The organism is Parablautia muri (genome assembly GCF_009917485.1).
GTDB classification, from domain to species: domain Bacteria; phylum Bacillota; class Clostridia; order Lachnospirales; family Lachnospiraceae; genus Suilimivivens; species Suilimivivens muri.
The window spans coordinates 1-57,671 of sequence record NZ_QZDT01000003.1; the positions used below are offsets into that span (position 1 = coordinate 1).

56 protein-coding genes, 1 tRNA gene and 1 pseudogene are annotated in these 57,671 nt (G+C 46.1%); 3 read left to right on the forward strand and 55 right to left on the reverse strand.

The window, feature by feature from the left end; all coding sequences use genetic code 11:
• Window positions 1-80 precede the first annotated feature (80 nt).
• From D5281_RS26855 to D5281_RS03240, 17 genes and pseudogenes are all read right to left on the reverse strand, one after another.
• Window positions 81-227 (reverse strand): annotated as a pseudogene (locus tag D5281_RS26855) (DUF4314 domain-containing protein); the annotation flags it as partial.
• Window positions 211-960: a virulence protein gene (locus tag D5281_RS03165; protein WP_160558709.1), complete on the reverse strand. Its 750-nt coding sequence runs from the start codon at window positions 958-960 to the stop codon at window positions 211-213. The gene D5281_RS03165 and the pseudogene D5281_RS26855, both read right to left, overlap by 17 nt.
• A gap of 80 nt (window positions 961-1,040) precedes the next feature.
• Complete coding sequence (locus D5281_RS03170) at window positions 1,041-3,173, reverse strand: DNA cytosine methyltransferase (RefSeq protein WP_408637261.1); 2,133 nt, start codon at window positions 3,171-3,173, stop codon at window positions 1,041-1,043.
• A gap of 14 nt (window positions 3,174-3,187) precedes the next feature.
• Complete coding sequence (locus tag D5281_RS03175) at window positions 3,188-4,438, reverse strand: site-specific DNA-methyltransferase (protein WP_160558710.1); 1,251 nt, start codon at window positions 4,436-4,438, stop codon at window positions 3,188-3,190.
• A gap of 101 nt (window positions 4,439-4,539) precedes the next feature.
• Window positions 4,540-5,214 carry a hypothetical protein gene (locus D5281_RS03180; protein WP_160558711.1) on the reverse strand — a complete coding sequence of 225 codons (675 nt, stop codon included), beginning with the start codon at window positions 5,212-5,214 and terminating at the stop codon, window positions 4,540-4,542.
• A 166-nt stretch (window positions 5,215-5,380) separates the two neighbouring features.
• Entirely contained in the window at window positions 5,381-5,914 is a 534-nt protein-coding gene (locus D5281_RS03185; protein WP_330584786.1) for a P27 family phage terminase small subunit, read from the reverse strand.
• 232 nt (window positions 5,915-6,146) lie between these two features.
• A complete protein-coding gene (locus tag D5281_RS03190) occupies window positions 6,147-6,506 on the reverse strand; it encodes an HNH endonuclease (RefSeq protein ID WP_160558712.1) in 360 nt (119 codons plus the stop codon).
• Window positions 6,507-6,634: 128 nt separating this feature from the next.
• The gene (locus D5281_RS03195; protein ID WP_160558713.1) at window positions 6,635-7,042 is read right to left on the reverse strand and encodes a DUF1492 domain-containing protein; all 408 of its coding nucleotides are present in this window, start codon (window positions 7,040-7,042) and stop codon (window positions 6,635-6,637) included.
• A complete protein-coding gene (locus D5281_RS03200; RefSeq protein WP_160558714.1) occupies window positions 7,039-7,260 on the reverse strand; it encodes a hypothetical protein in 222 nt (73 codons plus the stop codon). Before D5281_RS03200 ends, D5281_RS03195 begins: the two co-directional genes overlap by 4 nt.
• The gene (locus tag D5281_RS03205; RefSeq protein ID WP_160558715.1) at window positions 7,253-7,501 is read right to left on the reverse strand and encodes a YozE family protein; all 249 of its coding nucleotides are present in this window, start codon (window positions 7,499-7,501) and stop codon (window positions 7,253-7,255) included. The genes D5281_RS03200 and D5281_RS03205 overlap by 8 nt, the downstream gene beginning before the upstream one ends.
• 249 nt (window positions 7,502-7,750) lie before the next feature.
• Window positions 7,751-8,026 carry a YozE family protein gene (locus tag D5281_RS03210; protein ID WP_160558716.1) on the reverse strand — a complete coding sequence of 92 codons (276 nt, stop codon included), beginning with the start codon at window positions 8,024-8,026 and terminating at the stop codon, window positions 7,751-7,753.
• 15 nt (window positions 8,027-8,041) lie between these two features.
• Entirely contained in the window at window positions 8,042-8,224 is a 183-nt protein-coding gene (locus D5281_RS03215) for a hypothetical protein (RefSeq protein WP_160558717.1), read from the reverse strand.
• Window positions 8,225-8,419: 195 nt separating this feature from the next.
• Entirely contained in the window at window positions 8,420-10,909 is a 2,490-nt protein-coding gene (locus tag D5281_RS03220) for a DNA primase family protein (RefSeq protein WP_160558718.1), read from the reverse strand.
• Window positions 10,891-11,379, reverse strand: coding sequence for a DUF7768 domain-containing protein (locus D5281_RS03225; RefSeq protein ID WP_277935145.1), 489 nt, complete (start codon window positions 11,377-11,379; stop codon window positions 10,891-10,893). Before D5281_RS03225 ends, D5281_RS03220 begins: the two co-directional genes overlap by 19 nt.
• A gap of 4 nt (window positions 11,380-11,383) precedes the next feature.
• Window positions 11,384-13,309, reverse strand: coding sequence for a bifunctional 3'-5' exonuclease/DNA polymerase (locus tag D5281_RS03230; protein WP_160558719.1), 1,926 nt, complete (start codon window positions 13,307-13,309; stop codon window positions 11,384-11,386).
• Window positions 13,310-13,515: 206 nt separating this feature from the next.
• A complete protein-coding gene (locus D5281_RS03235; protein ID WP_160558720.1) occupies window positions 13,516-13,929 on the reverse strand; it encodes a DUF3846 domain-containing protein in 414 nt (137 codons plus the stop codon).
• An 85-nt stretch (window positions 13,930-14,014) separates the two neighbouring features.
• Window positions 14,015-14,545: a sigma-70 RNA polymerase sigma factor region 4 domain-containing protein gene (locus D5281_RS03240; protein ID WP_160558721.1), complete on the reverse strand. Its 531-nt coding sequence runs from the start codon at window positions 14,543-14,545 to the stop codon at window positions 14,015-14,017.
• Window positions 14,546-15,207: 662 nt separating this feature from the next.
• On the opposite strand from D5281_RS03240, the gene D5281_RS03245 reads away from it, so the two are divergent.
• The 3 genes from D5281_RS03245 to D5281_RS03255 all read left to right on the forward strand — a co-directional run bounded on the left by D5281_RS03245 (window position 15,208) and on the right by D5281_RS03255 (window position 17,099).
• A complete protein-coding gene (locus tag D5281_RS03245; protein WP_160558722.1) occupies window positions 15,208-15,822 on the forward strand; it encodes a helix-turn-helix domain-containing protein in 615 nt (204 codons plus the stop codon).
• Window positions 15,823-16,020: 198 nt separating this feature from the next.
• Window positions 16,021-16,191 (forward strand): type II toxin -antitoxin system TacA 1-like antitoxin, encoded by a 171-nt coding sequence (locus D5281_RS03250; protein WP_160558723.1) that lies wholly within the window; start codon window positions 16,021-16,023, stop codon window positions 16,189-16,191.
• A gap of 2 nt (window positions 16,192-16,193) precedes the next feature.
• Complete coding sequence (locus tag D5281_RS03255; protein ID WP_160558724.1) at window positions 16,194-17,099, forward strand: DNA cytosine methyltransferase; 906 nt, start codon at window positions 16,194-16,196, stop codon at window positions 17,097-17,099.
• A gap of 44 nt (window positions 17,100-17,143) precedes the next feature.
• Here D5281_RS03255 and D5281_RS03260 read toward each other — a convergent pair whose 3' ends face one another.
• From D5281_RS03260 to D5281_RS26460, 38 genes are all read right to left on the reverse strand, one after another.
• The gene (locus D5281_RS03260; protein WP_160558725.1) at window positions 17,144-18,055 is read right to left on the reverse strand and encodes a restriction endonuclease; all 912 of its coding nucleotides are present in this window, start codon (window positions 18,053-18,055) and stop codon (window positions 17,144-17,146) included.
• Between the two features lie 103 nt (window positions 18,056-18,158).
• On the reverse strand, window positions 18,159-18,470 hold the full coding sequence (locus D5281_RS03265) for a hypothetical protein (protein ID WP_160558726.1): 312 nt from the start codon (window positions 18,468-18,470) through the stop codon (window positions 18,159-18,161).
• Between the two features lie 134 nt (window positions 18,471-18,604).
• A complete protein-coding gene (locus D5281_RS03270; RefSeq protein ID WP_160558727.1) occupies window positions 18,605-19,051 on the reverse strand; it encodes a very short patch repair endonuclease in 447 nt (148 codons plus the stop codon).
• Window positions 19,052-19,098: 47 nt separating this feature from the next.
• Window positions 19,099-20,307 (reverse strand): hypothetical protein, encoded by a 1,209-nt coding sequence (locus tag D5281_RS03275; RefSeq protein ID WP_160558728.1) that lies wholly within the window; start codon window positions 20,305-20,307, stop codon window positions 19,099-19,101.
• A gap of 126 nt (window positions 20,308-20,433) precedes the next feature.
• A complete protein-coding gene (locus tag D5281_RS03280) occupies window positions 20,434-21,441 on the reverse strand; it encodes a PD-(D/E)XK nuclease family protein (RefSeq protein WP_160558729.1) in 1,008 nt (335 codons plus the stop codon).
• A gap of 123 nt (window positions 21,442-21,564) precedes the next feature.
• A complete protein-coding gene (locus D5281_RS25385; protein WP_277935146.1) occupies window positions 21,565-22,563 on the reverse strand; it encodes a DUF6508 domain-containing protein in 999 nt (332 codons plus the stop codon).
• A 77-nt stretch (window positions 22,564-22,640) separates the two neighbouring features.
• Complete coding sequence (locus D5281_RS03290) at window positions 22,641-22,832, reverse strand: hypothetical protein (RefSeq protein ID WP_160558730.1); 192 nt, start codon at window positions 22,830-22,832, stop codon at window positions 22,641-22,643.
• A gap of 59 nt (window positions 22,833-22,891) precedes the next feature.
• Window positions 22,892-23,503 (reverse strand): hypothetical protein, encoded by a 612-nt coding sequence (locus D5281_RS03295; protein ID WP_160558731.1) that lies wholly within the window; start codon window positions 23,501-23,503, stop codon window positions 22,892-22,894.
• Between the two features lie 82 nt (window positions 23,504-23,585).
• Window positions 23,586-23,783, reverse strand: coding sequence for a hypothetical protein (locus tag D5281_RS03300; RefSeq protein ID WP_160558732.1), 198 nt, complete (start codon window positions 23,781-23,783; stop codon window positions 23,586-23,588).
• Window positions 23,780-24,076 carry a hypothetical protein gene (locus D5281_RS03305; protein ID WP_160558733.1) on the reverse strand — a complete coding sequence of 99 codons (297 nt, stop codon included), beginning with the start codon at window positions 24,074-24,076 and terminating at the stop codon, window positions 23,780-23,782. The genes D5281_RS03300 and D5281_RS03305 overlap by 4 nt, the downstream gene beginning before the upstream one ends.
• Window positions 24,077-24,165: 89 nt before the next feature.
• On the reverse strand, window positions 24,166-25,386 hold the full coding sequence (locus D5281_RS03310; protein WP_160558734.1) for a YifB family Mg chelatase-like AAA ATPase: 1,221 nt from the start codon (window positions 25,384-25,386) through the stop codon (window positions 24,166-24,168).
• A gap of 301 nt (window positions 25,387-25,687) precedes the next feature.
• Window positions 25,688-26,320 (reverse strand): RNA polymerase sporulation sigma factor SigK, encoded by a 633-nt coding sequence (gene sigK, locus D5281_RS03315; protein ID WP_160558735.1) that lies wholly within the window; start codon window positions 26,318-26,320, stop codon window positions 25,688-25,690.
• A gap of 48 nt (window positions 26,321-26,368) precedes the next feature.
• A complete protein-coding gene (gene hemW / locus D5281_RS03320; RefSeq protein ID WP_160558736.1) occupies window positions 26,369-27,643 on the reverse strand; it encodes a radical SAM family heme chaperone HemW in 1,275 nt (424 codons plus the stop codon).
• Between the two features lie 25 nt (window positions 27,644-27,668).
• Entirely contained in the window at window positions 27,669-29,480 is a 1,812-nt protein-coding gene (gene lepA, locus D5281_RS03325) for a translation elongation factor 4 (RefSeq protein WP_160558737.1), read from the reverse strand.
• A 91-nt stretch (window positions 29,481-29,571) separates the two neighbouring features.
• Window positions 29,572-30,897: a stage II sporulation protein P gene (locus D5281_RS03330; RefSeq protein WP_160558738.1), complete on the reverse strand. Its 1,326-nt coding sequence runs from the start codon at window positions 30,895-30,897 to the stop codon at window positions 29,572-29,574.
• A gap of 178 nt (window positions 30,898-31,075) precedes the next feature.
• Complete coding sequence (locus tag D5281_RS03335; protein ID WP_160558739.1) at window positions 31,076-34,894, reverse strand: phosphoribosylformylglycinamidine synthase; 3,819 nt, start codon at window positions 34,892-34,894, stop codon at window positions 31,076-31,078.
• Between the two features lie 177 nt (window positions 34,895-35,071).
• Window positions 35,072-35,662, reverse strand: a complete 591-nt coding sequence (locus D5281_RS03340; RefSeq protein ID WP_160558740.1) for a TetR/AcrR family transcriptional regulator — start codon at window positions 35,660-35,662, stop codon at window positions 35,072-35,074.
• Between the two features lie 61 nt (window positions 35,663-35,723).
• The gene (locus tag D5281_RS03345) at window positions 35,724-36,179 is read right to left on the reverse strand and encodes a hypothetical protein (RefSeq protein WP_160558741.1); all 456 of its coding nucleotides are present in this window, start codon (window positions 36,177-36,179) and stop codon (window positions 35,724-35,726) included.
• Between the two features lie 579 nt (window positions 36,180-36,758).
• Window positions 36,759-36,829, reverse strand: a tRNA-Trp gene (locus D5281_RS03350).
• Window positions 36,830-37,054: 225 nt separating this feature from the next.
• Window positions 37,055-38,140, reverse strand: a complete 1,086-nt coding sequence (locus tag D5281_RS03355) for an LCP family protein (protein WP_160558742.1) — start codon at window positions 38,138-38,140, stop codon at window positions 37,055-37,057.
• Window positions 38,141-38,429: 289 nt separating this feature from the next.
• Window positions 38,430-39,797, reverse strand: coding sequence for a DNA repair protein RadA (gene radA, locus D5281_RS03360; protein ID WP_334296603.1), 1,368 nt, complete (start codon window positions 39,795-39,797; stop codon window positions 38,430-38,432).
• A 165-nt stretch (window positions 39,798-39,962) separates the two neighbouring features.
• The gene (locus D5281_RS03365) at window positions 39,963-40,373 is read right to left on the reverse strand and encodes an endosialidase (RefSeq protein ID WP_160558743.1); all 411 of its coding nucleotides are present in this window, start codon (window positions 40,371-40,373) and stop codon (window positions 39,963-39,965) included.
• A gap of 58 nt (window positions 40,374-40,431) precedes the next feature.
• The gene (locus D5281_RS03370; protein ID WP_160558744.1) at window positions 40,432-42,882 is read right to left on the reverse strand and encodes an ATP-dependent Clp protease ATP-binding subunit; all 2,451 of its coding nucleotides are present in this window, start codon (window positions 42,880-42,882) and stop codon (window positions 40,432-40,434) included.
• Window positions 42,883-43,000: 118 nt separating this feature from the next.
• A complete protein-coding gene (locus D5281_RS03375; RefSeq protein ID WP_160558745.1) occupies window positions 43,001-43,375 on the reverse strand; it encodes a GntR family transcriptional regulator in 375 nt (124 codons plus the stop codon).
• A 200-nt stretch (window positions 43,376-43,575) separates the two neighbouring features.
• Window positions 43,576-45,045: an SH3 domain-containing protein gene (locus tag D5281_RS03380; protein WP_160558746.1), complete on the reverse strand. Its 1,470-nt coding sequence runs from the start codon at window positions 45,043-45,045 to the stop codon at window positions 43,576-43,578.
• The gene (locus D5281_RS03385) at window positions 44,963-45,427 is read right to left on the reverse strand and encodes a hypothetical protein (protein WP_160558747.1); all 465 of its coding nucleotides are present in this window, start codon (window positions 45,425-45,427) and stop codon (window positions 44,963-44,965) included. Before D5281_RS03385 ends, D5281_RS03380 begins: the two co-directional genes overlap by 83 nt.
• Before the next feature lie 24 nt (window positions 45,428-45,451).
• Window positions 45,452-46,723: a phosphoribosylamine--glycine ligase gene (purD, locus tag D5281_RS03390; RefSeq protein ID WP_160558748.1), complete on the reverse strand. Its 1,272-nt coding sequence runs from the start codon at window positions 46,721-46,723 to the stop codon at window positions 45,452-45,454.
• Between the two features lie 13 nt (window positions 46,724-46,736).
• Window positions 46,737-47,342: a phosphoribosylglycinamide formyltransferase gene (purN, locus tag D5281_RS03395; protein WP_160558749.1), complete on the reverse strand. Its 606-nt coding sequence runs from the start codon at window positions 47,340-47,342 to the stop codon at window positions 46,737-46,739.
• On the reverse strand, window positions 47,336-48,361 hold the full coding sequence (gene purM, locus D5281_RS03400; protein WP_160558750.1) for a phosphoribosylformylglycinamidine cyclo-ligase: 1,026 nt from the start codon (window positions 48,359-48,361) through the stop codon (window positions 47,336-47,338). Before purM ends, purN begins: the two co-directional genes overlap by 7 nt.
• Window positions 48,362-48,380: 19 nt before the next feature.
• Window positions 48,381-48,893 (reverse strand): 5-(carboxyamino)imidazole ribonucleotide mutase, encoded by a 513-nt coding sequence (gene purE / locus D5281_RS03405; RefSeq protein ID WP_160558751.1) that lies wholly within the window; start codon window positions 48,891-48,893, stop codon window positions 48,381-48,383.
• Between the two features lie 131 nt (window positions 48,894-49,024).
• The gene (locus D5281_RS03410; RefSeq protein ID WP_160558855.1) at window positions 49,025-51,079 is read right to left on the reverse strand and encodes an aminopeptidase; all 2,055 of its coding nucleotides are present in this window, start codon (window positions 51,077-51,079) and stop codon (window positions 49,025-49,027) included.
• Window positions 51,079-51,402, reverse strand: a complete 324-nt coding sequence (locus tag D5281_RS03415) for a DUF6142 family protein (protein ID WP_160558752.1) — start codon at window positions 51,400-51,402, stop codon at window positions 51,079-51,081. The genes D5281_RS03410 and D5281_RS03415 overlap by 1 nt, the downstream gene beginning before the upstream one ends.
• Before the next feature lie 62 nt (window positions 51,403-51,464).
• On the reverse strand, window positions 51,465-51,617 hold the full coding sequence (locus D5281_RS25390; RefSeq protein ID WP_277935147.1) for a hypothetical protein: 153 nt from the start codon (window positions 51,615-51,617) through the stop codon (window positions 51,465-51,467).
• Between the two features lie 39 nt (window positions 51,618-51,656).
• The gene (pyrE, locus tag D5281_RS03420) at window positions 51,657-52,331 is read right to left on the reverse strand and encodes an orotate phosphoribosyltransferase (RefSeq protein WP_160558753.1); all 675 of its coding nucleotides are present in this window, start codon (window positions 52,329-52,331) and stop codon (window positions 51,657-51,659) included.
• 389 nt (window positions 52,332-52,720) lie between these two features.
• Window positions 52,721-54,952 (reverse strand): SF1B family DNA helicase RecD2, encoded by a 2,232-nt coding sequence (gene recD2, locus D5281_RS03425; protein ID WP_160558754.1) that lies wholly within the window; start codon window positions 54,950-54,952, stop codon window positions 52,721-52,723.
• 22 nt (window positions 54,953-54,974) lie between these two features.
• Window positions 54,975-55,562 (reverse strand): HD domain-containing protein, encoded by a 588-nt coding sequence (locus D5281_RS03430; RefSeq protein WP_160558755.1) that lies wholly within the window; start codon window positions 55,560-55,562, stop codon window positions 54,975-54,977.
• Between the two features lie 30 nt (window positions 55,563-55,592).
• Window positions 55,593-56,549: a uroporphyrinogen decarboxylase family protein gene (locus D5281_RS03435; protein WP_160558756.1), complete on the reverse strand. Its 957-nt coding sequence runs from the start codon at window positions 56,547-56,549 to the stop codon at window positions 55,593-55,595.
• Window positions 56,550-56,593: 44 nt separating this feature from the next.
• A complete protein-coding gene (locus tag D5281_RS26460) occupies window positions 56,594-57,580 on the reverse strand; it encodes a YARHG domain-containing protein (protein ID WP_160558757.1) in 987 nt (328 codons plus the stop codon).
• Between the last annotated feature and the right edge of the window lie 91 nt (window positions 57,581-57,671).

Sequence of the window (57,671 nt, forward strand, 5' to 3'; positions counted from 1 at the left end):
TTCTCTTTCTCTATGCTGATGTCATTATATCGGTTAATTCTGTGACAATCAATCAGATTTATTTGAAGCCAGAATAAATGGGCAGCAACATCATCCACACCCTCGACCGTCCCCTGCGTCCCTATGGGCGGAGCCTGCACATCGTCCATCCGCACCAGCTCCACCCGCGTCCCCGCAGGGTACTCCCTGCGGACGCGCTCCACCGTCTCCCTATTCGGAAACTTCATCGTCTGCCGCCTCCTTCCTTTCGCCGTTCTTGAAAGCCGAACTGCCGGAAAGGTTCTTCAGCAGTATTTTCCGCTCTCCCTTGTATTCCGTGCCGATGAATCCGAGCCGGAGCAGGAAGCACCGGAATGCGTACTTTTCGTTGTCCACCGCTTTTTCCTTTGCCGTGATGCGTTTCTGGTTCCGGCTCATCTCGCAGAGTGCGGAAATAAAATGCGTGTATGCTTTGGCTGACTCTGCATCCGGTGCCTCGGAAAACCATGGGAAGGAAACCTTCTCCTCATCAATTTCAATCCGCAGGTCATCAATGCCGAGGGCCTTTTTGATGAGGCTGCCTTTTGCCTCCAGCAGCCTGGTAAGGTTTCCGCAAAGCACCATGCCGAGCGGAACCGCCACCGTAAGCCCTACGTTCTCCCCCTGCGGCGCAGTTTCCGGCTCATCCGCATTGTTTTCCGCATCTGCGCTTTTTTCCTCCGTGCCGGCTTCCTGCGCCGCCTCTGCGGTTTCCTCCGCATTGAAGCCTGCGGCCGCCAATGCTTCCTTTACCTTTTCTATTGTCCGGCTGTCTGTGCGTTCATCCCATGCCAGTGTCCCATCCCTGCTTACGGTAATGTTGCTGATTGCGTAGGCGCAGGTCGGCATCCTCATATAAACCGCCCTCATTCCGACAACCCCGGAAATGACCTCCACCATTTCCTTCCGCTTTTCTCCTGTTACGTTGTACCTTGTTTCCATTGTGTTTTCCTCCTTCTTTTTCGGTACTACATTAATCACTCTAAGCGGCTGGAATAGCAAGCAGTATGTGAGAAAAAATGTCACAATAAAAAGTCCGGGAACTGTGCGTAAAACACAATGCCCGAAAGCACGAAATAGACATTCGGCAGCGCCACGCCGTTGCCCCACATCTTATATTCAGCAGAATCCGAATGCGGCTCTTTCAGCCACTTGATGATCTGCTTATCGGTCTTTGGCTTGGTGGAAGTCCCCATAATCTTACGGCGGGTCTCAAAGACCTCCCGCCAGAAAGCAAGGTCATCCTCCGTTGGCTCTTCCGTCCCAAGGCCGCTGCACCACCAGTCCGGGAAGCCCTGCAGCCTCGCACATTCCGTAGGGGTCAGCCTGCGGACGATATACTCCGGCTCCGCCTGCACATCGTTGATGACAGGCGGGTCTTTATAATCCGTAGCCACCAGCGTGTTCGCCAGTTCCTTCTCCGCCCGCGTGAAATGGGAATTCTTGCTCGTGCAGTAGGTCGGGTACGCCACCGCATGGTGGTCCGTGGCATTCAGCGTGAAGGAGACATCCTCATTCACGCCGCTGCCCTGCGGCCCGTTCTTATCCTCCCTGCCGATCATGGAGCCCTGCACCGACACCACGGCAATGCCGCCCTGGTTGCAGGAGGGGTTCCCGCCGTTCCCGTCAAGCGTCCGGGAAGTGTCTGCCTCATAGAATCCGCTGTGCGGGTTATCCGACTTCATGGCATTGCTGTCCTTGGAACAGATGCCGTATGCCTGCACCACCAGCTCGTTGCAGCGGCTTTCCCCCACATCAAAGGTGTTCAGCGTGTTTGCCACCTTCCCATCCTTCCATGTGGGAGCATCCCCTTTATAATGGGCGCGGTATCCCTTGCAGAACGGCACGAACACTGTCTGGTCATTGTTGCAGGAGAGCGTCGCCGATTTGTCATCCTGTATGATCGGGCCTTTCCCGCCGCCTTCACAGCCGGAGCGGATTTTCAGTGTCTTGGGCGTTTCCGCATCCATGACCATAGGTACATTCCCGCCTCCGGTCCCCATCCGTGAGGTCAGCGTCTGCACCTTTCCATCCTCCGACAGCTTCACGCGGCTGTCTGCCGGATGGTTTTCCAAAGCCACCGCTGCCGGCACTGTCCCGGCACGGAGCGTGGGCGAGGTTTCCTCTTCGTACCCAATCCCCCGTGCCTTTGCGGAATGCTCCGTGCAGAATCCTGCCGCCTCCAGAACACATGGGGGATGGTGAGCCTCTGCCCGCAAAGTACAGGTCACACCATCCGTCACTTCCATCCGCTGCCCGCCCTGGTCGTTTAAGACCGTGGCCTGTTGGAACACCATCGGCTGGTTATCGCCGCTGCTCCCAGCTGTTGCGTTCAGTGACTGTGCCACATCATATGTCAGGCTTCCGTTGTACCTGTCAAAGCCGATGCCTGCCGCTCCAGGGCCTTCCGCAGCACCTCCGGCAGCTCCTTGCCACGGACGGAAGCCCTCCGCAGAATACCCAGACACGCCTTCGGACTCAAATAATACCTTTCCGGCACTCCCGCCTGCAAAATCTGCGACAAGGTAGATGCGTTTCCTTCGCTGGGGGATTCCCCAAAATTGTGCGTCAAGCACCCGCCATGCAAGGGAAAATCCGTCTCCCACGATATTTCCTGCGTTTGCCCACTTTCCCTTTGGAGGTTCAGGAACAGAAACACCTTCGCCTTTGACGGAGCAGACCGCTTCGAGGACGGCCTTGAAGTCCTCCCCTTTGTTGGATGAGAAGGCGCCGGGGACGTTCTCCCACACGATAAACCTTGGATATTTTCCATCTGTTGCACACCTCATTTCCTTTACGATTCTGATTGCCTGGTAGAACAGGCAGGACTGCCGCCCGTCCAGTCCCGCCCGCTTCCCCGCCACCGACATATCGGTGCAGGGCGAGCCGAAGGTGATGATATCCACGGGTTCTATTTTCGAACCGTCCACTGTGGAAATATCACCTAAGTGCTTCACAGAGGGCAGCCGCTTTGTTGTCACGCGGATAGGAAACGGCTCAATCTCCGAAGCCCATAAAGGCTTTATCCCGGCAAGCAGACCTCCGAGCGGAAAGCCCCCGCTGCCGTCAAACAGGCTTCCGAGGGTCAGTCTGGAATCCGCAGCCTGCGGATTCGGTGTGTCCCCGCCGTCAGTGTCAGACTCCCTGCTATGGATATATATAGCGTCCACTATGCCTCCACCTCCTTCACCAGTTCTGAGTACGGGATTTTCTCCCCGCCGCGCTCCACAAAAATATCCTCCGGCGCGATACCAATTTCCACGGCACGGCGGAGGATGACGGATGCGTATTTTTCATCCAGTTCCATCAGGCAGGCGGTACGCCGGGTTAATTCACACGCCATCATCGTGGAACCGCTGCCGCCGAAAGTGTCCAGCACGATGGCATTCTCCTGCGAAGAATTACAGATTGGATATGACAGCAGGTCTAACGGCTTTGATGTCGGGTGGTTCTTATTCCGCTTCGGCTTGTCGTAGTTCCAGATGGTGGTCTGCTTCCGGTCGGAATACCACGGATGTCTGCCGTTCTTCAGAAAGCCGTACAGCACAGGCTCATGCTGCCACTGGTAATCCGAACGCCCAAGCACCAGCGAATTCTTCACCCATATGCACACCCCGGCAAGGTGGAACCCTGCATCCACAAATGCCTTGCGGAAATTCAGCCCCTCCGTGTCCGCATGGAACACATACGCCGCGCCACCGCTTTCCAGATGCTCCACCATGCAGACAAACGAATTATACAGAAATGTGTAGAATTCATCCCCCTTCATGCTGTCGTTCTGGATGGAAAGCCCGCTGCCACTCTTGAAGGAAACTCCATACGGCGGGTCCGTCACGATGAGGTTTGCTTTCTTCCCGTCCATGAGCGCCGCCACATCCTCCGCACTGGTCGCGTCCCCGCACATCAGCCTGTGCCTGCCCACCGTCCAGATATCGCCCCGCTCCACGAACGCAGCTTTCTCCAACGCGGCGGAAAGGTCGAAATCATCATCTTTCACATCCTTTTCACCGTCCCCGACAAAAAGGTCTGCAATCTCATCCTCACCGAAGCCTGTCAGGGATACATCAAAATCCGCGCCCTGCAGGGATTCAATCTCGATGCGGAGAAGCTCCTCATCCCACCCGGCATCCAGGGCCATGCGGTTATCCGCAAGGATGTAGGCTTTCTTCTGCGCCTCCGTCAGATAGTCCACAAACACACACGGGACTTCCGTGATCCCTTCCTCTTTTGCCGCTGCAATCCTGCCATGCCCCGCGATGACATTGAAATCCCGGTCGATGATGACCGGGTTCACAAATCCAAACTCCCGCAGGGATGAGCGTAGCTTTGTGAGTTGTTCTGGTGAATGAGTCCGCGCGTTATTCACATATGGCACCAATTTTTCAACAGCTACAAGCTGCATATCAGTTGTCGTCTTCATTAAGAAACCTCCATTTCATAGCAGACGGTATCACTCAAATGCACCTTCCAATTAAAAAAGAGCATGAAAAAACCGCCCCATAGGACGGTTTCAAAAAATAATCAGTTAAAATATTTTCTATATACCTCGTTTATTGTTTCAACATAAACTATATATGATGGATGGTTTTTATCCTGGCGTTCAAGATACATATTTTTCTTGTCTTTATATCTTTCACGAACCTCACCCCAATGCCTTTTGGACTTAATGGCATCAGCTTTTTCCCGGATGTGATGAACAGATGGAGCTTCTCCCCAATGATAATTATTAGAACCCTTATCGTGGAGCAGCCTGTAATAGGGTCCATCTTCATCTCTGGCCAATATGGCAAGGTCAAAACTGAAAGCCACCTGTGACAGGACGCCGGGAGTATACATCAAAGCAGTTATAACAGATGTCGAATCCTTCCCATCCGAAAATTGGCCTCCCCTTACAACATGACTCCTGCTTCTCCTTAATATCAGGTTCAAAGAATCCCTGACCCTGTTTTTAAGGCACCGCGTGTCATTCCAGTATTCCTCCGGCATCCTTATGACCACCAGGTTATAGTCCAGGTCAAACGGGGAATTGCCGTTCCGCATGACAAGTTTCCGCGCATGGCTCCCACTTCCTACAAGAAAGAACTGGGTGATTATGCCGTATTCCTCATTCAGATAATCCCGCAGTTCTGTAAGGATCCGCGAACACTCACTGCGGTATGGCCTGACTTCCTTCTCACTTACATATTCGTATGCCATTCTTTTTTTTCTCCTATCCTGCCCGTACCTCCATCCAGCGCTCTTTGTCGCTAAATCATTACAGTATGGCAGATGAAGCCTGCTTTGTCAATCTCCTTCCTCACATTTTATATAAATTCCCCTGGATAAAATTTCTTTCTGTATACCGGCAGGTTTTCAGGTATCCCTACATGCCCTTTCTTGCGCGGAGCAGCCGCTCCATCACATCATCCTGGGGCGTGTTCCCCTGGAACTCCACCGAGCAGTTCTCCTTCACGATCTGGTATATCTGCATCCAGCAGTAATTGGTCTGCTTCATGTAGGACTGGCTCATGGTGACATAAGGGGAGGCAATGGCGGCCCCCGTGGTCGGGTGCTTCGCAAGGAAGCCCGTGGAGGACACGATCTCCTCGCACTGTATCCACCGGGACACGCTCATGGCGTACTGCTCCACCATCTGCACGGTGACCAGCTTTTCACATCCCCTCGCTTTCAGCCAGACATAGGTTTCATTGTAGACCTCCTCCGCCACCAGCTCCCGCCCGCTTTTCTGCGGGGATTTCAGGAACTCCTTCACGGGCGGCACATCCACGCCCTCCAGCTCGGCAGGCTCCAGCATGACCGCCGCCGTCCTGCCCTCGCTGATTTTCTCCATGAGCGCCTTCCTCTTGCGCCCTGCGCCCGGCCTTGCTCCGCCCCGGTTGCTTCCGTCCTTTGCCACTCCCCTCACCCCGTTTCTTTGATTTCTTTTGAAAAAATGCTGCGGAAATCAAACACCGCAGCGCCACGGAAAGCCTTTAAAATGCGGAAAAGGAAAAAGGGGCAATCCCCCCTTTGATTTCCGGTTTTTGTGCGTTTGACCCCACGCCCGTTCCCCGGCGGGTTCCTTGTGGAGATTCCGACCGCCCCTCCCGGCTGGCAGAAATCCCCACAGGGAACCCGCACACAAGGATCTAACGCTTATTCCAGCGGTCGCCGCGCTCCGCATGAATCCTCGCATGGCAGGACTGGCACAGCGATATGAGGTTGCTCTCATCATGAGTGCCGCCCTCTGCCAATGGCAGCCTGTGGTGTACCTCTTCCACCGGCCGCAGCACACCCTTCTTCTGGCACTCCTCACATAACGGGTGCTTCGCGGCGTAGCGGTCACGGATGCGTTTCCATGCCCTGCCATACCTACGGCGTACAGCCGGGTCACGGCCGTACATCTCGTAGCGCCGGTTCTCCTGCTTTTCATGCTCCTCACAAAACCGTCCCTCTGTCAGTTTCGGACATCCGGGGAAGGAACACGGCCTCTTCGGTCTTCTTGGCATAACCCCATCTCCCTTCGGGCAAAAGAAAAGCCTCCGCAGGATTTCTCCCGCAAAGGCTCAGTTCGATTATCTTTTATCTGATTTTACTATAACACAGAGGGCATACTGTAAAACAGTGTATTTTACTTTCAACTTGGAATGCTTACCAGATTTAACGCTTTCCTGTGCAGCCGGTAGATGTTCTCCATTCCGTAATTAAGCTGCACGGCTATCTCCTCCCACCGCATGAAACTCAGATACCGAAGTTCCAGCAAGGTCTGGCACTCCACGTTGTCAATGGCACGGATGACGGAATAAATCTCAGCCTTCAAATCCACTAAGGCATCAATATCCCTGTTAATCTCTTCCTGCAGATCCACTATCTTTGCGATGGTATCCCCGATGCTGTCCTTCCCCCTGTTAGGGTTTCCCGGCATACCCGTTATCGTTGATGTGCATTTAGCCGCCAGATCATTCAGCGACCGCACCTGTTCAATTTTACTATTTATCCTCTGGTCAAGCCGGAACGCCTGCCCCAGATAATCCCTTGCTTTCATGATTGCTCTGCCTCCCTCTGTAATTTGTGCATCAGCTGTTTCCCATCAATTTTAGTCAGTTCAGAAAACCACTTCCCTAAAAAAAATCTCTCACAGTCTGACTTATCCCGGTTTGCTGATATGCTGTTCGGATTCTTCGCAAGCATCCCCAGCGCATCCCGGTAATCTCTTACTGCCTGCAGGATGATGGCGTTTGCCAGTTCCTCATAATTATTCATAGGCATTCCTCTGTTTTCTGAACAGCCTCTCCCTGGCACGTTCCCGCTCATACATTCCCCAAACCCTGTAAAAAGCCTGACAGTACTCCAGACAGGCATCATGCTTTTCCATATATGCGAAGATCACATCCGTATCCGAGGAATTGGGGAAAGCCTCATCGGCGGCAATATTCCTCGCAAGGTCGCCCATCGGTGAACACTCCTCTTTGTACTGCTCCATCCATTTTCTGAAACTTACCACAGTTAGTGCCTTCTTTCATCCGGCCAAAAGACATTCTCTGCCTTTCCTTCTAATTATAGGAATTTAAGTAAACGGTCTGAGATGCATCAAGGGGATTCCTGCAGTGCCATACATCCTGCCACCGTCTTAGGTATTTTTTTACTTCATCTAAAATGTCAGGTCTCCACATACATCCCTATTGACCTGTATGTTTTTTGGTTCTTCGAGAGCGTCTTTAGGGCAGCCCTGTAATCATGGACTGCCTGTAAGTTAATGGTGCTTATCAACCTCTCGTAAGCTGGCAAAAGCACCCCATTTTCTTCTGAACAGTTTCTCCCCGACACGCTCCCTCTCATACATTCCCCACGCCTCATAAAAAGCCCGGAAGCAGCCTTCACAGGCACCACACTCTTCCATGTACTCGAAAAGTGTATCAGCTTTTGAAGATTTCGGAAAAGTATCATCTGCTGCGATATCCCTCGCAAGGTCGCCAATCGGTGAACGCTCCTCTTTGTACTGATCCATCCATTTCCTGAAACTTACCACAGTTAGTACCTCCTTTCATCCATCCAAAAGGCATTCTCTGCCTTTCCTTCTAATTATAGGAATTTGGGTAAACGGTCTGAGAGGAATCAAATGGATTCCTGCAGTGCCATGCATCCTGCCAGGCTCTTTCCAGAAAACGCATTCCACCACCGTCTTTAGGTATTTTCTGACTTCATCTAAAATGTCAGATTCCCTCATGCCAAAACCTCCCATGAATAAGGCTTTCTGACACTTTCTGACAATAAAAATCCCATTATAACGAAAATGAAAATAAAAATTTAATATAGGTGTTTTTTTATATATATAGAGAGAAAGGCGGGAAAATTTCTGTCAGAAACTGTCAGAGCCTGTGGAAAGGGGCTCCCGCCGCATGGTGGAAGCCCCTTCAATCCCTTAATCTATGCAGTCTCCGAAGCGCAACCCCTTCCATACCCGCTTGTTGCCTGTGGTGTCCCTGCCTCTGACAATATCTGACAGGTTGGTTTCCAATTCCTTATTGAATGTCTGTTTTCCATACGGCCTCATCCCGTTATCCTGGCAGTAAATCTTGTACTTGTCATAGAGCATTGTCACGCCGATCTCCGCCAGACTGTCAAGTTCGCAGCAGTCCTTGACAAATGACAGGCAGGAATTGCTGTCCTCGCGGTAGCTCTGGAGCTCCAGCCTGTTGGCATCGGTCTCGGAGAAAATGAATCCGTTCTCCATGAGCCGCTTCAATCCTGCAAGCGCAAACATAAAAATGCCGTCCGCCTCATCACGGAACTTTTCAATAAGGGCGGGGTCTTTCTTGTCTTCCGGCACGGCATTGCTAAAGCGTATGATGATGAGCCTGCGGTAGAACCCTTCCGAGCGGTCGCCATAATTTTTAGGTATGCTGTTGCAGGAGAATAACAGCCTCGCATAACTCTGGAAAGAGAACGGCTTCTTGTTCTTAAACTCCACGGTCAGGGAATCCTCGCCCACAAGCGCCTTGAAAATGCCGTTGTCATCAATATTCTTGGTAGGAAGGTCGGCAAATGTGTTCGCCAGCTTTCCCCACAGTTCCGCAGGCTTGAAACGCTCGTTCAGCGCCTGCCATGAGACGTTGCTGACATTTTCCGTGCCAAGCAGTATCTCAGATATCGTGCGGATCAGCACGGACTTCCCGCTCCTCGCCACGCCCACAAGCACAAATGCCTTCTGCGCCCTGTTCGTAGGGATGAGGAAATATCCGAGTATCTCCTGCATCAGCGGGATCATCTCGTCATCAAGGGAATCATGCAGATACTCCATAAACCTCGGACACTGCGCAGAAGGGTCATATCCGGCATGGATCTGCACAGTAGAGAGATAATCCGGGGTATGGTCCTCCAGTCTGTCCTCGATGACATTATAGAGCCCGTTTTTTAAATTTATGATGTAGGGATTGGCATTCAGGTCTTTGGAATCAAGCTGTATCTGCATCTTCCATTGCCCCTCCGCATCCGTGATCTGGGACAGTTTCGTTTCCTCCGGGAACATCTTCCCACGGACGATGTTCCTCGCCGTCAGTTCTGTGATCGGCCTGTATACGCCATTTTCATATCGGTAATACTGCTCGGCAGCATAGAACACCTTCTGTGAGCCTTTCAGGTCGTCCGCCAGTATCCCCGGCTTAAACCGGACTCCCTTCTCCGACATATCATACCAGGGCGGGATATCCTTCCCGGACGCATTCTTCTTTGCACCTGAGGATGCCTGATGCCTGCGGAATAAATCCTTCTGCAGGGAAAACAGCGGCCTGATGTCATCCTTCTTAAAATTAAAATGCGGACGCAGTTCATGATTAATAAAAGACTCTGCCGTCACATTGTCCACGTTATAGAGATATTCCTCCACAAATGACTTTGCTGTCTGCAGGTCATCCACCACGTTTCCCTTGACCGGGAGCCCAGCCAGGAAGGCGCGGATACCACCTATTGCAAGCGGCTGATAGCACAATGCCGCCGGAGCCTTGCACTTGCAGGACCCATCCTTCATCTTAGAGCAGTCGAACCCCTTCTCTTTCAGCGTCTCGCAGGTGATGGGGCCGGTCCCGCTCTGAAGGAAATGGTTAATCTTCTTCTGCGTCTTTGCATGGTCATAGCCGGGATATGGGGCGGAATACTCGTGGATTTTTTCCGTCCCTCCGGCAAACGGTGTCAGTTCCGTAATCATGGCATACCATTCCGCTTCTGAAAGCGCCGCCGCATCATCCCGGCAGTGCTTGATGAACTCGCACTGCGACAGGACAATGGAAAGCCCCTTCTGGTCGCCCTCCATGACCGCAACGGGTGCGGTGTCGATTTCCGGCAGATGCTCCGCCAGTTCATCCTGGGTGTATTTCCTCTCCGGGTGGAACAGTTCGCAGGTCACCATCACCGGATCCTTCTTGCAGTGGTTGAATCCCGGCAGCCTCATGCACCTTGATTCGTTGACGCACATCGGATCGCCGCCGAAGTGTGCCACAAGCTGCTTCTGTATGACACGGAACCGCCCGACCTCCGCATCCTTCATCAGATAATACACATGGAGCGACTTCCTTGTCTTAATCACGATGGACGGCTGGAGGGGGAACTCATTGACTTTCCTCCACTGCTCCTGGAAGTCCCCCTCATCCATCTCCACGAACTGTGCCTTGATTAAATTGATGCTCCTGTCGTCATTGCCCCCTGCATTGACCACCCAGAAAATCCCGCGGTTCAGTGCATTGTGTTTCTTCAGTTCGTCTTCCTTTGTCGAGAATTTCCCTGCCTCCACTGCTATCTTCCCCCCGCTGTAGATGCCGGAGCCCTGGTCTTCAAAGATGCGCAGGTTCACGGTCTCATCGGGATTGTAAACAGCACTTATGACATCCTGTGCTGATACTACTGTCTTTCCTTCCATATATCTTCCCCCTTTATCATTTTTATGGGAATGCCGAGCCTCCTCGCCTCCTCCAGTTCCGTTTTCATGCCCTCCGATATGGCGTCCTCCGGGAGCCCGGAGGTAAAGCACCATGCCTCGTCACACACCGCAAGCAGCGCAAGGCCGAACATCGTCCCCAGCTCCCTCGCTTCCGCCGTTTCCGTCCCGTCTGCTGCCATGTCCAGCATCTGTGGATACAGCGGGTGGCTTGTAACAGGGATGCACCTCTTCCGGATCACATACCTGCCATAAGCCTGTGCCTTCCTGACATTCTCCGGGATATTCCCGGAGAACTGCGAAATGACATATACCTTTTTCCTGCCTTTTATCTCTGACCGCCGTCTGTATATGGCTTTCTGCTTTTCCCTGTATTCCCGCATGGCATTACTGATTGCCTTTCCGGCCGTAGGGTCGCTGAAGCCCTCGTGATTCTTATACATACTTCCCATACATTCAATCCCCCAATTCTTCCATCTCCCCGAAGGTCCGCCCAACCGATGCCTCCGCTACAAGCGGAAGGTCAAACTCCGGGAAGGGCTGCTCCTCCATACACTCCCTGATAAATGCAACGGCCTCCTCCACCTTTCCCTCCGGCACAAGGAAAGTCAGTTCATCATGGATCTGCAGGATAGGCTTCAGGTAATCATGTTCCGGCAGTCCGCGCAGCAGCCGGACGATCGCCATTTTGAGGATATCAGCCGCCGTACCCTGGATCGGGGTATTCAGTGCGCACCTCTCCGCGAAAGACTTCTTCCCCCAATCATCCGACTGGATGTTTGGAAGATACCTCCTCCTGCCAAGCCATGTCTCCGAATACATTCTCCTCGCCGCAAGCGCCTTCGTCTCGTCCTGCCAGGCTGTCAGGCCTTTGTATCCGGCTTTCAGGTTGTCAATAATCTCCGCGCATTCCTCGAAAGATTTCTCCATGCCCGCCTTGAACTTGAGGGTCTTCTGGAGCCCTTTCGGGAACAGGCCGTAAAAGGTCCCGAAATTAACGTTTTTTGCAATAGTCCTCTGTTCCTTATATCCGTCCCTGTGCTTATCCTGTGCCTCGTCATAAGTACAGCCGAAGATAACGCTTGTGGTCATTGCGTGGATGTCCCCGCCCGTCCTGTATGTGCGGAGCATCACCTCGTCCCGGCAGTAGAATGCACCGACCCGCAATTCAATCTGTGAAAAATCACAGGATACGATGACCATGCCATCGGGAGCCTTTACAAGGCTGCGGATGCCGACGGGGTCATTGGTGGCACGGGGCATATTCTGGAGGTTGGGGGAATTACAGCTGAACCGCCCCGTGTCCGTTGAAAGCGCCATCATGTTCGGATGAATCCGCCCCGTCACGGGATTGAGGAACCTGCTGTACCCCACCAGATATGTTGACAGGATTTTGCCCCACTTCCTGTACTCCTGTACCAGCGAGAAAAGCGGCACCAGTTCCGGCCTGTTTTCCCTGCACCAGTCCTGCAGGAGGATCATGGATGCGTCATCAGCCGCCTCCCGGTTGGACTCGGTGGTCTTGAGCACGGGCAGTTTCAGCGTCTTAAACAGATAATTCTTGAAGGCATTCGTGCTGCAGTTCGCCCCAATCTCAATGTCACCAATCATCATCTGTATCTCATCCCTGATCCGAGCCATCTCCTTCCGGGCTTCTTCCTGCCTTGCCTGCATGAGCGGGATGTCCATCGGCACTCCGTTTACCCGCATAATGCCGATGTAGACAGCCGTGGGCGATTCCATCTCAGCAACAATGCGCCCGTGTTTCGGAAGGAACCTTTCAAACCAATTCTTGAAGATATGGTAGAGCCGGAGTGCAAAATCTGAATCGGCACAGCCATAACGGACGGTCTCTGGATCCTGCGCATCCAGTTCATCAAAATGTTTCCCGCCCGTGACACTCGTAAAGGACGGCAGGGGCTCCTTACAGATATCCTCCGCCAGCCGCTTCAGGCCGGACTCGTTCAGCTTTCGGAACTCATAACTGCTCTTAAGCGTCATCTGCGCGGCACACATCGTGTCATAGCATGGCTCCTGGATGATGATCCTGCAGAAATAGAAAAAGGCTGCTTCGAAGGCAATATTATGTGCAATTTTATTTATGGAAGGTGATGTCAGGAATTCCCTCATAAATAACAAAAATTCTTCTTTATTTATATTTTTCCCCCTTAAGTGTGCGACCGGGATATATATGCCTGTCCCCTCATCCCTTGAAAAGCTGCACCCTGTGATATGTGCTTTAGCAGGGTCAAGGGCAGCTTTCTCTTCTTCACGGAAACCGTCATCCGGGGCTGTTTCAATGTCAAACGCCACGTCTGCGGCATACCCGAGATACTCGCGGATGCCTTGCACATCGGTAACCAATCTGTAATCTGTATTCATAAACACCTCCTTGTAAATATGCCGGGAGCATCCGCGCTCCCGGTTTTTCTGCCCGCTTAGTTCAGTAGTCCAATACATTCCCCGTTTCGGGGTCCACATAGGAGCCTGCGCCTGCTGCCATTGCATACACAGACAGCCCTGCGGCATCCTGCGCTTTACCTCCTTCCACTTATTGGATCTTTGGTAAACGGGGAGCCGGAACCCTTTCATACATAGTGGCTCCGGTCGTTTCTGTAATCAGCACCCTCCAATCCTCTCCAGTCTGTTATAAACTGCGGCTCCCCATAGATATCCATGAACAGGTCAACCTCTGACTCTGTCAGCGAGTCCAACATTTCCTTCCCCTTCCTGTGGCCGATGATGACAATGGTCCCGGCAAAGACATCCACTTCCTGTCCGTCCCGGATAAAAGGGATGGACATATCCCCAAAATAAAACCGATTAGGCATCTTGCCCTTTTCCTTCCCCTGCCTGTCGCAGACCACGACCACGTCGTTCATGATGGGCGTAGAAAATTCCAGCTCTCCGCCCACAATCTGCTCCAAGCTGCCGTATCCGGGGGCAATCTCCTCTACAGCGGCTTTCTCTCCCGGTCGTGCGATGATAACTTTCAGCTTCATGTTTCTCCTCCTCTTCCAGATAAAGTAGGGGGTTACAGCTTCCCTCCACTTATTGGAAAAACTGTAAACCCCCTATTCCTTTGCTTTAGAATGGAACCTGCACTCTCTGTCCGAGCCTTTTTTTCACCTGTGCCAGCATCCTTTGATGCCTTTGGGATACTGCCTGCTTTGTGACACGTTTTCTTGTAATAAGGAATTCTTCATCAGCAATCTCATCAAATGTCATGCACATGACATACCGTTTCTCAAACAGCGCCCTCTGGCTTTCCGGCAGTTCCTTTATAACCTGTTTCACAGCCTTGACCATCTCAGTGTCCTGTTCTTTTTGCGGAAAAAGAATGGAGAAAATATCTGCCCTGGGATCAACTACTTTATCAAGCGGATCTGTTTTGTCCTCGGCCTGTCCCCTCTGAATCGCACATCTGATTCCTTCCACCAGCTTGTCACGGTGATGCCTGTCATAATCTGCCTGCAGTTCCTCGATATTGTCCTCCTCGTCACGGATACGGTTGATTTCCTCCGCCATTTCCATGGGTATTCCTTCCACGTCACCTACGGAAAGTTGCACCTCAATTCCGTCAACCAGTCCTGTTACAACTACCTTTGTTTCTTTCATCTTTGCCTCCTTCTCAGGAGGCACTCCGGGTAAGGGTGTTATATGGAGAGGTTCATCCCAAAAGGCAGCAAGACTGAAGGCATCAAAAAAGGAGGCACTACAAGTAAGGCTGTCTTCCCATTACTGTCACATAGCCTGTGACTTAATTTGGTAATGGTATAAACACACCTTGCCCGGTAGGCCTCCCGTACACAATGTGATTTTTTCAAAGTACCTTGCCGTTATAGTCCGGCGGACTTAAAGCAGAATACCTATTATTGGGTATTCAGATGGAACAGGCTTTTTCATGCCCAGCCCATCTCAATATCCAAATTTATATATAAAACAGACTGCTGCTTTGGACTTTTCTGATTTCCCAGCTTTCATCTCCATTCTTTAACTCTGGAATATGTTTCCAGTTTCAAAATGCATCTGCAACGCTGTATTTCTTCTATCACTTTTGTCAGATTGTAGCGGAATACAGATTCCAGTGAAAATGTTATGCGTAGCTCCCGCTTTCTCCCTGTAAAATTGCTTCTCCATTGTTTGTTTTGAGGATGGGCTTATAAAATAGTAAATTTTAACGTTTGCTGATAGAAAAATTATAAATGGTGTGTTATGATATATTCCAGATTTTCATAGACATGAATTTTCAAGACAAATATGATAAGGAGTAATATGTTATGACTAAAACGAATTTTAAAATTCTTAAGGAGAATATTCGTAGACTCATGGAAGAAAACAATGTGACTCAGGAAAAGCTCGGTGAAATAATTGACATGTCCCAATCTAATGTAAATAAGTGCCTTAACCCTAAGGATGTCTCGCGTTGCTTCAGTTTTAAACAGATTTGTAAGATTGCCGATTACTTTGAGCAATCCATTGATGAACTAGCGGGGCGAAGCCAAACGGCTCCCTCCCCATCTCCGAAATCCATTTGTGATTTCTTCATGAAACTAATTTCACACTACTCCATCGTCCACTTCGATCACGAAGTCACAGAAAGAGTCGAAGTCTGTTATTCTATTGATGATGAGCATTTTGAAGACAAGAAAGTTAAATATGATGCTTTCTATTTCCCAAATTATATCTACGCACCACCGTATTTTGATGAATTTCGCCTTGAGGAATTGAATAACGAGGTGCGGGTAGATGGAAATGAGCTTCATGACAATATCAAAATCAATCAGTTCCTTCAGAAGTTTATTGATGCGTTCGAGAAGCGCGACAGCGGTGTTTATGACGAAGAAACCTACAACATCCTTGTTGAGGCCTATCAGAAGATTCTTAATAAATAACATAACCTTATACCTTACCCGCATTTACATGTTAAACGGGAGCATTCTAAAGTTTGTTCAGCTTCACCTTAATATCATATTTTTTACAAATATCGAGATTGCCAATTTTCAAAATCATAAATTGTAATTGCGGCAACGTGGCCGAAAGCATTGACATTGTAGCACAAAAGAGGTAAAATACGAGACGGAGGTAAGAATATGAATAAATCAATTTCTATGAGCATCCGGGTAAGTACTGAAGAGTTGGAAAAGCTGAAGAAAGCAGCCTTGTTACAAAACTATTCTTCTTATTCTGAATTCGTGCGTAGGACTGCCCTTATGGAAGCAGCACGCACTATAAAAGAATCCGAATCATCAAAGGAGACCTAATCATGAGAGTAGCTTCTTTTTTTAGCGGCATTGGAGGCATTGATCTAGGTTTTGAACGTGCCGGAATGGAAGTAATTTTCCAATGTGAAGTACTTCCCTTTGGTCAAAAAATTCTTAAGCAACATTGGCCAAACACATTACTCACCCATGACATAACACAAGTCAATGGGGCTGATATTCCTGATGCAGACATCTTTGTAGGTGGATTCCCATGCCAGGATTTATCATTAGCAAACCAAGGAAAGAGAAAAGGATTGGAGGGATCAAGAAGTGGGCTCTTCTACAAGTATGCGGAACTCATCAAAGAAAAACGGCCTCGCTGGGTATTTATCGAAAATGTTCCCGGACTTCTTAACAGCGCAAAAGGTGAAGACTTTAAAATCGTCATCTCAACATTGGATGAATTCGGGTATGGTGTTTCATGGAGAGTATTGGATGCAAAATTCTTTGGAACACCGCAACGCCGTCGAAGAACGTACATTGTCGCAAGTCGTGGAACCATCGGCGCCGCTGAGGTACTTTTTGAACCCGGAGCAAATCCAGTCCCTAATAGCGAGGGCAACAGAACGCGAAACTTCATTGCCTCCGGCAATGATGAAAGCCTACCAGGCTCAAATCTCTTTTCTATCCAGCATGCAGGCATTGGCCGAAGAGCAAGTGCAGGGCCACAAGGAAAAGGTTACCGAAACGATGGAGAAACTTATACTCTCGACTCCAGAGGAAGCTCGGATGCTATATGTCAGACGGATGCTCCCTTCCGAGTGCGAACAGCTTCAGGGCTTTCCAGTCGGATGGACGGAAACCGATACCGAGCAATAGGCAATGCCGTATGTGTACCAGTAATCGAATGGATTGCTTCTCGCATAATCGAAGCAGATAAAAAATACTATCCTGAATTTAATAGCTAAAATGAACGAGCGTTTCCAATCAAAAGGAACGCTCGTTTTTCCATTTATGGTATAATCACTTGTTGGTTGTTCAAATTTATAAACTCGCCGCGAAATGCATTAAGAGATGGCTCTCCCTGATTTATCAGTGCCTGCACAAACGTCTGGTAATTTGTAAATAGCATCCTGTTTTCATCAACCATTATTGGAATAGGTCCTGCAACAGCAGGGGTTGAATTATCTTCCTTAATCGCGATGATTGCCAGTGTCCAGTTATAGTTTTTCAAGTCCGGCAAGTTGGCTGAAGCTAATTTATTCATCAAATAATCATACAGCACTGTACCAACACAGAAAGCTATTCCATAACCTTTCCAAGTCTTCATAGCAATATTGCCTTTAACAATAAATTGCTCCTGCTGCCGCCTCCATGCGTTAGTTTCTAATGTAGATGCCTCTGTCTCCGTCCGTAAAAGAGCATTTGTACGATTAGGATTTGTTTCCCAGATTCTCAGCAAATCGGTAATTCTTCCCGTATTGGAAGTCTCACCCCCGCCCTGCATTTCAAGAACCATTCTATCCGGTCCAGAATAATCCGATCGCCCACTATCAAGCGATATTATGTAATCGGCATTATATTTTGTCCCTTCTACCACGTTCAACCGTTCTTCACGCTTCACACATACCTGATCAGGTGTTACGCCCGGCCCAAACAAATGGCGTGCTATGTCAAGCAGTATTTCCTGCTGATGCTGACATAAGGGTAAATCCTTTTTTGTATTGCAAAGTCTATCAGAGCAAACAATCCACATAGTGCCATCTGGTTTTCTGACAGAACAGACCGGCGGGTTACCGCTTTTAAGTTTTTTACAAGTATTCCCTGAAGAAAATGGACAAATGCCTACCCCTGCAATAGGCTGAATCGTAGGTACATCCACATCTGTTCTCTGTCCATAATATTCGGCAACCGAAACACCCATATTGCCACCCCCTATCAATGATAAAACATTATATCACTGATTCGACAAAATGTACATTATTATACGCCCTTTTTCTTCATTCGACCTGTCTCTTATTACACCCTTACATCGTATCCATTTGCATATAATGACTCTCACTTACTTGTTTACCGGTTTCGTCAATAAGACTAATGTCGAAATGGTTGGTATCAGGGCGAAGCTCGAATGTCCGGCTATGGTCATAAGAAGTAATCACTTCCTCTACTGCACCACCATCTTCTCCCACGTATTTTGTATGCGAAATCACATCCGCGCCATTATCTTCAATATCAATTTTTTTAACGCCTTCCTGCTCTAACTGCACGGGTGCCTTCCCACATTTCCCATTCGAACTACGGAATTGGCATAATTCACTGTAAATTCCTGCCGCTTTCATTACACGTCCTCCTACATTACATATATTCTCACCTTAATTTGTGGTTGATTTATAAATAAACATTATATGACAAATTGCACTTATACACAAGGAAAAACAAACCTTTACCCAAATATAGTACTTAGCTTGACCTTTCACACACTATCAAAAGAATCAACCATATTGTCAAAAATACTTTCCTCTATGACTTTAACACATTCATCCATATTCTTCTGTATCTCACTGCCCCAAAAATGGATAACTGTCCAGCCTAAAAAAAGTAATGCCTTATCATTTTCAGAGTCCCTCTCCATATTCCTTTCTATCTTTTTAATCCAATATTCCGGATTGCTCCCTTTTTCCAGTCTTGGTCTAAGCACTTGGCACCAATCTTTCCCATGAAAAAAATCACTATCACAAAAAACCGCAATTTTGTACTTAGTAAGTGTGATATCCGGTGTCCCTGGTAAAATTTTGTAATTCTTCCTATAGCGATACCCTTTATGCCACAATGCTCTCCGTAACTGAATTTCAATAGATGTATCCTTAGACTTGATATTTTGCATAACTTTGTGTCGTTGCTCAGGTGATAAAACATCCATAGCATTACCTCCCCATAAATTAAGGCACCTCTTATTGTTCAATGGTACTATCCAAAGGCGATGCCATATAATTTGCAAAACAGGTTCAGCATACAATTGTCATCGCAGACCAAATACTCAGCATCATGGGAATATTTACACCCTCGATATCCATCCATGCTGCTACAAATTTCCAATAGCGGGCATTCTTTCTCAACTAATCTACCATCTTCGTCAAGCATTTCGTACAAAACAAATGGCCCCAGCAGATATCGGGTTTCTATATCTTTCCCGCCTTTATATGCACCTGAATAAAAGTAATTTCGATTATCAAGCATAATCGGAAACTCAAGAAGATTTATCACCGTCTGTATACATCCATATCTTATATGGGCATCTTCAGAAAATAGGCATAGGCTAAGAAATATATTCGATTGATCTCTCAATTCGCACCCTAACTCAAATCTTGATATAATCCACTCCCTAATATCTTTAAACTCAGGTATTTCCCCCGGGTATAAACACGCCAGGATATCCTCTATTCTCTGCTTTCTCCCTCTGAATCCAATATTATAATTTTCTGAAACATACTTTTCCAGTATCCTTACATCTTTGGTTAAAAATTTATCCCTTTTCATTTTCCGAAGCAACTTCACAAAAAATACGCCAGAATTACACTCCAGCAATGCAAATTCACATAAGGCCAACACAATCATGTCATCAGCCATCTCGGGGTATTCCTTCTCACATATTAGCTGGCAAATATTATATGGAAACTCATTTTCACGCACTTTAACTTCATAAAGTCTCTTCTCTGACAGATATGCCATACTTTCCGCAATACACGCTCCTCCGAAAACAAATTCTTTATTTCCGTTATAAACCACCTTCACATACTCCCAATCCGATTCCCCATATTCGGCTTTATAGTCGGGATCTTCCTCAATACTGATTTTATTTATAACCACAAGGCTGTCCCTTATGCTGTCATACCCCCGAAAAAATGTGTAATAATCCCTATTTTGCTGGACTTCATTATCCTCTCCGACTTCAATAAGATTCAATTTAAGCAGCAGTTCCTGCAAATTATAGTTATATGTCATATAGCCATATGTCGTGGACACATCTTGGATAAAGTGGCAGTATTCATGCATAAACGTGCCTTTCTGCTCATCCCTATTCCCTTCAAAATTATCAAAATTTAATGATGAGTCCATTTTCATAAGCATATATGATGGATAATATGCCCCTGCCCCGCTGTCAAATAAGCTGACCACTTTATATCCTCCAACACGGGTAAAGGATTATCTCACATTCCAAACCTGCATGAACGATAATCCCCTCTCCTTTTTCTCTTACAGATTACAGGCAATGCTTAGAATCCACAGAATATTTGCCCACTGTTATGTATTTCTCGCCTTTGAAATCTCCATTGCCTCTGTAATCGTATCCGATGTAAGGAGCGTGTCAAGCTGCGCCCATACACGGTTCGACATCACAATTTTGTCCCCTGTGCGGACATCCTTTGGCGGTGTGATTGCCGGTCCGAGCTCATACACAAAATGCGTCCTTGAAAGTTCTGTATCCGGTATTTCCGGGACAAACGGGTGAAGGTTATCCGTAACAGTATATTTTTCTATATGATGGATCGATTGCAGTTTCCCATGGTATCTGAACGCAATGTATGTCAGCGGCTCCTTAGGCCACCCGCCTTTCCCACCGCCGATCGGGCAGCAGTACCTATTGTACTTCCTGACAATATCCACATATGTGATTCCTGCGGTTTCCTTTTTCCCTTCTGATGTTGCGATTTCCACTTCACCCAAGCCAAGCGATACAACATATACCCAATTTGTGTCCTTATTCTGTGTAGTCATTATTCTTTTAATATACCTCTCTAATTCCCCAAGAATATAATTCTGTTTGCCCGCAGTCTTTATCCGCAGTCCCCCTGCGAGGTCACATATCACCATCCACGGAAGGTGAAGCACCGTAGTTCCTGGTATTATCGGCAGCCGCTTTTTTGCATATATCTCCGTGCATTCCGACATGGACACAATTGCTTTCATTTTAGCAGGATTTCTGACGAACCCCTCCCTTTTCGAATACAGTTTTAACTGTGACTCTCCCGGAAGAATCCACCCCCGTTTTGCTTCAATGATAATATAGAATTTTTGGTTGTCTGTGATTTCCAGGTCGGTAATGCCCCCGTCCTTTTCATATTCTTGGTACCGGATCACGGCATTGCCCGCATCCACGCTTACATGGAGCAGATGCTCAATGACCTTCTCCAGCAGATTAGGGCATTTCACAAAAGCCCATGCTATGCTTTTGGTTATATCATTTTCCCTGTCGCCTATAAGGTCAAAAATCGTCTCGACCTTTTCGTTGTATGCAAATAATTCTGCCATTAATCCCACTCCTCAGAAACAGACTGCCCAACCAATAAACCATATGAAAATTATACAATAGAATGATAAGGCTTGCAATATGGATACCAGTGTCACACCACCGTCATGAATCTGCAGGGGCTGTTATTTCTGCTCTTCTTCTCCGGCATCCTGCCAAAGCACAAAATCCACCTTTTTCAAATCTGTAAACCCTGTTTTGGGGAAAGCCTCATCGAAAGCCCGGATGACCGCTTTCCCATCATCGGATGCCACATAGTTAAGGAAATCCCTCTTGTACCGCTTATAACGGTCAAGTATCTTCTTTTCCCTGTCTTTTGTTCCATAGGCTGGTATCTTATAGCCAAAATGCCTGTCCGTGACATTCCTGTCCCATATCGGCTGCTCCGGATCAAGCGTATGTACCAGCTTGCTCGAAAATGAAACCTCCAGTGTTCCGTATTTCAGGAAATATGACAGTGCGTCTTCGAACGAAAGCCCCGTCTCTTTACACCGCTCCATATACGCAAAATAATCCCGCCGGAATTCCTTCGGGTACCTGCCGAGCGTATAAAAGTTCTCATATGTCTTCTGGAAACCTTCATCCAGGGACACATCAACCCGCCGCACATTCTCCATGATGAACCGATACCGCTCTATGCCGGTAAGCATCTTAGATTTTGCCAATATTGCCGGGAGCCTCCTTAAATCAAATATCTTATCGCTCGTACCTATGACGCCCCCGTCAATCTCTTTCAGGCGCTCAAGCCACCTCTGTATGCTCCCTTTCTGGAAGAAGCCAAGCAGCGCCCCATCGCAGAACCTCTCCGCCCTGACTGCCCCCAGCAAGAGGGCCATAACACATATTCCATCCTTGCCGGAAACATCCACGGCATCCATGGAGACACTCCCCCATTTGATCCCGTTTTGTTCCAGAATATCCCTATATCGGTTCAGGCCGTATTCCGGATGGTTCTTTTCAAATGTGTACACTGCATCCATAAATTTTCTCACAAGTCCCGAATACGACACAAAAGGCATCTGGATTGGATGTTCCGGACTCCCGTCATTTTCATGGTCAATAATCCAGCTCCCATATTCCCCCTGCGGAAGTTCTCCTAAAATATCTGTAAGTCCCTCATACATCTTTACCGTCTCCTCTTTCTGTGTCTTCCTATTACCGGCTCAGCCCTGCCCTTTTCCCACATATATCTGCAGGATTGTTATGAGCAGTTGACGCTTATGCCTGCTTCCCTGCCAGAATCCCCATCCCTCTTTTTTGCCGATTCATATATCTGGACAATGTCTTCCCGTGGAAACTTAGGGAAGACAGCAATAACCCCATCAATATCAAGCCCGCACCTGCACATGGATTCTACGGCACGTTTATCCTGTTCCTGCATCATTACCTCCATATTAGCCAATCTTCTGTTTGAAAACCTCCCACACCCATGTGATAAGCCTTAATTCCCTGTTAGCAGCAGGACAATTGTTTTATCCCTTCCTGCCTTTCTATCATCAGGAACAGGCTGTCCAGCCTTTTGGCGCTGCGTTTCTCCTCCCGCTTCTTCGCAGTCCTGTAATACAGTTTCTGCCGTTCCGTATTCTGCGGCAGTTTACGGTAATCCTTCGGCGCGTTCTGTTTGAATTCATCATGCTCCTTTATGTATTTCAGATACTTCATGATGCTTCCGGCCTCCGGCATATCGCCTTGGCGGTGGAATGGCACCTTTTCTACATCTTCCAGGCAAATTCTCCCGTTCACATAGTTCCTATGGAGAAGGATAAACCTTTGTTCCCTGATTTTATATACGATTTTCCAGCATCCAACATCCGTCCGCACATAGACTTTCTTATCCTTTAAATCCACATCCATGTTGGACTGCCCCGCATACCTCTCAATCCTGCCCTTTTCCAGCTTATAGAGGAATTCAATGCCATCACAACACTTACATGGACGGTACCCCTTCCATTCCGCATCCTCCCATTCCATCTTAATCCGGTTCCTCTTCTGGATTTTTCCCACATACCGGCACTCCGGCCTGTGGTACACCATATCAGATGAATTCCTGCTCATGATTCTCATACCCTTCCGCTCCTTTCCCTAGGTTGGTTTTCTTTATAAGATAAGGATATCAGAATATGTGTCCCAAAAAACGGACTCAATACTATAGTTTTTCAAAGCTATCCTCTATACACTCCAAATAAATATGCTCTTCATCATTCAAATTGAGCAGTTCCATATGACGCTCTACTGTCAGGGCGTTCCGATTCGTAACCGGCACTATTTCACTTTCTCCCGTCACCCTATCCACCCTCAGATACTTCCGTACATTAACCAGACTAAAATAAATCTTCTGTTTCATATTCTCCCCTTTCCCTTCCAGGCTTTCTTTCGCCCGTTCATCTGAAATTCATCATGTGACTTAATCCCAGACACTGCCGCCGTCAGATTACAAGCTGTCCCTTGGGCATGATATTCATCAGAGGCATTATGCTTATGATAAATTACGAAATGTCGGAATGTGGGATACTCCCTCTCAATCAGGTGCCAATAATGCCCTGTGTTCTTTGACCTCAATGTGACCGTAAATGCCCCTGTCTGCAATACCTCAAAATAGTTCCCTTCAACCCTTTTTAGTTCTTCTGTTGTTATCATAATAATCTCCTGTGTGAAAATACCGGCTCAAAAGTCTCTTTCACTATGTAGCAATCTTTCTCCAACCATTTAACGATTGCCTGCTATCGTTAAAAAGAGGTGCAAAATATCCAATGGGGCTGTCTCAATATTACCGCAATTTGCCCCAAAATCCAATAGGTCACTCTGCCCAAACCTTGAAATGCCTTGTTTTCCAGCAATTTTGTAGGTTTCCATTGTATCAATTTCGTTGTTGCGATGTTCATGGCCCCCACCAGCATCACATCTGCCGGAAAGGTAAAAGAACCGCTACTGCGGTCAATCTGTATGGATTTCTCCTCTAAGGGTTGACGCAGCAAATCAAGTGTCTGCCTTTTAAACTCCGGCAGCTCGTCCAGGAAAAGCACGCCTCTGTGCGCCAAACTGATCACGCCCGGCTTGGGAACCTTCCCGCCTCCTGAAAGCGCCTGGGGAGAAATGGTGTGATGCGGATTTAAAAAAGGTCTTTCTCTTAAAAGACAGCTTCCTTTGGGAAGCTTACCTGCAATGCTGTAGATGGAGGAAACCTCCAGATTTTCCTCCAAAGAAAGGTCCGGCAAAATCGTGGGAATCCGCTTTGCAATCATGGTTTTTCCTCCGCCTGGCGGCCCCTTAATCAGCAAATGGTGAAATCCGGCGGCTGCAATCAGCGCAGCACGCTTCACGCTTTCCTGTCCCACAATCTCTGAGAAGTCTACCTCATATCCATCCCCCTGCGCAAGCTCCCCCAAAAGCAAATTTATGTCCATCTGTTCCGGCGGCAGCTTTATATCCTGCTCCTGCGCTGACAGTTTTAAATAATCGATAACCTGGCTCAGTTCCAAAACGCCTGCTGTCTTTAGACCTGCCAGTGCGGCTTCTTTCGCATTTTCCTTCGGTACAATGCACTTTCGGACACCCGCTTTAAAAGCCCCTGCCGCTATAGGCAGTACACCTTTCACAGGCCTGATTTCTCCATTCAATCCCAGCTCTCCCATTACAAGTATGCCCTCTGCTGATGCAGGCGGAATTTTTTCCATAGCAGCAAGTACTCCAATTGCAATAGGCAAATCAAAGCCCGTGCCTGCCTTCCTCAAATCGGCCGGTGAAAGGTTTACTGCAACGTGCATAGGCGGCATACGAATCCCCATGTTCTTAAGCGCAACCCTTACCCTCTCTCCCGACTCTTTCACCTCACTGCTAAGGCTTCCTACCATAACAAAGCAGGGCAGTCCTGATGACAGATCCACCTCTACCTGAATCAGATTGCCTTCAACGCCATAAACCGTCCCTGACAAAATTGTGCTAAACAAAAAATCCCTCCTTACTATACCTGACCAATGTATCCTTTACCTGAATTTTCAAGGGAATCATTTTAAAAGAATCCATGCTATCAAGAATGTAAAAATTGAAATAAACACTGTCGCAACAACTTGCGTACCTGTTTATTGATGAAAAATAGACATATCCCAATGGGATATACTTCAAACGAATATATCCTGACAGGATATGCCTACTTTATACGAAACCAAGAGAAAAAGCAATTAAAATTTTATAAAAATTATGCGACTTGAAGGTCTGGTACACTTTTCTCTGATATTCCTGTTCTTTCCTTCACTCTGCAAAGCCCTCCCGCAGCTTCAATAACGCCCGTTTTTCTATTCGTGACACATAGCTTCTTGAAATATGAAGAAGCTCCCCTATCTCCCTCTGGGTCACCTCTTTTCCTGTCACAAGCCCGTACCTTAAACAAATAATCTGCCTCTCCCTTTCGGTTAACACCTCTCCTAAAAGCTTAACCAGCTTTTTGGTATTTTCATATAACGCCATCTGCTCCGTAATGTCATCCTGCTCGTGCTCTATGATATCCAGAAGATTAATTTCGTTCCCTTCCTTATCTGTTCCAATGGGCTCAAACAAGGATACCTCCCCCCGGCTCTTTTTCTTAGAGCGAAGGAGCATAAGCAGTTCATTGTCAATACACCTGGAAGCATATGTACTGAGTTTTCCTTTCCCCGCGTCAAAGGAAGATATTGCTTTAATCAGTCCTATCGTGCCTATTGATATCAAGTCCTCCATATCCTCATCAACATTTTGATATTTTTTGGCAATGTGGGCCACCAGACGCAGGTTCCTCTCAATTAGTATTTCCTTTGCCGCGGCAGCCTCATCGCGGTTCCCCTTCTGTAGCGCCTGTATATAATGGGCTTCCTCCGCTGCTGATAATGGTTTTTGAAAGGTCTTCAAAGGGCGCCCCCAAAGTCATTTTTATTATTCTATGACTTTGGAGGGCCTCTAGTGCCTTTCCAACAAAAATTCTGCCATGACTCTATTGCTGACATCCATTCCAAAGGGGGTAAGGGCAATCCAATTCTCTCCGGTTAAGGGCTCCTTTCTTAATAGAAGCAGACCTTGCCGGCAAAATTCACCCACAATGCCCGGATAAACCTCGTCAATGCTCTTTCCAAAGGTCCGCAGAAATTCATTTTCACATACCCCATCTTTCATGCGAAGGCCTAAAAACATAAATTCCTCCATTTGATCCTCAATAGAAAGTACCTGCACATCCTCCTTTATCAAGTCCTCTTCCAAATTCTTTTTCAAAACATATGAATTTTTATTCATTGTTTCAAATCCGCCCGAATTTTTATGTTTTTCATTCCAGTCTCTTTTTAAATTATTTTTGTTATTCAAAAAGAATTCTACATACTTTTCTCTGTCTCCGGTATTACGAAACCGTATATTTTCTACCATGGATGCGGCTCCTATCCCGAATCCTGCATAGTTTCCCCTGCGCCAATAAACCGTATTATGTCTGCACATATGTCCAGGCAGTGCATAATTAGAAATTTCATATTGCAGATATCCTTTTTTATGTAAAAAATCAGCAGTTATTTTATTTAATTCTCTTTCCAGATCTTCATCCGGCAATTCTGGTGTTTTTTCATAAAAGGGTGTGCCTTCCTCTATCATCAGACTATACGCAGAAATATGGGAAGGCATTTGCACAATATCTGTTATTCTTTGTAATGTATCCAAAAGGCTCTCAACGCTCTGTCCCGGAACACCCGTCATCAAATCAACATTTATATTGGAAATTCCAGCTTTCAAGGCCATTTCATAGGTCATGAGAAAATCCTCATAAGTGTGAATCCGTCCAAGGGCTTTCAGTTCCTCCTTCTTCGCTGACTGCAGCCCAATGCTCAGTCTGTTTCCCCCGGTCTCCTTAAAATTTACAAGTTTTTCCCATGTTACAGTGCCCGGATTAGCCTCCATAGAAATCTCGCAGTCATCGCTCACTTTATAATTCTCATGAACTTTATTGAAAATCATGCTGATGCTTTCACCTTCCAGCAAAGAAGGAGTCCCGCCTCCCATAAAGATGGAATTTACCGTATAGTCCCGATACCTTTTGCTCTCCTTATCTATTTCTCTGCACAAGGCTTCCACATAATCTGCCCTCTGCCTCTCTCCTGCCGGCGCTGACAAAAAGTCGCAATAAAAACATTTGCGCACGCAAAAAGGGATATGAATATATATCCCTAATGACTTTTGTTCCCCTCTTTCCATTCCTCAAAACTCCTTATTTCAGCAATTATTTATCATCCAGCTTCAAAACGCTCATAAATGCTTTCTGGGGTATCTCTACACTGCCAATCTGGCGCATACGCTTTTTTCCCTCTTTCTGCTTCTCAAGCAGCTTCTTTTTGCGGGTAATGTCGCCGCCATAGCATTTGGCAATTACGTCCTTGCGCACTGCCTTGACAGTCTCTCTTGCAATAATCTTGCCGCCAATAGCCGCCTGAATGGGAATTTCAAATAGATGCCTTGGTATTTCCTCTTTCAGCTTTTCACACATCTTCCTGCCTCTCTCATAGGCACTGTCCTTATGGACAATAAAAGATAAGGCATCCACTTCCTCCCGGTTAATCAAAATGTCTAACTTTACAAGCTCTGACTGCTCATAGCCTTTTAATTCATAATCAAAGGAGGCATAACCGCGGGAACGGGATTTAAGCGCATCAAAAAAATCATATATAATCTCGTTTAAAGGCAGCTCGTATTTCAGCAGCGCTCTTGTGGATTCCATATATTCCATTCCCAGATACCTGCCCCGCCGTTCCTGGCAAAGCTCCATAATGGGGCCGATAAATTCCGTAACCACCATAATTTCCGCCGAAACCACCGGCTCCTCCATGTATTCTATGACCGAAGGGTCAGGCAGATTTGAGGGATTGGTTAGCTCTATCACTTCTCCGTCCGTTTTGCGCACCTTATAGACAACCCCCGGGGCAGTTGTCACCAAATCCAGATTATACTCCCTCTCTAACCGCTCCTGGATAATTTCCAGGTGCAAAAGCCCTAAAAATCCACATCTGAATCCAAATCCGAGAGCGATAGATGTTTCCGGCTCATAACGCAGGGATGCATCGTTTAGCTGCAATTTTTCAAGAGCATCCCGCAGATCCGGGTATTTGGCGCCATCTGCCGGGTAAATACCGCAGTACACCATAGAATTAACCTTTTTATAACCTGGTAAAGGCTCTGCACAGGGATTTTTCGCATCTGTAATGGTATCCCCTACCGCCGTGTCCTTTACATTTTTGATGGATGCCGTAATGTAGCCAACCATGCCGGCCGTAAGCTCATCACACGGGATAAACTGTCCGGCGCCAAAGTATCCCACCTCCACCACTTCACATTTTGCACCGGTAGCCATCATCTGAATGCTTGTCCCCTTAGCAACCCTGCCTTCCATAACACGGCAAAAAACAATCACGCCCTTATAAGAATCGTAAAGGGAATCAAAAATAAGGGCCTTCAGCGGATTGTCCGGATTGCCTCCAGGCGCCGGAATCTTTTCGATAATGGCTTCTAACACGTCATCAATGCCTATCCCATTTTTGGCTGAAATAAGCGGCGCATCCATTGCCTCAATGCCAATTACGTCCTCTATTTCATTTTTTACTCTATCCGGCTCTGCACTGGGCAGGTCAATCTTATTGATAACCGGAAAGACCTCCAGATTATGGTCAAGGGCCAGATAAACATTGGCAAGGGTCTGGGCTTCAATCCCCTGGGCAGCATCCACCACCAGGACAGCGCCATCGCAGGCGGCAAGGCTTCTGCTGACCTCATAATTAAAATCCACATGGCCCGGTGTATCAATCAGGTTAAGAATATATTCCTCCCCATCCTTTGCCTTGTAAATAGTGCGCACAGCCTGGGCTTTTATGGTGATTCCCCGCTCCCGCTCTAAGTCCATATTGTCAAGAACCTGGGCCTGCATTTCCCGGCTGGTCAAGAGCCCGGTCTTTTCTATAATCCGGTCCGCTAAGGTGGACTTGCCGTGGTCAATGTGTGCAACAATACAAAAATTTCTGATTTTACTTTGATCTATACTCATAGGTACCTCCTAAACGCTGTTCATCCTTTACCCAATATCCATATTTTTGTGAAAACATGCAGACTATGATTTTTATCCTCATATTATCATATCACATCCCGCCATTCAAGACAATGGAAAGGATGTGCGCCAAAGGATCGCAGGCATTCATAATTTCCTCCACCGTATTATTCTGCGCGCCAAGCTCAATCAGCATGCATTTAGGCTTTAAATGCATATTAAACCGATAAGCCTTAAGGTATACTTTCCTTGCAATGCCCGGATAATATTCATTGGCGGCCACCTGCGCCTGAAAGGAAAAAGCAAGGTTATCCTGTATATAAGGATTTTCCAGGTATGTAATATCGCCGCTTTTGCGACCATAGCTCAGTCCGTTAAAAAACATGAATCTTGCGGTAGGCCTCCCCTGCAGATCCATCACCAGTTTCCGGTCTCCTGCCACCGCGTCCCGATGGAGATCAATCACCACCTCAATCGTTGGGTTTTCCTCCAAAATACGAGTTATGGCAGGCAAAGACTTATTATAAGCATCGTCCCGCTCACTGTCGTATTCCTCTGTATGGTGCAGCACTTTAAATCCGTACTTTTCCTCTAAAAGATGAGCCAGTTTATCTCCTGCTCCTATAATTGTAGTGGAGGAATCTCCTGGTATGGAATCTATAAATTCCTCTCTGGAATGGGTATGATAAATCAAAATCTGCGGCCCATCCGACTCCTTATTTACGGACAAATCCTGATATAGCAGCTTATTTAAATCCACATATTCTTCCTTTAGCATCGTGGAATTATCCATCGCATAAAAGTTGGAAACAATCGACTCATAATCCCATTTTTCCGACCAGTCATAGGTATAGGCCGGGTAGGCTGCCGCCTCAAATCCCTGTACCGTGTCATACTGGGCCGGGGCGTCTTCCGTATCCGGCTCCGGTTCCTGCACCGTATCTTCTTCCTGATGAATACTGTTTTCCCTCTCCATCTCCTCTAACATACTGTTTTCAATATGAAGCGCATCCTCCCCGTAATCCAGATTATCTTCATCTATATTTTTAACATCTTCATCCGTCCCCTCCTGATAACTGATTCTCTCTGCCATAAGGGAATCCTCCTGCTCCTTTACGGGCATCCCTTCATAGAGAAGATAGCTGTAGAGAAGAAACTGCCTTGCCATAAGCTGCTCTGTTTTCAAAAGAGAACTGTTTTCCCTGCTGCTTTCCTCCAAATAAAGCGGCAGCTTAAAATAGCTCTGCTCCATCTGATGGTTAAAGAAGACGGCAATCGTTTCTTTTATACCTGCAGCTCCACCGCTTTTTTCTTCCTTGTTCCTGAAAAAACTGATAAACCCACATATACTACAGGCAAACACCAGCCCTATTATGCCCCATTTTTTGATAATTCGTCTCCAATTACTTCTGATCACGGCAAGCACCCCACTATGGAAATATATGCTTATCCATCATCATTCATTCCCATATGCTCCACCAGCCGGTTGATTGTAAAGAAAGAACCTTGAAATGAAATTTTACTTCCACTTCAAGGCCCTCAGAGGTTTCTTGAGATACATTCTATTTTTCTTAGCTTCATTCCCTGGCAGGCTTTTATTTAAAATATGCCACCCCGGATTCAAAGATCTTCATATCCTGCTGTCCGTAAATATTGACGGCTACGCCCTCGCCCCGGCGCTCCGCATGGCCCATCTTACCAAAACATCTTCCATCAAGAGAAGTAATCCCCTCGATAGCAGCATAGGAACCATTGATATTCCACTCCTCATCCATAGATACGGTTCCATCTATGTCCGCATACTGGGTAGCTACCTGCCCGTTTGCAAAAAGCTTTTCTATCCATTCTTTTGACGCTACAAACCTTCCCTCGCCATGAGAAGCAGGTATGACGTAAACAGCTCCCGGTTCAGCTCCTCTCAGCCATGGGGACTTATTGGAAACCACCTTTGTATAAACCATCTTGGAAATGTGGCGGTTTATGGTGTTAAAGGTAAGGGTTGGAGAATCCTCCTTCTGGCCTACAATCTCCCCACAGGGCAATAATCCTAACTTAATAAGCGCCTGGAAACCATTGCAAATACCCAGAGCCAATCCATCTCTTTGGCTGAGCAGATTCATCACAGCCTCTTTAAGCCGCGCGTTTTGAAATGCTGTTGCAAAGAATTTCGCGCTGCCGTCCGGCTCATCACCTGCTGAGAATCCCCCTGGGAACATAATAATCTGCGCCCCGTTTATATCCTTTTCAAACATTTCCACTGACTGGCGGATATCCTGGGCGGACCGGTTTTGAAATACCCTTGTCACCACATCAGCCCCTGCCCGTTCAAAAGCCCTGGCGCTGTCATATTCACAGTTTGTTCCCGGGAATACCGGTATGAATACCACAGGTTTTGCCACTTTATTTTTACATACATAAATCTGTTTGGCCCGGTAAATCGGGGATTCTACAGGCTCAGCGCCTTTTTCCGCTTTGGTGGGGAATACCTTTTCCAGTCTTCCCTTCCATGCATCTAAGGCTTCCTCCATTGTAACTGTCACATCCCCAAAGCTGAATACATCATCCTCTCTGACCTTTGCAACCTTTCTAAAATTAAGGCCTTCCGCTTTTCCCTCTTTTTCTTCAAACAGTATTACCGCATCCGATGGGCTCATTTCAAGAACGATATCCCCCAGACAGTTTTCAAACAAATCCATTGCCTTAAGCCCGTCCTCAAAGGAAACGCCCAGCTTATTGCCGAAGGCCATCTTGGAAACGCCTGCCAAAAGGCCTCTGGCATCAAGAGCATAGGCTGCTTTTACCCTGCCCTCCTGCATCCACTTCGTAATAAACCGGTATGTCTGCATAACATGCTCATAAACAGGTATGTCATATTCATCTTTATCAAACCAGAACTGAATCAGCTCGTCTCCCGCCTGCTTAAGCTCCGGCGTAAGGATATTCTTCCCCTTTGCCACATCCACCGCAAAGGATACCAATGTGGGCGGAACATCTATGTCGTTAAAGGTTCCCGACATGCTGTCCTTACCGCCAATGGAAGGCAGGCCATATCCAATCTGCGCATCATATGCCCCAAGGAGGGCTGCAAAAGGCTGACTCCATCTTTCCGGCTTTCCGCTCATACGCCTGAAATATTCCTGGAAGGTAAAACGGATCTTATCAAACGCTCCGCCGCTTGCCACGATTTTTGCCATGGACTCTGTCACTGCATAGACAGCGCCGTGGTAAGGGCTCCAGGAGGAAAGATAAGGGTCAAAGCCAAAGCTCATCATGGTAACCGTATCCGTCTTTCCCTTTTGGACAGGGAGCTTTGCTACCATTGTCTGGCTCTCTGTCAGTTGGTATTTCCCTCCATAAGGCATAAGCACGCTGCCTGAACCAATGGAGGAATCAAACATTTCCACAAGGCCCTTTTGGGAGCACACATTTAAATCACTTAAAACCTTAAGCCATGCCCCCTTTATATCTCCATCCTCTAGAAGCGCCTGGACCTCTGGAATTGCAACCTGCTTTAAATAATTCTTTTCACGCTCAGGAGTATCTACTAATACATTGGTTTCCTGATGAGCGCCATTGGTATTAAGGAAAGCTCTGGAGATATTGACAATCTCTTTTCCTCTCCATTTCAATACCAGTCTGGGCTCCTTTGTCACCACTGCAACCGGAATGGCCTCAAGGTTTTCCTCCGCCGCAAAAGCAAGAAAGGCCTCCACATCCTTCGGGCTTACCACCACTGCCATTCTCTCCTGGGATTCGGAAATTGCCAGCTCTGTGCCATCCAGACCGGCATATTTTTTGGGTACTTTGTCGAGGTCAACGATAAGGCCGTCCGCTAACTCTCCAATTGCAACGGACACACCGCCTGCCCCAAAGTCGTTACATTTTTTTATAATCCTGCTGACTTCTCCCCTTCGGAAAAGTCTCTGTATCTTACGTTCCGTAGGTGCATTTCCTTTTTGCACCTCTGCGCCGCACTTTTCGATGGAACGCTCTGTGTGCACCTTAGAAGATCCTGTGGCGCCGCCGCAGCCATCCCGGCCCGTCCTTCCTCCAAGCAGGATAATCACATCATCCGGAGCTGAATTTTCCCTAATGACATTTTTTCTGGGAGCGGCGCCCATCACCGCACCAATCTCCATACGCTTTGCAACATAATCCGGATGATAAATCTCTTTCACATATCCCGTTGCAAGGCCAATCTGGTTCCCATAAGAAGAATATCCCAAAGCGGCGCCTCTTACCAGCTTTTTCTGTGACAGCTTGCCCTTAAGCGTCTCAGATACAGGCACCGTAGGGTCTGCCGCGCCGGTAACGCGCATAGCCTGGTACACATAGCCCCTGCCTGACAAAGGATCTCTTATGGCGCCCCCAAGACAGGTGGCCGCCCCGCCAAAAGGCTCTATCTCCGTTGGATGATTGTGGGTTTCATTTTTGAAAAAGACCAACCATTCCTCATGAACCGGCCCATCCCCGTAATCCATCTCTACGGGAACAACCACAGAACAGGCGTTAATCTCGTCCGATTCCTCCATATCCTGCAGTTTCCCGTCCTTTTTCAATTTTCGCATGGCCATCAGTGCCAAGTCCATCAGACATACGAACTTGTCATCTCTGCCCGCAAAAATCTCGCTTCTGGTATCTAAATAACTTTGGTAAGTTGTCTCAAGAGGCGCCTTATAATAGCCATCCTGAAACTCGATATTTTTAAGCTCCGTAGAAAATGTGGTATGACGGCAATGGTCTGACCAGTAGGTATCTAAAACCCTGATTTCCGTCATGGTGGGATTTCTGTGCTCCTCCCCCTTAAAATAATTCTGAATATGCTCAAAATCCTTAACGGTCATTGCCAGCTCCAGGCTCTCATATAGACTGCGCAGCTTATCCTCCGGCATGTCCTGAAAATCCTCAAGCACTGCAATATCCGCCGGCTCCTCATACTCCGTAACCAGCGTCTTAGGCTTATCCATGCCCGTTTCCCTGGAATCTACCGGATTGATACAGTAGGCTTTTATTCGTTCCATTTCATCAGGGGAAACATTGCCTGTAATCAAATATGTAACCGCAGTCTTTATAATAGGTTCCTCGTCCTCTTTCAGGAATTTGATACACTGCATGGCCGAGTCCGCACGCTGGTCAAACTGCCCCGGAAGGAACTCAACGCCGAACGCATGTCCATCCTGCGGGATTTCAATTTCCTCTCTGTAAAGAATATCTACAGGCGGTTCTGAAAATACGCTGTTTACCGCGCGTTCAAAGGTTTCCCCGGAAATGTTCTCCACGTCATAGCGGATAAACACCCTTACATCCCGGACGCCGGATATTCCAAGATAACTGCCGATTTCTTCTTTCAGTTCCCTTGCCTTCACTGCAAAAGGCGCCTTCTTTTCTACATAGATACGTTTTACATTTCCCATGTTGAAATTCATCATCCTCCATCTGATTGATTGTATTGGTATGGTCTATACTTTTCTGACACCATATCAAATTTATTTGTGACGGTAACAGTTGCCAAAGCTATGCTGTTACGTGCAGCAACACTTTCATTATACCGGATTTATCCTATTTTGCAACGCAAACAGGAAAACCCTGCTCTATTCATAATCTTCCCCGATTAACCCCTGCATCACATACAAGATTTCCCGATCCACCGCAGCCTCCTGGATGCCTCTGGTCTGGGAGGCAATTTTCAGCCCCTCCAGCACGTACATAATATTTCTTGCCGCTCCCCTGGGGTCCCCGCAGTAAAATTCACCGCTTTCATTTCCGGCCTGGATCAGCTTTTCAATCACATACACCGCCTCCTCAAACTGTTTCTTTAAAAGGTTGTCCTTTGCAGGTATATTGCAGTTAAAAAAATACTCGTAAATAGCCATATTCAGGGACGGCTTAAGATTAAGAAGCTCCTTTTTCTGCTCCTTTAGAAACAGGGCTAAAATATCAGATGGAGAGGCGCCTTCCGGAATGCCTTCCTCAAACACATCATCCGCTTCCTCCTGTTCCAGCTTAAGTACCTCCTCAAACAGCTCACTCGTATTCTGAAAATACAGATAAAGTCCCCCACGGCTGATCTCACATGCCTCCACGATGTTCTTCATAGTAACGGTTTTAAAACCTTTTTCCATAAACACTTTTCGCGCTGTCTCTACAATATACTTTTTCTTCTGTACCGATTTTTCACTCATCTATAATCCCCATTCTTGCCAATACCCGCAGACTGTAGTACGAAAGCATTTGTCTCTCCGCTCAGGTTCGGTCCCAGAAATCCAGCAAATTTTTTATCTTCTTAAGTCCGCTTAAAAACACGCCGTTTTCAACAGCCATTGACCACAAAACTCCCTTGGTCAGGCCTCCTAACACATATTTAGCAATAACCCCGAATATATCTTCTATATTTTCAAACTCCGCCTGTTCAATTACTTTAAGCTCATCCTTCACGTTTTTAATGCCACAGCGGGAATAAACATAAACATAATTGCGGTTCATAAATCCGGTTCCCTGCATTTCCTTTATAAACGAAAGCAGCGTGCTGTCATAGACCGGAATCTGGATAGAATGCGTCAATCTTTTTTCCCCTTCATAATTATGTACCAGCTTGGTCCCTGACTTTTCTTCCAGCCACGGAATATACCGAAAAATCTTTCCCATTTTCAGGCGATATTCATCTATCTTTTCCTGTCTGTAAATATTTTTATTCTCCAATGAATTCAACCTCCCTGTTATGGCAGCCTGTCAATTTGTATTCCCACAAAATATCTATTCTTATTTATCTTAACATAAAAATCAAACACTGTCACGTTTCTCGGAGAGCTTATTGATTTTTAGGTAAAAGTAACAAAGTTTTTCTCTTTGGAAGTATACCTAAAACATCATTTAAAGAGAACTATAATCTTTTAAAATTTATTGATTCTATAAAAACACTTCCATTTTCGGAAAACTGTTCACCCTTGTTCATAATAAAAAAAATAGTTGATTTTGTATCTATTTGTCATATCTTGCTGAATATAGCTCTCTTTGCTAATATAATGTTATTATGAAGCAATATACTTATAGATTTTCACTTTTTAAAGCAATATACTAAAAAAGAAGTTGATTAACGGAAGTCAACTTTGCTAATTAGCAATTCCGGAAAAATTCCCCTTTTACACAAGCAAAAGGTCCTGAAGCAATTCAGGGCTTTTTGTATTCCAGAAAGATTGCGTCAAATACGGACTCGTTTCACTGCATGGAAAAAGCATAAAAAAGCTAAGGACTCTGTTATCAGAATTCTTAGCTTTCATCCAGGGGCAGTAGGAATCGAACCCACATCGATGGTTTTGGAGACCACTGTTCTACCTTTGAACTATGCCCCTATATTAAATACTTTAATACCACGCAAATTATTATAACTCACTATACTGCCGTCTGTCAATCATTTTTCACATGGAATTTTAATTTCACCGTAACTATTGTTACTTTTCATGGATCAGGAATGCGCATTTACTGCTCATTCCGTGAGAACGTGATTCAGGTGTGAGGGGCGATTTTAAATGGATTTTGCAAGTAACCGTCAGCAAGGCTGAACTGTTACACTTCATCTAATACATTAGGTAGTCCTTCGTCTTTTCTTCTATAATCTTGCTGTATTCCTTCACTGCCTTCGAAGGCTCATAATCTTTTTCCCCATAAAGCATCTCATGCAGCTTTTTCACATTGTCCTCTAAGGAGGTAGGAACCACGCAGGACCCTTCTGCACCTATGATACCGCCATTTCTCATATCGCTATAGGGAAATCCGTCACTTTGTGTCACTTTATAATCTCCCACCATGCTCAGTACGGGAAGAATATCCCCCACATCAAGGGAGGTTCTAACACTAGGCAGCACTGCGTTCATGGCGTTCGTGAGCGTCTTCAAAGAGGCCTTCTTGCTTTTTTCTATCATAGCTACCAGCACATCCCGCTGCCTCTGGGCACGCCTGAAATCGTCTCCGCCGCCGTAACGAATTCTGCAATATGCAGTTGCCTGCAAGCCGTTCAAAACCTGCACACCCGACTCTGTTACCGGTGTGTATTCAATATCCATTTCCTCTGCCATTGTGCTTTGGTAGTTGTTTAAATGGGTAATCTCCGTCTCAGTAATTTCCATTTCAATGCCGCCCAAGGCATCTATTGCCGCCTTCAGGCCTTCAAAACCCACCGTTATATAGTCTGTCACATACAGATCCGTATTCATATTAATCATTCCAATCGCCTGCTCCGGTCCTCCCTGGGCATAGGCTGTATTACACTTCTTATAAGTGTCATTTCCCAAATTCAAAAAAGTGTCCCTATAGATAGACACCAGGCGTATCTCGTGGGTATCCATGTTAATAGAGCAGATCATGATCGTATCGCTTCTGTTTCCTTTTCCAAGGCTGCCGTCTCTGGCATCTACACCAAAGAAAGCCAGATTAAAAATTCCGGTATATTGGTTTTTCTCCCCTTCCGTATGCTCTATCTCCGCTGCTTTCTCTTTGACTTCCTCATTTACCGCAATATTTTCTTCTTTAAGGTTGTCCTTTTCTGCTCCATTTTTACTGTCCGTAGCGTGGAGTGTAATATACAAAACGCCCACCGCAGCCACTAGTACGGCCAGCTCTATTATAAATAACGGAATATGTTTAATCCATTTCTTTTTTTCCATTTCATACCCCCGGTATACCGCAGATTTTTTGTGTGAGGACGACTTCCTGACATGCCGCTTCGCAGCACAAGCAATACACGAACCATTTCAGAAGAATCGGTTTATGGCGATTCTTCGAGACGAAACTTAGATTTTCTTAGGCGGCGTCCTCTGCCGTCTCAGAAAATCTTTTCGTCTTTTTCACACTCATTTAGACAAAGTCCGATAGTATTTTACCACAATATGGTCTATTGGGACAATAGATTTTATCGGTATTGTTAATTTTTTATTCCATTTTGTAACATTTTCGTCATAAATACGCGATAGCATCCCCCACATTTTTCACACAAACCACTTGAATTCCTGTTATCTCCTTCAAGCTTTCCTTACACACAAAAGGAACGATACAGGTGGTAAAACCAAGCTTTTTTGCTTCCTGCACTCTCGCCTGCACCATACTCACCGCCCGCACCTCACCGCTTAGCCCTACTTCTCCTATGGCAATCATCTTATCATCAATGGCTTTATTTTTAAAACTGGAAACAATCGCCATGGCAATTCCCAAATCCACAGCCGGTTCCTGAATCTTAATGCCGCCTGCAAGATTCACATAGGTATCGCAATTGCCCAGGGAAATCCCCAACCGCTTCTCCAAAACTGCAATCAGCAGATTCACCCTGTTAAAATCCGTCCCAATGGTCTGACGCCTTGGAATACCAAAATTAGAATGACAAACCAATGCCTGAATTTCTATGAGCATAGGACGTGTCCCCTCCATGGAACAGACCACAATAGATCCACTTGCCCCTTCCGGCTTCCCACTGAGCATAAATTCCGATGGATTTGAAACTTCCTTAAGGCCGGACGCTTCCATCTCAAAAACACCGATTTCATTGGTAGAGCCAAAACGATTTTTCACCCCCCGCAAAATACGGTAGGAAGCGTGCCGATCGCCCTCAAAATACAACACAGTATCAACCATATGCTCCAGTACTCTTGGCCCGGCCACGGTTCCCTCTTTGGTCACATGTCCCACAATAAAAATGGAAATATTTAACCCTTTGGCCAATTGAAGAAGCACGCCGGTAGCTTCTCTGACCTGGGAAATGCTCCCGGGCGCAGAGGAAACATCCTCCCGGTACATTGTCTGAATAGAATCAATCACCACCACATCAGGCTTTGTCCTGCGTATGATTTCCTGGATTGCTTCCAGGCTGGTCTCGCACAGAAGCTTCAAACAGCCGTTAAAATCTCCAATACGGTTGGCCCGGATTTTAATCTGCTTTAGGGACTCCTCACCGGAGACGTAAAGTACTTCCCGCTTATCCAAAGTAAAATTCCGGCACACCTGCAAAAGCAAAGTGGATTTTCCTATACCAGGATCTCCTCCCACCAAAGTAAGCGATCCCTTCACAAGGCCGCCGCCAAGCACTCTGTCAAGCTCCTGCATGTGAGTGCTGATTCTATCTTCCTCTTCCAGGGAGATTTCAGAAAGCGTTGCAGGTTTATTTTCTGCACGCTGGGTCATCTTTATACGATTTCCGGCACTCCTTGTTACCACCGTCTCCTCAACAAAGGTATTCCACTGCCTACAGCCCGGGCACTGCCCCATCCATTTACCTGACTCGTACCCGCAGCTTTGGCAAAAAAATACCGTAGTATTTTTTCCTTTCGCCACATTCCTCTCCGTTTCTGCCACATGCGCGGCTCCATCGCTTTCACATTTGCGTGTCAGCCTGTATCTAAAGGAGTTTGCCATCAGCACAAATAAGCAGGCTGCTGCAAATAATCCTTTTTCCTTTTGCAGCAGCCCCCATTATTCCAGTTCATGTAAGTGAAACAATTATTTTGCAATCCGAACGCTTACTTCTAAAGCCTCTGCAAGCTCCACACTAATATTCAGCTTGCCGCTTAAGTTGGTTTTCATCTTGCCAATGCTCTTATCATTCACAAAAACCTCATACTCCGTATCCTCGTTAAGGCCCACGGTGATCTGCGCGTCTTCATCCCCTTCTACCAAAAAACAAGTTTCCTGTGCATTTTCTACAAAATGCAGCACACTTGTCCCCGGCACTGACTCATAAGCAAACATTCCATTTTTTTCCAGTCTGGTCATAGTCTTATAAGTCTTAACTTTGTACAAATCCCCACAGTGCTCAAAATTCTCCAGTTTAGCCTTATCTTTAAGTACATGATTTCCAAAACTGATAGTTCCATCCGTCTCTGAACGCAACAATTCCTCAACAACAGCCATTTTCTTATGTCCTCCTGCAAATTATCTTCATTTCTCCTTCACATTAGTATAATATATTTTACCTTTTTTTACAATCAAAAACCACCTGCCCTTTGCGATAGCCTGCCGTCACCATATCCCCTGGTAAAACCCTGCCTTCCAGTATTTCCTCCGCCAGTTTATCCTCCACCACGCTCTGCAAAGCTCTCCTGAGCGGCCTGGCGCCCATCTTATCATCCGCATATTTAGTCACAATATGCTCCTTTAGGGCATTACTGATCGATAGCTTAATCTCCATCTGGCTTTTGCATCTTTTTATCAGATTGGTGCAAAGAAGACTGATAATCTCCTGCATTTCATCTTTTCCAAGGGGCTGGAACACCATAATTTCATCAATACGGTTGATAAATTCCGGTTTAAACAGCCTTTTTACTTCCTCCATGACTCCGGATTTCATCTTTTCATAATCCTGTTCTTTGGTGCTCTCCATGGAAAAGCCAAGGTTTTTCGGGGCAACGATTCTCTGGGCGCCGGCATTGGAGGTCATAATCAATATGGTGTTTTTAAAGCTTACCTTACGTCCTTTGGAATCTGTAATATGTCCGTCATCCAGCACCTGGAGCAATACATTAAATACATCAGGGTGGGCTTTTTCTATTTCATCAAATAAAACTACGCTGTACGGATTTTTGCGGATTTTTTCGCTGAGCTGTCCGCCTTCTTCAAATCCCACATATCCCGGCGGCGATCCGATCATTTTGGACACAGAATGCCCCTCCATATATTCCGACATGTCCACCCGGATTAAGGCGTTTTCCGATCCGAACATGGCCTCCGCTAAGGCCTTACTGAGCTCTGTTTTTCCTACACCGGTAGGACCCAAAAACAGGAAAGAGCCTATGGGTCTATTGGGATCCTGCAGTCCTACCCTTCCCCTTCTGATGGCGCGGGCTACTGCACTGACAGCAGCCTCCTGTCCTATCACACGTCCGTGAAGGATTTTTTCAAGCTTAAGCAGTCTTTCACTTTCCCTTTCCGTCAATTTGCTGACCGGCACCTTCGTCCAGGAGGAGACCACTTCCGCAATCTCGTTTTCCCCTATGGAAAAGTTTTCCTCTCCTTGTCTGCGGCGGTTTCTTTCCTTTGCGCGTTCAAATTTCTTTATCAGCTTATCCTGCTCTTTGCGGATCCGGGCTGCCTTCTCTAAATCCTGCTCTTTTAAGCACTGCTCCACTTCCTCATCCATTACCCTGATTTGTTCCAGAATTTCTTTTTGATTTTCAGGGGTATGCATATTTTTTAACCTGACTGCCGCAGCAGCCTCGTCAATTAAGTCAATCGCCTTATCCGGAAGGTTTCTGTCATTGATATAGCGCTCAGAGAGTGTTACGGCTGCCCTGATTGCCTCCTCCGTAATCGCTACTTTGTGATGTTCCTCATACTTTGGGGCAACCCCTTTTAAGATTTCCACCGCTTCCTCTATAGATGGCTCCTCCACATACACGGACTGGAAACGCCGTTCTAAGGCCGCATCCCGTTCCACATATTTATGATATTCCGCCACCGTAGTAGCACCAATCAACTGCAATTCCCCTCTGGCAAGGGAGGGTTTTAATATATTGGAAGCGTCAATTGCGCCCTCTGCACCGCCAGCGCCAATAATCGTGTGCATTTCATCCAGAAAAAGAATGACATTTCCATCCTCCTGCACCTCCCGGACGACCCGTTTAATTCGTTCTTCAAATTCGCCCCTGTATTTAGATCCTGCTACCATCCCTGAAAGGTCTAAGGTAAGCAGCCTTTTATTCTGCACGGTAAAGGGCACTTCTCCCGCCACAATGCGAAGCGCCAATCCTTCCACCACGGCAGTTTTCCCTACGCCAGGCTCGCCAATCAGGCAGGGATTATTTTTCGTCCTTCGGCTTAAAATTTCTATGACACGTTTAATTTCATTTTCCCGCCCAATCACCGGATCCAATTTTCCATCCGCTGCAAGTGCCGTTAAATCTCTACTGTACTGCTCTAATGTAGAAGTTTTATTATTTTTTCTGCTCTGCTTTTTCCCCAGATCCTCTTTATAGAGATTGGCATCCTGGCCCATGGCAATTAAAGTATCTACATACAGCTTCTGGATCGATATGCCAAGCGTGTTTAAAAGCCGTACTGCAACATTTTCTCCCTCCTTAAGAAGGGCAAGCAGTATATGTTCCGTTCCCGTTTCCTCCGCTCCAAAACGGTCTGCCTGCTTGTGGGCCTCCTCCAGTACTACGCTGGCCCTGGGAGATATTTCTTCCCTTTCCTTGATAAGAACCGGAGTCTCCGGTATAATCAAATCCTGTATCATCTCAATGAGCTTCGCCTCGTTGGCACCATTTTCCGTAAGAACTCTGGCCGCTACTCCAGCGTTTTCTTTCAGCAGGCCAATCAAAATATGTTCTGTGCCCACATACCCCGCACGCATTCTGGACGCTGTCTTTTCCGCCAGCGATAACGCCATCCTTGCTCTGTCTGTAAAACCACCTGACTGCATATATTTTCCTCTCTCTTACCGTGCACCTGCACGCAACTAAAATTCATTCTTTCTTATCCCCTTGCATATCGCAAGCCGTGCTTGCGATACTGCCACCAATCAACTGCACAAACCTGCCTTAATTGCTGGCAAATTCCTCATAAATTTCATTTATCATCTGGTGTGCTTCTTCTTTGGATATTCCCTTGCACATTCCTTTTGCAAGGGCGCCCTTTAACTCCTCTTTCATTTCTTCCAGGGCTCTTAGCCTATCAATATCCACCGCAATCACCGCGCCCCGTCTTCTGTCCACCTTCACAAAGCCCTCCTGTTTTAATACTGTATAGGCTTTGTTCACGGTATGCATGTTGATGCCTATGTCATCTGCAAGCTGCCTGACAGACGGAAGGGCATCCCCCTCTTGAAATTTCGCGGTTGCAATTCCAAGAATGATCTGATTTCGCAGCTGTAAATAAAGCGCCTCTCCGCTGTTAAAATCAATCTCTATTACCATATATCATCCTTTCTTTCCTGCAGGATACGCAGGTCTTTGCACAAAATATCCGTAATCGTTGTCTATATCAAACTCCTGCGAATACTTTTCTGTGCCATCTCGTACAAGAGGAATAGCCCCCGCTATTCCTCCTGTCTGTTAACATCAAACGCTGTTACCCTTGATAGGCCAGCTTCTTATATAAAGATGTCCTTCGTTTTTTACAAATCTTTATCATCCATGTTTAAAAACTCAAATTCAAATTCGTCATCATCCACAAGGAAATTCTGTGCCTTTCTTGCCGCAGGTTTTCTGGCAGGCTCTTTTCTCTCCGCCGCGTAAAGCTCTTTTTCGCCTTTTGTCTTACCCTGTCCTGTTTTTTCTCTGCTCTTTGGGCTGCGTTCCATAGCTGCAGGCGGAGCTGTGCTTTTTTTCTTCCTTGCCAGGGCTGGTTCTTCCTCCTCCTCGTCATCAACCACACGTCTCCTGACTTTCTTTCTCACAGGTACAGGTTCTTCCTCCTCTTCCTCCTCATCATCTTCATCTTCATAATCATCGTAAGATAAATCTCTTATTTTAAACAGCAGAATGGTTAAGATAATAAATAAAACAACAATCACGACCGCCAAAATAATAATAACGATCTTTTCATTCTTTACCTGTTCCTCCATCTTTGCTGTGTTATCATTGGTTCCATTTATCAGGTTTAAAATATCTGTAACCCTTGTCTTCGTACCAGTAGGACCATCTGTATAATTTAAGAAATAATACTCGTATTCTCCTGTACTTTCATTTAGCATATAAGCAATATCATAATCGTTGTGTTCTTCCTCCGGCGCTGACTCTGTGGGCTGCTCCCCACCGCCTTCTTCTCCTCCTTCGCCTTCACCTTCGCCGCCTTCAGGGTTTTCACCTTCACCGCCTTCTCCTTCAGGATTTTCTCCGCCACCCTCACTGGCTCCTTCTGCCGGCGCACCGCCAGAAGCAATCAAATCAGAACGTACGTATCCCTCTATGGTCTTATCATTATAATTGCAGGTAAGCTGATACCACTTTTTCCCTGAGCTGTCATTCGCTTCCCCAATTAAGGTAATTTCAGTTCCATTGGGCAATGAAGTTACAATACTATGTTGCGTGGACGCTCCGGAACGGATATTGACACTGTTGCTTTTAGAAGAATTAACAGTTGCCTGCTGCTGTTCAATCGTGGTTGGCTGGGTATCTGCCGGAGTGCTTGTGTTTGACGCAAGCTGCGTGCTTGTTGCAGTTGTGCTCACCGCAATCGTCTCGCTGGTTTCCACCAAATCGCTTCTGATATAACCGTATCCTCCATTGGCCACAGACACCTTATACCATACGGTGCCCGCGCTATCCTTAACTGCCTCTAAGATATCAATTGTTTTTCCTGCCATAGCACTTCCCACCACTTCGCTGTCTGTGCTGGCCTGTGCCCGAATGTTCGTATTATTCTTCACTTTACCCTGGGCTGCTAAACTGGAGAAGGTCATCATGCAAAAGACCGTAAGCATCACGGCCAGTCCTGCTGCTCCCTTTATCCATATCCTTTTAAAAACAGGTGTTTTAAATTTTCCCACTTTGCTTTCTCCTCTATCTTTCCCTTGTAAATCTTTTACTGCCCTTTTCTGTCTGCATATTTTCCCCATAACCGACAAGATTATTCTTTCGCTCATTGCGCATTTCTTCCTCCACCCTTCTATGGTAAGCTTCCTCACATATAGGGCAGAAGCGTCCGCTCCTGATATTTGCTCCACATATTTCGCACCTTAAATAACCTCCCCGGTTTTCAATGACTTCAAACCGGTTTTCCTTAATCATATCTCGTATGGATTTGTGTGAAACACCTGTTTCGCTTGATATCTCAGCCACATTGGCCCCCTTATGTTTCTCCAGATATTTTCTCACCTTTCCATAATCATCATGCTCCACTGCACCGCAGTTTTCACATTGATATTCGCCTACCCCTTTGTACACCATTACCCCTCTGCAATTCAAGCAAAAGCTTGGTCTTTCTACCTCTTTTAATAACAGTGGTTTTCTCATTTTTTCCGCCATTTTGTATCATTCCCCCATTTGTTTTTATGACTCGTCTATTGCCTTTCCAATATCATAACGCATATATTTATTTTCAAAGCTTACCCACTTTGCAGCAGCATAAGCATTTGCTCTGGCTTCCTTCAGATCCTTTCCTTTCGCCGTAATTCCTAAAACTCTGCCTCCACTCGTGACAATACCCATCTCACTTTCCTTTGTACCGGCATGGAAGCAAAAATAAGAATCCTGTCCGTCAAATCGTTCCAGCCCATTAATCACAAAACCTTTTTCATACGCAGCCGGATATCCTTTCGAAGCCAAAACCACACAGACCGCTGCATTGTCCTCGAATTGCAGGTCGATTTCATCCAGCTTTCCGTCTATACATGCCTCCATTACCTGAATAATATCATTTTTCATTCTCGGCAATACCACCTGGGTTTCCGGATCCCCAAATCTTGCATTATACTCTAAAACTCTCGGTCCCTTTTCCGTCAACATCAGTCCGAAAAAGATGACACCCTTGAATTCCCTCCCCTCACAGGCCAATGCGTCCACGGTAGGCTGGTATATATATTTCCTGCAAAACGCATCTATTTCTTCCGTATAAAACGGGCTGGGAGAGAAGGTTCCCATTCCTCCCGTATTAAGTCCTGTATCTCCATCCCCTGCCCGCTTATGGTCCTGTGCGGAGGTCATGGTCTTAATTGTCTTACCATCTACAAAGGACAACACCGATACTTCTCTGCCTGTCAAAAATTCCTCAATTACCAGGCGGTTTCCTGCGCTGCCAAACTGCTTATCTAACATGATAGCCTTAACGCCGTCCTTCGCTTCCTGTAAATCCTGGCAAATCAAAACGCCTTTTCCAAGGGCCAGCCCATCCGCCTTTAAAACAATCGGAAAGCTTGCACGCTCCAAATATTCGCACGCTTTTTCGGCTGAATCAAAGGTTTCATATTCCGCTGTAGGTATATGATACTTTTTCATAAGTTCTTTCGAAAAAGCTTTACTCCCCTCTATAATCGCCGCATTTTTTCTGGGGCCAAAAACACGTAAGCCTTCCTTTTCAAGCACATCTGTCAGCCCTCCAACCAAAGGGTCATCCGGAGCCACAATGACAAGATCTATCTCCTTTTCTTTCGCAAAGGCTGCTATTTTATCAAACTCCATAACGCCAATCGGAACACACTGGGCAATCTGCCCAATCCCAGCATTCCCAGGCGCACAATATAACTGCTCCACTCTTTCACTTTTACTGACACTGACAGCAATCGCATGTTCTCTGCCGCCACCGCCCACGATTAAAACTTTCAACCGATGACTCCTTTCATAAGTATTCAAATTTTTGTTCCATTGCAATTGCATCCACAGCCTTCGGCAGTATAACCCATTCCGCCTGTTCCATCACTCTGCGCTGCAGACTTTCCGGGGTATCTTCCACCAAAACCTCTACCGCCTTTTGCATGATAATTTCACCGGTATCCGTTCCTTCATCTACAAAATGCACGGTAGCGCCTGTCACCTTCACGCCCCTCTCAAGAGCGGCCTCATGGACCTTAAGTCCATAATACCCTGTTCCACAGAAGGATGGAATCAGGGATGGATGTATATTAATAATACGGTTTCGATACAGCTGAATCAACTCTTGGGGCAAAATCACAAGAAATCCCGCCAAAACAATTAAATCCGGTTTCAGTTCATCCAATTTATCAATCAGTGCCTGGTTAAAATCATCCCGTTTCTCAAAGTCTTTCGGTGAAATGCAAAAAGACGGAATTCCTGCATCCTCTGCTCTTTTCATTGCATAAGCGCAGGGATTATTACTAATAACACCTGTAATATCCGTATTTCTTATGTTGCCATTCTTTACTCCGTCTATCAGTGCCTGAAGATTTGTCCCGCCGCCTGAAACACATACTACAACCTTTAGCATATGGTTACTCCTTTTTCTCCGGCCTGCATTTTGCCTACCACATAAGCCTTCTCCCCTGCTGCCTCAATTGCTTTTACTGCCCCTTCCACATCTCCGGGATCAAGGGCAATCACCATGCCAAGTCCCATATTGTAGGTATTATACATTATCTGTTCATCAATGCTGCCCTTTTTTTGCAGCAGTCCAAAGATAGCCGGTATGGGATAGCTGTCCTTTTCTATGAAAGCCCTAACGCCTTCCGGAAGCATTCTGGGAATATTTTCATAAAATCCACCACCGGTAATATGACTGCACCCTTTGATGGTAATGCCTGCATCCTTTATGCTCTTTAAGGCCTTCACATAAATTTTAGTGGGCGTTATCAGCGCTTCCCCTAAGGTCATACCTATTACCTCATAATAAGTCTCAAGGCTTTCCTTTGTCATCTCAAAAACCTGCCGGATCAGGGAAAAACCGTTGCTGTGTACACCGGAGGATGCAATTCCAACAAGCACATCTCCAGGCTTAATATCAGCTCCTGTAATCAGCTCCTTTTCATCCGCCAGGCCCACTGCAAAGCCTGCAAGGTCATATTCCTCCTTAGGCATAAGTCCCGGATGTTCCGCCGTTTCGCCGCCAATCAAAGCCGCCCCTGCCATTTTACACCCCTTTGCAACTCCTTTTACAATAGAAGCTATTTTCTCCGGATAATTTCTGCCGCATGCAATGTAATCCAGAAAGAATAAGGGTTCACCGCCTGCGCAGGCAATGTCATTTACACACATTGCAACACAGTCAATGCCCACCGTATCATGCTTATCCATCAGAAATGCCAGTTTCAATTTAGTCCCCACGCCGTCCGTACCGGAAACCAAGGTAGGTTTTTCCATATCTTTTATGGAGGAGAGGGAGAAGGCTCCTGAGAAGCCGCCAAGGCCGCCTAATACCTCCGGCCTTGTAGTTTCCTTTACATATTCTTTCATTAACTCTACGCTGCGATAGCCTGCTTCAATATCTACTCCGGCTTTTTTATAATCCATCCTTTACCTCATTTCTGTGTCATACACACCCTTCGTAATTTTCATATCCCAACTGCTGCAGCCTCTCATCCTTTTTTTGGACGCTTTCCTTTAAATTCTGGCTGTAAGCTTTTAATTTATCGAATAATTCTTTGTCAGAGACTGCCAGTATTTTTGCTGCCAAAAGGCCCGCATTGGCGCCTCCATTGATCGCAACCGTAGCCACCGGTATTCCTGAAGGCATCTGGACGATTGAATAAAGAGAATCTCTCCCTCCCAGTGATGTAGTGTGCATGGGGATTCCTATTACGGGCATAGGAAAAATTGCCGCACACATACCAGGTAAATGTGCCGCCATACCTGCCCCAGCAATCATCACCTTAAATCCCTTCTCCTCCGCACTCTTAGCATATTCGAAAAAAACGTCCGGTTCCCTGTGTGCGGAAATAATTCTCATTTCAAAGGAAATGCCAAGCTCTGTAAGAACATCGGCCGCCTTTCGCATAACCGGCATATCTGAGTCGCTTCCCATAACAATTCCTACCTGTGCCATAACAATTACCTCCTGTATTCTGTCCACATTGTTATATAACAATAATACTATAAATACCTTTACTTGCGCAACCATATTCTGCCACAAAACACAGCCCCCTGGATAATTCAGGGTATTTTCCCTATGTTTACTTAAATATGCGCAAGAGGTATGTTGAGTTCTTCACAGCCAGCCAGTACAAATCTTCCTTCTTCAATGATTGGAATGACTTCTTCCTCTTTTGTTACTACGCTGACTTCGCCCAATTCATCGTAGGGAATGGTGATGTCAGTGTGGCAGTTAAAGTAGGCATTGCCTGCTTCTTCTTTTCTTTTTAAGGAATATTCGTTATCTCTGGCAATCATTTCTTTGCCATCCGGGTTATAAACAGCCACCTCCTCTGCATGGGAATAGCAAGTATCCCCTAAGGCGAAATGAGGGCCTGTTTTTTCTGCTATCAGAATGGGGAGCTTATCTTCTATTTTGTATTTTCTTGCTACTGCAAAGGCTGTGGTGTTCGTGCCGATTGCGAATTCTCCAAGGGGCAGGCTCTCATGATGATAGAGCACGTTGTCTTTTACATATTTGCGGTTTTGCTCCGGAGAATCAAAATTCTCGCAGGTGTAGTCTCTTACCATTCCGTCTTTTAAAGTCACTGCGATATTTTTATATTCCAGTCCGTTTAGATACACACGGCTTACATGCAGCACGCCTTCCGTTCCTGCCAGAACCGGAGAAGTGAAAACCTCTCCTACGGGAATGTTTACGTCCGCCACACAGTTTTCAAAATTGGTCTGTTTTTCCGGATTTTCCAGGTTATGCAGCATCACCTTCAGATTCGTCTTATTTCCGTTCATTCCTTTGACCAGTACGTATTTTCCTTTGTCAAGGGTGTCTATTATAGTTTGCTGCATCCGCTGGTAAAGCTTATAGTCAAGGGTGTTAATCCTGATTACCTGGTCAAAAATTTCTGCAAAATTTTCTCCGATTTCCGGTACCGGAAATGCAATTATGGTAAAACTTCTCTCCTCGCCCTTAATATACTGATTTTGAATCTCTCCTGCCGCTGACATATACTCTACCGTCAGCTTTTGCTGGGCCTGTGATAAATGCAGTGCCTGAGGCTTTTCCTTGAGCGCAGGAGGAGTTTCCCCGAAAATCTCTACCACCGCCGGGCCGCCGAACACTGCCGCCTGTTCCTTATAGGTTTCAAAACTCTCCTTCATAGCTTCTAAACGTACCTGGACCAGCTTTTTATCCAGCACAAGTCCCTGGTCATCCTTATGGTCAAAATCAAATTGTTTGTTGGGGATTGCGCCATAGTAGCCGTTCCGGTTCATGCTTTTTCCCTGTAAGATACTCGTGTAAGCACGATATATGGTAGGGGTAAGGCCCATCTTTTTAAAATTCTCCACCGCTTTTTTTATCATGGGCTCAAATCCCAGGCAGTAGCGAATGTTTACCGTTTTCTTTTTGGTCATATCCTTGTTTCCCATAAGAAAGCCAATTCGGTACCCTTCCGTATAAGTATCCGCCATTTTCTGTAAGGTTTCCTCCGGAAGCGCCTTTAGGTGCCGGAAGGTTTGAATCTCACTCTCCGTAATATACTCTCCGAAATAATAAAGATATCTTTCGTCCGTTAAATTCCCCTCAATAATGCGCAGTGCAAAGTCTGACTCCACATCTAACATATCTTTCAGCTTTTCCTTCGTTGCCTGCCTGGTGTAATCACTGACATACCAGTAAGCAATTTCCTTTAGCACCTCATGAGCCGGTAATGTTCCGCTCTCCTCCCAAGCGCAGCAAAAAGAGCCGTACAGTTCCAAAAACAGCTCCATGCCCCTGACCATATTTTCTAATCTTTGCTCGAATACATAGGGAATCAAACTGCGCATTTCCGCATACAAAAAGGAAAGAACGCTTCCATATTCCCTGCCAAATACCTCTGCGCTATATGCCGGATTTCCATAACTGCTTTCATAATTTTCCGGAAGAATATCTTCATAAAGCGCTTTATTTCTTCTTCTTAGCTCCTCTAAGGGACACTCCTTAAGCCTTCCTTCCTCCACAAAGAACCAGTTTTCGCAAATCATCTCCAAAAACTGCGCCACCTTCACAAAATATACCTGATACTCCGGCTGTAAGCGCTTTTCCTTCTTAAGCTCCTCTATTCGTTCCTTTGCAAGTAAAAATCTTTCTTTCACCATCACTCTACATACGCTCCTGCATATAAAATTAAACTTAACATGCCAAATGCCAGAGCATTTACAAAAATCCCCAGCACAGTAAACAACTTATATTTTTCCTTTTCTATGGTAGACCAGACGCCCAGCCCCATTCCCACAACCATAAAAACCACTGCTAAAAGCGCTGCCGCCGTATGTCGTTCGGAGGTTCCCCCGCCATTTAAATAAGACTGATAGACGGCAATTCCCAGTGTTGCACTGGCAAGGATGCCCAAAATAGTTGACATAATTCCTGCCTTGGTGTGCTCCTTATTTGTAAAAATAAATCCCTTCGACTTTAACATAACAAAATCTCTTTCCTATGTCAGAAAAAGGGCATTCTCTCTTAAGAAAAATGCCCCTTCTTTTAAAATAAAATCTTTGACTTGCCGGCAATCAGCTTTGAACCGCCTATAATCGCCAATGTGCCGCACACAATACCTGTTACCAAAATTACCACGCCTACGGCAATACACATTGCCCCAGCCCCGTTCATGGTCTTATATACCTTTTCTTCCATGTCGCTTCCCCTTTCCGCATTTATTTTCCAGTCGTTTATTTATCTTGCACCATACTGTTCATAGTATGCGTCAATCGCTTCTTTTAACTTATCATCAATGTAAATCTGTCCCTTGTAGGGCTTATTATGAAGATATTCTATAACCTCCTGCATATTGACAATTGCGTTGGTATCAAAACCGTACTTTTCTTTTATCTCTAAAAGAGCGCTCTTATCGCTCTGTCCTTTTTCCATACGGTTTAGGGAAACCATAAGTCCCTTAAGCTCCACCTGGGCCTGTGCTTTGATAATCGGATAAGTTTCTTCTATGGATTTACCTGAAGTCGTTACATCCTCAATGATAACCACCCTGTCTCCATCCTTTAACTTGCTGCCAAGTAAGATACCGGTATCTCCGTGATCCTTTACTTCCTTCCTGTTTGAGCAGTATCTGACTTCTTTTCCATACAACCTGCTGATCGCCATGGTGGTTGCCACGCTTAAGGGAATCCCCTTGTAGGCAGGCCCAAAAAGCACATCAAAATCAAGCCCGTAACAATCATGGATCGCCTTGGCATAATACTCTCCGAGCTTTTCAAGCTGCGCTCCTGTCACATACCCGCCTGCATTCATAAAAAAGGGAGATTTCCTTCCGCTCTTTAATGTAAATTCACCAAATTTAAGTACCTGACAGTCTATCATAAATTCGATAAACTCTTTTTTGTAGCTTTCCATGTGTATATCCTCCGTTCTACCGGCTAAAGGTATAAAGCTTTTGACTTCTTTTCCGGATCAGCTGCTTTTTGATATGCTGCAAATCTGTAAATTTATCAATCAGTTTATTATAACAACAAAAGAATTGCGTGTAAAGTGTCAATCCCTTTCAAGGCTATTTCCTGTAACAGTTCAGTTACTTTTCACAGGCCAGTCAATAAACAGCTTGGAAAAAATAAATATTCCAAAAGGAACCCTTGGAAAAACGGCACGCATTTATGCGTGTGTGCTTAGGTGAGGTTCTTTCGAACCTAGCGTCTGCTACGTTTTTACAGAGCGAAAGCGTGGTGACGCCTAAATATTTGTTTTTTCCAAGCGTCCTCTGTCCAACATGTGAAACATAACACAATTCATCCTTCGGCCGAACTGTTACTATTTCCTTCCAGTCTCTCTCTTAGCAGGGTATTTCGCTTAGTGACAGTTACATTTCGCAGTCCGTAGGCCAATGCCTTTTTTGTGCCCACAATCACCAGTATCTTTTTTGCCCGGGTAATACCGGTGTAAAGGAGATTGCGTTGCAACATACAAAAGTGTGTCATCAATACCGGCATCACTACAATAGGGTACTCCGAACCCTGCGCCTTGTGAATGGTGGTCGCGTAGGCGTGAAACAGCTCGTCCAGCTCTGATGCTTCGTAAGTGATGCTTCGGTTATCAAAGTTTACGGTCAGCATTCTCTCCTGCATATCCACCGATTCCACAAAGCCGATATCCCCGTTGAAGACTTCCTTCTCATAATTATTTTTCACCTGCATCACCTTATCCCCCAGCTTAAATACAAAGCCGCTGCGGCGAAGTCCGTCCCTTTCCTGGTTTAAAGCCTCCTGCAAAACCAAATTTAAATTGATGGCCCCTGCCACGCCTCTTTGCATGGGGGTAAGTACCTGTATGGAGGAAGATGGGATTTTATAATAGCCTGGCAGTTTATTTTTTACCAATGACACAATTTCTAAAACGGCATCCTCCGGCTGCTCTCTCTCCAGAAAAAAGAAATCCGTATTTTTTCCATTGGAGATATCCGGCATTTTACCCGCATTCATTCTGTGGGCATTCATGATAATCCGGCTCTCCTTTGCCTGCCTAAAGATTCTCTTAAGACGCACCACCGGAAAGGAACCTGCATCAATGATATCCCGCAGCACATTTCCTGCGCCCACAGATGGCAGCTGGTCAATATCTCCAATGAAAACAAGGCGCATATTGGTGGGAACCGCCTTTAAAAGGGCGTTCATAAGCACAATGTCAATCATAGAACATTCATCCACAATCAATACGTCTCCCTCAAGAGGATTTTCTTCATTTTTTTGGTACCCTTCCGGGGGCTTGCACTCTAACAGGCGGTGGATGGTTTTGGCCTCCAATCCCGTAGCTTCTGTCATTCGCTTAGCTGCCCGCCCTGTGGGGGCTGCCAAAAGTATTTTTAGTCCATACATACGGAAAGCGGCTATGATGCCCTTGGTGGTGGTGGTTTTCCCTGTTCCCGGCCCGCCGGTTAACACCATCACTTTGGAAAAAGCAGCCTGCCTGATGGCATTTGCCTGGATTTCATCATATTCCATATGCACATGCTGCTCAATCCTTGATACGTCCACAGACAGATTTTCGTTTCCGCTTTCCCTTCTTGCTTTCATCAGCTGTACCCAAAGCCGATCCTCTGCTGGCTGAGCCATAAGCTTTAACAGCTTATTCGCTGTGCCAAGCTCTGCAAAATAAAAAGGCGGCAGATAAATCGCTTCCTCTGGCAGTTCCTTCCTTTCCTTCTCTGCCGGTACCGCTTTCACCTCCCGTATCAAATCTTCATCCTTTATCATCTGGTCTAATGTCATAACCACAAAGGATTCCTCCGCCTCCAAAAGCTCTGAAGCCTTGAAAATGAGCTGCTCCTTTCTGGCATAAACATGCCCTTCATCTGCCAGTTCACTTAAGGTATACATAATACCACTGCGCAACCGCACAAAGGATTCCTTTGAAAATCCCAGCTTTTCGGCAATGGTATCTGCTGTCTTAAAACCGATTCCCCAAATATCATCCGCCAGCTTATAGGGATTCTCCTTCATCCTGTTGATGCTTTCGTTTCCATACTGCCTGTATATTTTGGCAGCGAAGGCTGTGCTCACCCCATGCTCCTGCAAAAAGAGCATAATGTTTTTTACCTCCTTCTGCCGCTCCCAGCTTGCCGCAATCATTTCAATCCGCTTGTTTCCAATCCCCGGCACCTCAATTAAAAGCCCAATATTGTCCTCAATCACTGCAAAGGTATCTGTGCCGAATCTTTGTACGATTCTTTTTGCAAATTTAGGGCCCACGCCTTTAATCAGACCGCTCCCAAGGTACTTTTCCATACCATAGACAGTTGCAGGCAGGGTCTCCTCCCAGCTTATCACGTTAAACTGTCTGCCATATTTAGCATCTACTTTCCAGCTCCCCTCCATTAAGAGGACACTTCCTACATTCACCTCCAGCAGATTCCCCACAACCGTTACCAAATCTTCGTACCCCTTCACACGGGTTTTCAATACCGTATATCCGTTTTCAGGATTTTGATATGTAATTCTCTCCACAACGCAACGGATTTTCATCATAAGTTCTTCTCCCCACAGTCCCTTATGGCCTGAAAGTGTCTTTTTCCACTACTTCATAGATGTCCCTGCCTGTTTTTTCTTCGAAGTGCTTTCGCAGGCTTAAATTTTTATCCCACTTTTTTTGAGGATAAGCGCCGTATCTGCGTTTTACATCTCCCATTCTTTCTTCCATATTTAACACACCTTCCGCTCCTGCCAAAGAATCGCAAAGCTGGATAAGTCTGTCATATTCATCCATGGAAACTGCTGCAAGCGCATCCCGAATCATTTTCAGTTCTTCTTCCGTCACATCAAACCTTCCGATATATTCGTCAAGCGCATGGGTGTTAAAGGAATGGGTCAGGCAAATTTTAGCCGCCTCATCATATCCCAAAGTCATCATGTAAGAATAGCCATCCGATACATGCCCCAGATGCCGTGCTCCAAATTTTCTCCCAATGTCATGTAAAAGTCCCACGATATATGCTTTATCTGCATCTAAGTCATCACATCCTTGGGCAATTTTTTCCGCACAGTGAGCCGCCGTACGGCTGTGATTCCCCCAGGGCCCCGGGTTGCATGCTTCCGCCTCTCTTAATAATTCTTCCGCTTTTTCTCTTGTGGGCAGCATAAAATTATCTTCTCCTTTGCCAGCTTTTTTCTATGATCTGGCTGCTTCTACCACAGCCCTGATTCTTGCATAATCAATTTCAGTAGGAACCGTACAGTCCGCTCCTAAAATAAATCCCTTCTTACCGTAAGTGTGGATGATTTCTCTGGCGGCCGCCTGTAATTCTTCTATCGTCCCATCCACCAGCACGCCGCTTCTATTGGCAAGGCCTCCCATGATGGTAATCCCCGGAAATAATTGACGGCCTTCTTCCAAACTGAAGTCAGTTTCATATACGCCCCAGTTCACTACGTCCGCCAAATCATGATATCCCTCATAACGCTTCATATTCAGGCCATTTTTGCACATATGCAAAAAGTTCACTCCCCCGGCTTCCTTCGAAGCCTTCAGAATCTGCCGGTCAAAGGGTTCGATACATTCTTGAAATTCTTCATCTGTAAAATAACGCATTTCCCCTCCCAGCGCCGCGTAATAAATACCCTCAAGACCAAGCTCCTTATATTTTACAGCCAGCTGGCACATGCCATCGGCAATCCTTTTAAAAGCTTCCACCACCAGAGCTTTGTTTTCACGGATATGGGTGCAAAACAGCTGTCTTACCTTTTCATATCCATATCTGGCTTCTATCGGATGAATGGCGCTGGCACACACGCCATGAAGGGTTCCAAGTGCAAATGCATCCGCATCCGCCTGTTCCATAATCCTTTTTACCAGCTCAATCTGCCGCTGCATAAAATTATCCTTAAGAGAATAAACAGGAATTTTCTTCCAATCCGCCGGTGCTTTAATTTCTCCCACATCCGGAACCAGATTTTCGTTCATAATCTTAATGATATCAGTGTCTGTCTCCTGAAAAAATATCAGATGAGACTTTACCCCATCCTCTCCTTCAGCCCTGTCTTTTGCAAAGTGAAGGCTGAATCCGGTTGGAACATGGTCTACCTCTTTTCCCTGAATCGCTCTCCATACCCGTTCTTTTTTCGTCATAAATTTACCTCCTCCTTGGTAAACAGCATATGCTTCAATATGCTCTAATACACATCTAATTCCGCTAATATTTCAAGATTTGCCTTTTCATATTCATTCAATACGCTGTCTTTAAAGTCTTTACTTTCGCAAGTTGGACTGTACCAGATACATCCCATAAAATAATAAAATAAGTCTTCGTCCTTAAATATATAGCCGTGTCTGGCATATATTTCATTTTTGGCTAAATGGATCACCAGTGCCGGCTCATTTTCAAATTCCTCTTTTGTGTAATACCTCTGATCCGTCTCAAACAATGGTTCGGTTAAATTGGTAATGTCTCTTACTTCTCTGACATTTTCCCAATAATTCGTTATTTCCGGATAATAAGCGCTGGCCAAATAGTATTGACTGCGTCCATTGATGGCATTCATTATTTCTTCTTCCGTCCAGGAAGAATCATAAGCCGGATAAGCCTCATCCTCCTTATCTTTGTCAGGTTCTTCTTTGCTCCTAACCAGCTCATAAGCGCCATTTATGCCATAATCACTGCCGCCCTTTGCCTCTTTATAGTCCAATACTTCCACATATATGCTGTCACTTAAAAATTGAAGGTGCAGCGTACCGCTGTTTCCCCATTCATCATCGGAATACGCAAAATATAACTCTGCCTGGTCTATCTTCCCTTTGATATCACAGACCGTGGCAAATCGCCCCATTCTTTCCTGCTGTACATAAAACGTTCCTGCAAATTGATTGTCCTTTGTAACCGTGCAGGATAACTCCGCACCGCCTTCTGATAAAATCTGCTCATGGGTTTTCCCCTGGCAGGACCAGAAGCCACTGTATTCCTCAAAGCGCACAGTCTCAGCCTGATTCTCTATACCGGAATTGTCTGTATCCTGTTCTTTTTCCGTGGCTGCTTTCTCACTCTCTTGTAAAGTTTCCGTTATAGCAGTACTTTGTTTCTGATTTTCGCCGCCTGCAGTACAGCCGCAAAAACCGGCTGACACCATTGCCAGTAAAACCAATGCAATTCTTTTCTTTTCCACCCTTATCCCCCATGTCGCCAATCATATCGTGTTTATTATAACACATCTAAACCAAATTTGTTCACTTTGTTACAATCGGCATAGTTTTATA

What these genes read in the sequence shown, in the direction of transcription:
- D5281_RS03165 (WP_160558709.1), bottom strand. Translation starts at nt 960, where the DNA reads ATGGAAACAAGGTACAACGTAACAGGAGAAAAGCGGAAGGAAATGGTG.
- D5281_RS03175 (WP_160558710.1), bottom strand. Translation starts at nt 4,438, where the DNA reads ATGAAGACGACAACTGATATGCAGCTTGTAGCTGTTGAAAAATTGGTG.
- D5281_RS03180 (WP_160558711.1), bottom strand. Translation starts at nt 5,214, where the DNA reads ATGGCATACGAATATGTAAGTGAGAAGGAAGTCAGGCCATACCGCAGT.
- D5281_RS03190 (WP_160558712.1), bottom strand. Translation starts at nt 6,506, where the DNA reads ATGCCAAGAAGACCGAAGAGGCCGTGTTCCTTCCCCGGATGTCCGAAA.
- D5281_RS03195 (WP_160558713.1), bottom strand. Translation starts at nt 7,042, where the DNA reads ATGAAAGCAAGGGATTATCTGGGGCAGGCGTTCCGGCTTGACCAGAGG.
- D5281_RS03200 (WP_160558714.1), bottom strand. Translation starts at nt 7,260, where the DNA reads ATGAATAATTATGAGGAACTGGCAAACGCCATCATCCTGCAGGCAGTA.
- D5281_RS03215 (WP_160558717.1), bottom strand. Translation starts at nt 8,224, where the DNA reads ATGAGGGAATCTGACATTTTAGATGAAGTCAGAAAATACCTAAAGACG.
- D5281_RS03220 (WP_160558718.1), bottom strand. Translation starts at nt 10,909, where the DNA reads ATGGAAGGAAAGACAGTAGTATCAGCACAGGATGTCATAAGTGCTGTT.
- D5281_RS03225 (WP_277935145.1), bottom strand. Translation starts at nt 11,379, where the DNA reads ATGGGAAGTATGTATAAGAATCACGAGGGCTTCAGCGACCCTACGGCC.
- D5281_RS03230 (WP_160558719.1), bottom strand. Translation starts at nt 13,309, where the DNA reads ATGAATACAGATTACAGATTGGTTACCGATGTGCAAGGCATCCGCGAG.
- D5281_RS03235 (WP_160558720.1), bottom strand. Translation starts at nt 13,929, where the DNA reads ATGAAGCTGAAAGTTATCATCGCACGACCGGGAGAGAAAGCCGCTGTA.
- D5281_RS03240 (WP_160558721.1), bottom strand. Translation starts at nt 14,545, where the DNA reads ATGAAAGAAACAAAGGTAGTTGTAACAGGACTGGTTGACGGAATTGAG.
- D5281_RS03245 (WP_160558722.1), top strand. Translation starts at nt 15,208, where the DNA reads ATGACTAAAACGAATTTTAAAATTCTTAAGGAGAATATTCGTAGACTC.
- D5281_RS03250 (WP_160558723.1), top strand. Translation starts at nt 16,021, where the DNA reads ATGAATAAATCAATTTCTATGAGCATCCGGGTAAGTACTGAAGAGTTG.
- D5281_RS03255 (WP_160558724.1), top strand. Translation starts at nt 16,194, where the DNA reads ATGAGAGTAGCTTCTTTTTTTAGCGGCATTGGAGGCATTGATCTAGGT.
- D5281_RS03260 (WP_160558725.1), bottom strand. Translation starts at nt 18,055, where the DNA reads ATGGGTGTTTCGGTTGCCGAATATTATGGACAGAGAACAGATGTGGAT.
- D5281_RS03265 (WP_160558726.1), bottom strand. Translation starts at nt 18,470, where the DNA reads ATGAAAGCGGCAGGAATTTACAGTGAATTATGCCAATTCCGTAGTTCG.
- D5281_RS03270 (WP_160558727.1), bottom strand. Translation starts at nt 19,051, where the DNA reads ATGGATGTTTTATCACCTGAGCAACGACACAAAGTTATGCAAAATATC.
- D5281_RS03280 (WP_160558729.1), bottom strand. Translation starts at nt 21,441, where the DNA reads ATGGCAGAATTATTTGCATACAACGAAAAGGTCGAGACGATTTTTGAC.
- D5281_RS25385 (WP_277935146.1), bottom strand. Translation starts at nt 22,563, where the DNA reads ATGTATGAGGGACTTACAGATATTTTAGGAGAACTTCCGCAGGGGGAA.
- D5281_RS03290 (WP_160558730.1), bottom strand. Translation starts at nt 22,832, where the DNA reads ATGGAGGTAATGATGCAGGAACAGGATAAACGTGCCGTAGAATCCATG.
- D5281_RS03295 (WP_160558731.1), bottom strand. Translation starts at nt 23,503, where the DNA reads ATGAGAATCATGAGCAGGAATTCATCTGATATGGTGTACCACAGGCCG.
- D5281_RS03300 (WP_160558732.1), bottom strand. Translation starts at nt 23,783, where the DNA reads ATGAAACAGAAGATTTATTTTAGTCTGGTTAATGTACGGAAGTATCTG.
- D5281_RS03305 (WP_160558733.1), bottom strand. Translation starts at nt 24,076, where the DNA reads ATGATAACAACAGAAGAACTAAAAAGGGTTGAAGGGAACTATTTTGAG.
- hemW (WP_160558736.1), bottom strand. Translation starts at nt 27,643, where the DNA reads ATGGAAAGAGGGGAACAAAAGTCATTAGGGATATATATTCATATCCCT.
- lepA (WP_160558737.1), bottom strand. Translation starts at nt 29,480, where the DNA reads ATGAGTATAGATCAAAGTAAAATCAGAAATTTTTGTATTGTTGCACAC.
- D5281_RS03335 (WP_160558739.1), bottom strand. Translation starts at nt 34,894, where the DNA reads ATGGGAAATGTAAAACGTATCTATGTAGAAAAGAAGGCGCCTTTTGCA.
- D5281_RS03340 (WP_160558740.1), bottom strand. Translation starts at nt 35,662, where the DNA reads ATGAGTGAAAAATCGGTACAGAAGAAAAAGTATATTGTAGAGACAGCG.
- D5281_RS03355 (WP_160558742.1), bottom strand. Translation starts at nt 38,140, where the DNA reads ATGGAAAAAAAGAAATGGATTAAACATATTCCGTTATTTATAATAGAG.
- D5281_RS03365 (WP_160558743.1), bottom strand. Translation starts at nt 40,373, where the DNA reads ATGGCTGTTGTTGAGGAATTGTTGCGTTCAGAGACGGATGGAACTATC.
- D5281_RS03370 (WP_160558744.1), bottom strand. Translation starts at nt 42,882, where the DNA reads ATGCAGTCAGGTGGTTTTACAGACAGAGCAAGGATGGCGTTATCGCTG.
- D5281_RS03375 (WP_160558745.1), bottom strand. Translation starts at nt 43,375, where the DNA reads ATGGTAATAGAGATTGATTTTAACAGCGGAGAGGCGCTTTATTTACAG.
- D5281_RS03380 (WP_160558746.1), bottom strand. Translation starts at nt 45,045, where the DNA reads ATGAGCGAAAGAATAATCTTGTCGGTTATGGGGAAAATATGCAGACAG.
- D5281_RS03385 (WP_160558747.1), bottom strand. Translation starts at nt 45,427, where the DNA reads ATGGCGGAAAAAATGAGAAAACCACTGTTATTAAAAGAGGTAGAAAGA.
- purN (WP_160558749.1), bottom strand. Translation starts at nt 47,342, where the DNA reads ATGCTAAAGGTTGTAGTATGTGTTTCAGGCGGCGGGACAAATCTTCAG.
- purM (WP_160558750.1), bottom strand. Translation starts at nt 48,361, where the DNA reads ATGGATTATAAAAAAGCCGGAGTAGATATTGAAGCAGGCTATCGCAGC.
- purE (WP_160558751.1), bottom strand. Translation starts at nt 48,893, where the DNA reads ATGGCACAGGTAGGAATTGTTATGGGAAGCGACTCAGATATGCCGGTT.
- D5281_RS03410 (WP_160558855.1), bottom strand. Translation starts at nt 51,079, where the DNA reads ATGGTGAAAGAAAGATTTTTACTTGCAAAGGAACGAATAGAGGAGCTT.
- D5281_RS03415 (WP_160558752.1), bottom strand. Translation starts at nt 51,402, where the DNA reads ATGTTAAAGTCGAAGGGATTTATTTTTACAAATAAGGAGCACACCAAG.
- D5281_RS25390 (WP_277935147.1), bottom strand. Translation starts at nt 51,617, where the DNA reads ATGGAAGAAAAGGTATATAAGACCATGAACGGGGCTGGGGCAATGTGT.
- pyrE (WP_160558753.1), bottom strand. Translation starts at nt 52,331, where the DNA reads ATGGAAAGCTACAAAAAAGAGTTTATCGAATTTATGATAGACTGTCAG.
- recD2 (WP_160558754.1), bottom strand. Translation starts at nt 54,952, where the DNA reads ATGATGAAAATCCGTTGCGTTGTGGAGAGAATTACATATCAAAATCCT.
- D5281_RS03430 (WP_160558755.1), bottom strand. Translation starts at nt 55,562, where the DNA reads ATGCTGCCCACAAGAGAAAAAGCGGAAGAATTATTAAGAGAGGCGGAA.
- D5281_RS03435 (WP_160558756.1), bottom strand. Translation starts at nt 56,549, where the DNA reads ATGACGAAAAAAGAACGGGTATGGAGAGCGATTCAGGGAAAAGAGGTA.